This window comes from Thioalkalivibrio sp. AKL10 (genome assembly GCF_000381845.1).
In the GTDB taxonomy this organism is placed as follows: domain Bacteria; phylum Pseudomonadota; class Gammaproteobacteria; order Ectothiorhodospirales; family Ectothiorhodospiraceae; genus Thioalkalivibrio; species Thioalkalivibrio versutus.
On the sequence record NZ_KB907142.1, the window covers coordinates 1 to 56,512 of the forward strand.

Below are 56,512 nucleotides of genomic sequence, written 5' to 3' on the forward strand. Positions count from 1 at the left end.
CCGAGGGCCCTGGAGCAAGGTTCCCGGGCGGAATCCGGGTGCCCTTCTTTGGGTACTTTCTTGGGCAAGCAAGAAAGTACCTCGGGGCGCGCTGGCGAGTCAGCGCCTGGCAGGCGGCTCGACGAAAGCACCGTAAACACCCGATGCCGAACCAGGGCCAGCCACAACAAGCCTGGCGGTCGGACGAAGGCACCGTAAACACCGGATGACGAACCAGGCCTAGCCTTCGCCAAACGGAGCCCCAACCGGCTAGAGGTCGCGCAGCCCCAGCACATCCTGCATGTCGAACAGCCCATTTCCGGCGCCGGCCAGCCAGACCGCCGCACGCACTGCACCGGAGGCAAACACCGTGCGACTGGAGGCCTTGTGGGTGATCTCCACACGCTCGCCATCACCCGCAAACAGGGTCGTGTGCTCGCCGACGATGTCGCCGCCGCGCACCGTGGCAAAACCGATGGTGCGCCGGTCACGGGCTCCGGTCTGGCCCTCGCGCCCGTAGACGGCGTCCTGCTCCAGATCGCGGCCCAGGGTCTCCGCGACCACACGCCCGAGCTTCAGCGCGGTACCGGAGGGCGCGTCCACCTTGTGCCGGTGATGGGCCTCCAGGATCTCCACATCCACGCTGTCGCCCAGCGCCCGCGCGGCCAGCTCCACCAGCTTGAAGGTCAGATTGACCCCGACACTCATGTTCGGCGCATAGACGATCGGCAGATCCCCTGCCGCCGCCTGCAGGCGCTGCTCCTGCTCCGCATCCAGCCCGGTGGTGCCGATCACCAGTGCCTTTCCGGCGTTCGCACACAGCTCCAGGTGCTGCATGGTCGCCTGCGGCGAGGTGAAATCGATCAGCACATCGAAATCGTCGGTAACCGTCGCCAGATCCTCGACCAGGCGCACCCGGCCCTCCGCGCCCACCGCCTGACCGATGGTCTCGCTGCCGGGGCGCTCACTGGCCGCCCCCAGCTGGGCATCGGGGTGTTCGTCCACCGCCTGCACCAGGTTCTGGCCCATGCGCCCGCCGGCGCCCGCAATCGCAATTCGAATCATCTTTGTTCCATCCAGTGCTATCGGTCCATCGGGTTACGCGCACCCTACGAAGCTTTGCGCGGGCACGCCAGTTACAGGGTTCGCACCGGGGTGCGGAAACGCCATTCGCCATACACCGAGGCGATCACCCCGGCCGCTGCCAGGAATGCCGCGAACACATACACCGAGGCTGGGCTGATGCCATCCCACAGATAGCCGGCCACCAGGGATCCCGAGGCACCGCCCAACCCGAAGGCCAGCGACGAATACAGGGCCTGCCCGCGCCCCTGCAACCGCCCGGGGAAGAAATAGTGGATCAGCGAGATCGCCGCCGCGTGGTACACCCCGTAACTGGCCGCATGCAGGATCTGGATGAACAGCAGCATCGGCAGAGAATCCGGCACCGCCGCCAGCAGCCCCCAGCGCAGCGTGGTCAACACCAGCGCCGCCGACACCAGCAACCAGGCCCCAAAACGCAGGATCAACCGCGGCATCAACAGGAACAGCACCACCTCGGCGGCCACCCCCAGCGCCCACAGCTGCCCGGCCACCGAGCGCGAGTAGCCGGCCTGTTCCAGGTACAGGGTAAAGAAGGCGTAGTACGGCCCGTGGCTCGCCTGCATGAAGAAGCAGGCCACAAACAGCGCGATCACCTCGGGGCGGCGCAACACGGTTAGCAGGGGCGGGGCGTTATTGTCCTCGTCGAGGTTGCGCGCCGGCTCGCGCACGAACTGCGACGCCGCCACCACCGCGATCAGCACCGCCAGCACGATCCACGGCAGCCAGGCCACGGCGATCCGGTCGAAGGCCCAGCCCAGCACCGCCACCGCGACGATGAAACCGACCGAGCCCCACAGCCGGACCAGCGCGTAGCGATGCGCGTCCCGCCCCAGCGACCGCATGGTGGCCGCCTCGAACTGCGGCAGGATCGCGTTCCAGAAGAAACTGTAGGCGGCCATCACCACGGCCAGCCACCAATACCCGGTGTACAGCAACACTCCGGTGAAGGCGACCGCCCCGCCCAGCGCGCCCCAGCGGGCGATCGGCATGTGCGCGCCGGCGCGATCCGCCAGCCAGCCCCAGACGTTGGGCGCAATGATCTTGGTCGCCAGCACGATCGCCATCAGCTCGCCGATCTGGGCGCCGCTGAACCCCTCCTCGGAGAGGTACGGCCCCCAGAACGGCATGAAGGCGCCGAGGCTGGCGAAATAGAAGAAGTAGACCGCGGACAGGCGCGCGTTCTGCGTCACTGCCATGAGGGGACCGCTACACGATCAGGACGACACGGCCGAAGGCCGCGTCATTCGCCGGGATGGTCGCGCAGCTCCAGCCCCGAGTCCGGGACATCGGCGTTCTGCGCACGGTGACGCAGGGCGTGGTCCATCAGCACCAGCGCCATCATCGCCTCGGCGATCGGGGTCGCGCGGATGCCCACGCAGGGGTCGTGCCGCCCCTTGGTGACCACCTCCACCGGCTCGCCGGCGGTGTTGATGCTGCGCCCGGGCAGACGGATGCTGGACGTCGGCTTCATGGCAATGCTGGCCTGCACCGCCTGACCGGTGCTGATCCCGCCCAGCACGCCGCCGGCGTGGTTGGACAGAAAGCCCTCGGGGGTGATCTCGTCGCGGTGCTCGGTGCCGCGCTGGGTCACGGATTCGAAACCTGCGCCGATCTCCACGCCCTTCACCGCGTTGATGCTCATCAGCGCGTGCGCCAGGTCGGCGTCCAGGCGGTCGAACACCGGCTCGCCCCAGCCAGCCGGCACCCCGGTCGCCTCGACCGTCACCCGTGCCCCGATGGAATCGCCCGACTTGCGCAGGGCGTCCATGTACTCCTCCAGTTCCGCGACCTTGTCCGGATCCGGGGAGAAGAACGGGTTGTCGTTCGCGATCTCCGGCTGCTTCGGCTCCAGCTCGATCGGTCCTAGCTGCGACAACCAACCGCGGATGGTGATCCCGTAGCGCTGCTCGAGATAGCGCCGCGCGATGCCGCCGGCCGCCACCCGCAGTGCGGTCTCGCGCGCAGAACTGCGCCCGCCGCCGCGGTAATCACGCACGCCGTATTTCTGGTGATAGGTGTAGTCCGCATGCCCCGGGCGGAAGCGGTCCTGGATGTCGCCGTAATCCTTGGAGCGCTGATCGACGTTCTCGATCAGCAGCCCGATCGGCGTACCCGTGGTACGCCCCTCGAACACCCCCGACAGAATACGGACCTGATCCGGCTCGCGACGCTGGGTGGTGTGGCGCGACTGGCCCGGCCGGCGGCGATCCAGGTCAAACTGCAGATCCGCCTCGCAAAGCTCCAGACCGGGCGGACAACCGTCCACCACCGCGCCCAGGGCCGGCCCGTGACTTTCACCAAAGGTACTGACGACGAACAGTCGCCCAAAGCTGTTTCCCGACATGCGCGTAGTGTATCCGCGGCCGCGCCGGCTGTCGCCTGTTCCCCCACCCCGCGGCCGGTCGGCGACGGGCGGAATGGCACGCTCGGCAACCACGTCCCCTATCTGCCATGATCGACGTGCAGCACCCATAACCAGAAAGGAGGAACCCATGACGAATTCCCTGACCCGCCTGGTGACCGGCACCGCCGCGGCCCTGTGCCTCGGCCTCGCCAGCAGCGCCCAGGCCGATGTCTATACCCAGCGCTTCATGACCCTTGAACTGGCCAACGACATCGCCATGGGCGCCGTCGAGGCCTGCCGCGAGATGGGCCACCAGACCGCGGTGGTCGTGGTTGATCGCGCCGGCAACGACCAGGTGGTCCTGCGTGACCGCATGGCCGGCGTGCAGACCATCCAGATTGCCGGCGACAAGGCCCGGGCCGTGACCATGTCCGGCACCACCTCCGCCAACTTCCGCGACAACCGCGAAGACATCCGCATGGAGATGAACCACGTGGATGGCATCATCATGCTGGCCGGCGGCCTGCCAATCGAAGCGGCCGGCAGCATGCTCGGAGCGGTCGGCGTGTCCGGTGCGCCCGGCGGCGATCTCGACGAGGAATGCGCCCAGGCCGGGATCGACCGGGTCCAGGAACGCCTCGACTTCGCCATGTAAGCATTGCGGGTGCCAGGGAACGGCGCCCGCCCCCAGGAAAACACCATGACCGACACCCCCCGCCCCGCCCCGAAACGCATCTCGCCGGTGGAGACCTACGAGCGTCTGCAGGCACGCCCGCGCGACCTGCTGATCGACGTCCGCTCGACCATGGAGTATCTGTTCGTCGGCCATCCGACCGGCTCCATCCACATCCCGTGGATCGACGAACCCGACTGGACCGTGAACCCACAGTTCGTGCCGCAGGTGCGCAAGCTGCTGCTGGGCGGCGTCAGCGATCACAGCGAAGAAGCACCGGCCCTGTACCTGATCTGCCGCAGCGGCAAGCGCACGCTGGACGCCGGGCAGGCCCTGGTGGACGCCGGCATCGAGCATGTCTTCTCGGTGGACGAGGGCTTCGAAGGACCACTGGACGAGAACCACCAGCGCTCCACCCGCAGCGGCTGGCGCTACCACGGCCTGCCCTGGGAGCAGTGCTGAGGCCCGCGACGGATCCCCTACAGCCACGGGGGTTGCGCGCACCCCAGGGGGTTTGGTTCATAATGAACTCGGACGCGTCACTGCGGCGTTCGATTGTGGCCCGGTGGTACCCTTGAGCCTTAATTTTTCACCACGGGACCGAGTACTTCCGTTTCGCTGTGCATGTCCGTCTTCGAGCGGAAAGCCTAAAGATCCGGAGACTTCTCCCACCTGAGCCCTAGGTTCAAGGTCAAGGGCCACGCCGGCGCCTGCGGGGCGCGTCCACTTCTTTATTGATCCCGATTTCCTTTATGCCTGCGGAAACCGACTCCGTTCAAGATTCGCTATCGCCCGACGATCTGCGTGCCCTGCGTCTGCGCCTGCGCCGCGCGCGGGCGGCTTTGTCGGATGCCCAGCTCGACCACCACTCTGCCGCCATTTGCGGACACCTGCTGCGCTGGTTCGAGCGCTGGAAGCCGCATTGTGTCGGCGCCTATCGCGGCCTGCGCGGCGAGGTCGACCTGACCCCACTGACCGTCGCCCTGGCCCGGCGCGGCACCCGCATCGCCCTGCCGGTGATGGACGACAAACGCCCCGGGCGCATGCATTTCCACACCTGGGCCCCGGATGAGCCGCTGTGCAACAACGGCTTCGGCATCGCCGAGCCCTGCCCGGACGCCCCGCGCATCTGGCGCCGCGAGATGCAGGTGGTGCTGATGCCGCTGGTGGCATTCGACACTGCCGGCAACCGCATGGGCATGGGCGCGGGCTACTACGATCGCTACTTCGCCCGGCGCCGCTTCGGCATCCGCCGGCCGAAACTGATCGGCGTGGCCCACTCGCTGCAGGGCGTCCCGGCGCTGCCCACACAGCCCTGGGACGTCCCGCTGGATGGCGTTGTCACAGAACAGGGCTGGCATGCGCTTCCAGACCGCGCGCGGCACAATACGCTCGACTGAAACCCCTGAAGGAGCCCGCATGGCCTACTGGCTGATGAAGTCCGAACCCGACGAGTTCAGCATCGACGACCTGGAACGCGTCGGCGTGGAGCCGTGGGACGGCATCCGCAACTACCAGGTGCGCAACATGATGCGCGACGAGATGAAGAAAGGCGATCTGGCCTTCTTCTACCACTCCAACGCCAAGCCACCGGGCATCGTCGGCATCCTGCGCATCGAGAAAGAGGCCTACCCGGACACCTGCGCCTTCGACCCCGAAGATCCGCACTACGACCCAAAGAGCGACCCGGACAACCCGCGCTGGCTGCGCGTGGACGTCGCCTTCGAGGAAAAATTCGGCGACATCATCACCCTGGACTGGCTGAAGCAGCAGCCGCAGCTCGAGGACTGCCCGCTGGTGCGCCGCGGCAACCGGTTGTCGGTAATGCCCATCACCCAGGACCAGTGGGACTTCATCCTGAGCCACGCCCAGCGCGGGAAGTAAACGCGTGGCCACGCTCTACCACTTCCCGCACGATGCGAAGGCCGACCGCCTGCGCCTGGCCTGCGGCTACAAGGGTGTCGCGCTGGAGACCCGCGCGCTGGACTGGTTCGACGACGAGACCTTCTTCGAACTGGGCGTGGCCCGCCAGTCCCCGATCCTGCAAACCGACGACGGTACGCTGCACACCGACACGGTCACCGCATTGCGCGATATCGACCACCTGTTCCCGACCGGCGAGCCACTCTCCGACGGCGTCATCGCCGAGGACGCCTGGCAGGCCCTGGTGGACTGGCGCGCCAAGGTGGAGATCGTGCTGGACCGACTCTACGCCCCGCTGGCGCCGGGCTTTCACGGCATCGGCGAGAGCGCCGAGGCCCTGGCCGATTTCAAGGCGCATGTGCAGCACCGCTTCGGCCTGTCGCTGGAGGAACTCGCCAACGACCGCTACGACGGCTACAACCAGCTCGCCAAGCTGAGTCACCTGCCGGAACTGGCCAAGCACCTGGCCGCCAACCGCTTCTACCTCGGGCAGCCGTCGATCGCCGACTGCGTGATCGCCGCCGACCTCTACCCGCTACAGATGCACGACGGCATCAACCTGCCCGTCGACATGCTCTACTACCTCCGCCGCGTCGAGGAGACCTTCCACACCCCTCTCAACACCCACTGGCTCGCCCGCTGACCTGTTGGCGACAACCCTTCAACGGGCCATGCGCCGCGTCCCTCATCCACAGCACTCAGACTCGTCGTCATCGCGAGGAGCGCAGCGACGTGGCGATCTCGCAGGGACCCCGGCCCAAGCGCAGGCCAGAGTCATTTCACCCAAACCGGTAGTGCTTGCGGATGTCGCGGTGGATCTCCCAGGTGCAGTCCATGCCCTCGGGGAAGGTGACCAGGTCGCCCTCGCCGACCGTGACCGGCTCGCCGCCGTCCGGGGTCACCGTGACCTGACCTTCCAGGATGTAGCAGACCTCGCGCTCGTCGTAGTGCCAGGGGAAGGTCGAGACCTCCTTCTCCCAGACCGGCCAGTCGAACACCCCCAGGCGTTCCAGGTGGTCGTGGTCGGGACGGTGAATCACTTCGATGGACATGACAGCCTCCTCACTATCGAGAAGACGCGAGCCTAAACCGAACCCGCCCGAGGGCCAACCGGTCATGACCCCGGTCAGCCCCCCGGATGCAAGCCTGTCCGCTCCGTGCGGCCAAAGCGCCGAAGCAGCAGGAGCACGAACGCCCCCACGCCGAGGGCGGCCGGCAGGAATTCCAGCCACTGGCCAAGGCCCCAGGCCATGTAGCCGGTGACCAACGCCCACAGCAGCGGGATGATCGCCAGCACCAGGGGCGGACGCGACGGCACCAGCAACAGCAGTCCCAGGGTCAGCAGCATCACCGGTCCCGGGGCCACGCCGACATATTGCAGCTGCGTCCAGGGCGTCCCGGTCAATGCGAGATCCAGCAAGGGATAGCCCACCAGCGCGTAGACGATCATCAAGACCGCGCTGCTACCCGGGAGCCCGCCGGGCCAGCCAAAGCGGGCCTGGCCCATCAGGGTCAGGGCGAACACCAGCATCAGGCCTTGGGCCACGAACACTCCGGCCAGCCACTCGGAGGCGAAGTGGAACGGCGCCAGCGAACCACCGAAGAAGGCAACCCCAGTCCAGATCCAAAGCACGCCCAGCAACAGGCCAATGACACGACCGGCCGCATGCGAACCCGGAACCACCATCCCCACAGCCACCAGGGCAAGCAGTGCGCCGATCCCGTGCAGGGGCCAGATCGCGGTGTTGTACTGGCCCAGGATCGCCAGCCAGGTCGAGGCCTCAAACGGCAGCATGTCGGCTCCCCGGTCGCAAGGATTCGGAGGCCAACCCTACAGGTCCTGCACATACGCGACCATGCGGCTGCGCATTCCGGCGTCCGGCATGGGGCCGTACAGCGCGCCCATATTCTCCTCCATGTGGGCCACCACCGAGGTCGCGGGGATCGCACAGGTCACGTCCGGGTGCGAGACGATGAACTTGAGCAGGAACTGCGGCCAGTTCTCGCATTCGATCTCCGCCGCCCGTTCCGGCAGCGGATGCCCCGCGAACTGGTTGATCAGCGCCTTGCGCCGAAACGGGCGGTTCGCGATCACCGCCACCCCGCGTTCCCGCGCCAACGGCAACAGGCGCTGTTCCGCTTCGCGATCCAGGATGTTGTAGGTCAGCTGCACGAAGTCCAGGTCCTCGCGCCGCAGGATGCGCTCCAGCTCGTCGTGGCGGCGGCCGTGCGAGGTGGTCACACCGATATAGCGAACCTCCCCCGCCTCACGCCGCTCGCGCAGGGTTTCCAGGTGCGCCTCCCAGTTCTGCAGGTTGTGCACCTGCTGCAGGTCCAGGGTGTCGACACCCCACAGATCCCGCGACTCCGCATGCTGGTCGCGGCCGGTCGAGGTGCTGCGCGTCCAGATCTTGGTCGCCGAGAACACACCCTCCGGATGGCCCAGTTCGCGCAGGCCGTGACCGACCACCGCCTCCGCGCGCCCGTACATCGGCGAGGAGTCGATCAACCCGCCGCCACGGCGGACAAAGGTATCCAGGATCCGGGTACGCACCGCCAGCGCTTCGGGATCCTCCGGCACATTGAAGGTAATCCACGTCCCCATCCCGATCACCGGGATCTTCTCCCCGGAAGACGGGATCGGCTTTCGACGCGGTTCACGCCCATCGGAAGCGATCCCGATGACCGGCCACCCCGCTCCGGCTGCCATGGCAGAGCCGGACACCCAGCGCAGGAAGGATCGGCGCGAACGCCACAAGGTGGGTTGATTCATGGCCCGGATCACCGAAGAAGACTCAATCCGTGGGCCATTGGGCTGCGCCACAAGTTCCCGGTGCGAGCATCCACCGGACCCTCAACAACGCGGGGCATCAACCCGAGCAATTATGGAATCAGGAAGGTTCGAAAACCGGAGTATCACCGTATGCAGCGCGGTGACAGCCGGCTCACAAGCATCCTCCAGAAGAAACGGGCGGGGATGCAGGGCCCCGCCCGTGCCGATGGAGGTTCGATCAGAAGCTCATCGAGCGGTCGAAGTCGGCGACGGCCTGGACGTACTGGCCCATGCCGGCCATCTCGGCGTTCGGCAGGAAGTTGTGTTCGCCGACGTCGCGGCCCTTGGCGCAGGCCTCGCAGGCCCAGAACGGGACGCCTTCACTGACCAGTGAATCGACGATGTCCTTCATTGCCGGCATGTTGTGGCCGACGATCTTGTCGTAGACATTGCGGTTGGCGATGTTCACGGCCTCGCCCTGCAGCCAGACGGTCACGTCATGGCCCTGCTGCTTGGCCACGTTGGCGGCGATCATACCGAGCGTCGCACGGGTGGGGTCGTCGGTACCGGCGGTGACAGCAACAATAAAACGCATGGGATTCTCCTGAGTGCTTGAAACGTGCTGCAACCGTAGCGGCAGGCACGCCCGGCGTCGATTTCCCACAAGCTGCGGAGAAACACTCGGATCAGGGCCTGCCCCTAACCGTAACGCTGGTCCGGTAGAGCTTGAAGGCCATCAACAGCCACGGGATGGCGTGCATGACCAGGTCGAGGATGTCCCACAACCGGGTCAGCTCGCCGGCGAGCAGCCAGCGCAGCTTCTCCGCGACATGCGGCTCGGGGATCCAGGGGGCCAGGCCCAGCGTGGCCACCAGCAGGGCAAACAGCCACAGCGGTGCGCGATCTACCCAGCGTACGAAGGCTTTCATCGCGCGCATCCTACCCAAGGCCCGCGCACGGCGCAGCCCGTTCTTGCCGGTAACGGGGCCGCCTTCTACACTTTTGCCTGCTTCAGGGGGGCGCGACGCGGCAGGCCCGGGAACCGCCTGGCCTCACCACCGCGGTCCGCAGTAGCCGCCCGGTCCGGAAGACCATCATGGAAGCCCTGCTCGTCTCCACCGTCATCGTCGCCATCGCCGAGATGGGCGACAAGACCCAACTCCTCGCGCTGCTCCTGATCTGCCGCTACCAGCAGACCTGGCCCATCATCTGGGGCATCGTGGTGGCGACCCTGGCCAATCACTTCCTCGCCGCGCTGGCCGGCGTCTGGATCGGCGCCAGCGTGCCGGACGAGTGGCTGCGCTGGGGGCTGGGGCTCGGGTTCATCGTCATGGCCGCCTGGGTGCTGGTGCCGGATAGCGAGGACGAGCTGCCCGCCCCCTCGAAACACGGCGTGTTCTGGACCACCACGGTGCTGTTCTTCCTGGTCGAGATGGGCGACAAGACGCAGGTGGCTACCGCCGCGCTGGCCGCGACCTTCGACAACCTGATCCTGGTCGTGATCGGCTCGACCATCGGTATGGTCCTGGCCAATGCCCCGGTCGTATGGCTGGGCCAGCGTTTCGCCTGTCACCTGCCGCTGCGGCTGCTACGCGCGCTCGCGGCGCTGCTGTTCTTCGCCCTGGGCCTCGGGGTACTGCTGGCCTGGGTCTGAGTCCGAGTGCAGCATCTTCTGTCCCAGCCAGATGCGCCGCACCAGGCGCGGCAGCAACAGCAGCAATGCCAGCACCGCGAGCAGCGCCAGACCCAGTTGCACCCCGCTGTCGGCACCACTGGCCACCTCGCGGGTGGCATGCCCCAGCCAGGCATAGGCGAACAGGCCCGGGATCAGCGCCACCACCGTCGTCAGTGCAAACACGGGCAGCGGCAGGCGCACCAGTCCCAGGGCATAGTTGGTGGGTGCAAACGGAAACACCGGTACCAGCCGGGTCAGGGCCACCACGCGCCAGCCCTCGGCCTCCACATCCTCGCGCAGCCGGGTACTGCGCGGCCCCATGCGCGGAACCAGCCAGGGCTGCAGCCAGGTACGGGCCAGCATGAAGGCGATGACCGCCGCCACGGTGGCCGCCAGCAGACTAAGGGCGCCACCGGTGAAGGGACCGAACAAGGCCCCGCCCAGCAGGATCCAGAAGGTGCTCGGCAGCGGGAACAGGGCCAGCACGACAAACGCCAGCACGAATACCAGGTAGGCCCCAGGGCCCCAGCTGAGCAGCCAGACCTCCAGCTCGCCCAGCGGAACGCCGAGACTGGGCCACTCGGTGGTCAACAGGATCCACGCCAGCGAGACCCCGAACAGGATCGCCGCGACCGTCAGCCAGCTCTTGTGATGTCGAATCCTCATGTCACCCCGTCAGCCCCCGTCCCCGGGGTCTTCACCGCCGCCGCGCAGACGCTGCAGACGCTCCGCCAGCGCGCGCTCGGTACCATCCCGGCGCGGACTATAGAAGCGCGCTTCTTCCAGCCCTTCGGGCAGATAGACCTGTCCGCGCGCAAACCCGTCCGGTTCGTCGTGGTCGTAGCGATACCCGGCACCGAAGCCCTCGGCACGCATCAGCTCGGTCGGGGCATTGCGCAGGTGCAGGGGCACGCCCGCGCTGCCGCTGTCGCGGATCGCGGCCCGCGCGCCGTTCAGCGCGGCATAGGCGCTGTTGCTCTTGGGTGCGGAGGCCAGTTCGATCACTGCCTGTACCAGCGCCAGATCGCCTTCCGGCCGGCCCAGACGTTCCATGGTCTGCCAGGCCGCCAGCACCCGCGCACCGAGGCCAACCGCGGCCAGGCCAATGTCCTCGTAGGCCATGCGCAGCAGGCGACGACCGAGGTAGTCCGGGTCACAGCCCGCATCCAGCATGCGGGTGAGCCAGTACACCGCGGCGTTCGGATCGGACCCACGCACTGACTTGTGCAGGGCGGAGATCTGGTCGTAGAAGGCATCGCCCTGACGGTCAAAGGCCAGTGACTGCGCCCCCATTACCGCGCGCAGCGCGTCGCCGGTGATGGCGCCATCGCGCGCCAGGTCCGAGGCGGTCTCCAGCCAGTTCAGGGCACGCCGGGCATCGCCATCGGCGGCGCGCGCAAGACGCTGACGCTCCTCCGGGTCCAGCGTCAGGCCGCGCCCGCCCAGACCGCGCTCGGGGTCATTGAGGGCCCGGTCGATCAGGGCCTCGATGGCCTCCGCCCCGACCGCCTCCATGCGGTAGACCCGCGCGCGCGACAGCAGCGCGCTGTTGAGTGCGAACGAAGGATTCTCGGTGGTCGCGCCGACGAAGGTCAGCGTACCGTCTTCAATGTGCGGCAGCAGTGCGTCCTGCTGGCCCTTGTTGAAGCGGTGGATCTCGTCGATGAACAGCAGCGTCCCGACACCATTGCGGCGGCGGGTCTTCGCGGCTTCGACGACCGCACGGACGTCCTTGACCCCGGCCAGCACGGCGGACAGCGTGACCAGGCGCTGGGCTCCGGCCGCCGCAACCAGCCGCGCGAGCGTCGTCTTGCCGCAGCCGGGCGGGCCCCAGAGGATCATCGACGGGGTCTGGCCCTGCTCGATCGCCTGGCGCAGCGCGGCATCGGCGCCGACCAGGTGGTCCTGGCCGACCATCTCGTCGAGCCGCGCCGGACGCATGCGCTCGGCCAGCGGCGCCGACGGATCCGGGGCGACCGGGGTCGGTTCGGGTTCGGGCGAGGCCACGTCCGGATCGGGGCCGAACAGATCGCCTTCGGGAGATTCACTCATGGAGGGATTGTAACGCCTCGGGCGAAAAAGCCTTGTTCACCACGAAGTGCACGAAGGTACGAAGAAGGACTATTGAACCACGGAGGGCACGGAGACAACCCAAGGGGGTATCACAGCCCATGTGCAGGATGCGTTGAGCAAAGCGAAAGGCATCAACATCGATCACCCGGAATATCGCCGCCTTCCGACCGATGCGTTTCGCTGCGCTCTACGCATCCTACGCACCTGAAAGCTTATTGATTTTCTCCGTGTCCTCTGTGCGCTATGTGGCAGATAACCCGCGAGCGGACCTCGCTCAAGGCCGATAGATGTCGGTCCCGGCCGGCGGGTCGAAGGTGAACACGCCCGGGTCGAGTTCGCCATTGCGTTCGGTTTCGTGGAAGAGGATCACGGTCTCCTGGCCGAAGATGTCGCGGAAGGCCATGCGGGTCAGGTCGCCATCCGCGGTCAGGTCCAGGTCCAGACTGGTGAAGTCGGCCTGTTCGTTGCGCGGCACCAGCACCAGGCGCAAGGCATCGCCGCCCGGCACCGGGCGCAGTGACATGCGGAAGTGCTCGTCCAGACGCTCCGGCTGGGTGATCGCGGCGATCGGCGTGGCGTCGAAGGCATCCCCCAGCGGACGCACCGTGGCCTGCGACAGGTCCGGGTCGTACATCCACAGGTCCTCGCCATCGGAGACGATGGTCTGCGGGAACGGCTCGGTCACCTCCCAGTGCAGGCGATTGGGCAGCCCCAGCTGCATGCGGCCATCGGACTCCTGCAGCACGTAGCCGGTGTCGTCGCGCACGGTCTGGGTAAATTCGGCGGAGAAGCTTTCCAGGCCATCGACAAAGCGATCCAGCGCCGCGCGGGCATCCTCCATACCGCGGTCGGCGGCCAGGGCCGGAACGGCGGTCAAGGCCAGTACCAGGCCAAGGGACAGGGCCCGCCAGAGGGCGCCCGGACACGTAAGGGGACGAGCGTTCATGCAGTCTCCAGGATGGATGAGTATGCGATTCATGATGCGCCGCGAGGCTTAACCCGGCGTGAATGTGCTGCACAGGGATGACGAACCGCGTCACGCGATCAGGGACATGGACACCAACCAGGCCCTCGGGTTCGGGGCGCTCAGTCGTTCGGGCCGGGAACCAGGACCTCGCGATTGCCGTTCGACTGTACCTGGCTGACCAGGCCGGCGGCCTCCATGTCTTCGACCATGCGCGCGGCGCGGTTGTAGCCGATCTTCAGCCGGCGCTGGACGAACGAGATCGAGGCCTTGCGTGACTCGATGACCACCTGCACGGCCTGATCGTAAAGCGGGTCCGATTCGTTGCCGTTCCCCTCGGGCGACTCCAGCCCCGGGATGCTGGCCGCACCGGCCTCGGGCTCGTCGAGGATTGCGTCGTTGTAGTCCGGCTCGCCGGTGGACTTGAGGTACTCGACCACCTGATGCACTTCGTTGTCGCTGACGAACGCACCGTGCACGCGCTCGGGCATCGCCTTGCCCGGCGGCAGATAGAGCATGTCGCCGTGACCCAGCAGGTGCTCGGCACCCATCTGATCGAGGATGGTGCGCGAGTCCACGCGCGAGGAGACCTGGAAGGCGATGCGGGTGGGGATGTTCGCCTTGATCAACCCGGTAATCACGTCCACCGACGGACGCTGGGTGGCCAGGATCAGGTGGATGCCGGCGGCGCGGGCCTTCTGCGCCAGGCGGGCGATCAGCTCCTCGACCTTCTTGCCCACGACCATGATCATGTCGGCGAATTCGTCGACCACAACCACAACGAACGGCAACGGCTCCAGTTCCGGCGCCTCGGTCTCGGTGATCGCCTCCTCCGGCTTGAACAACGGATCCTTCAGCGGCTCGCCGCCGGCCTGGGCATCGCGCACCTTCTTGTTGAAGCCGCCGATGTTGCGCACGCCCATCGCCGACATCAGCTTGTAGCGCCGCTCCATCTCCGCCACCGCCCAGCGCAGGGCGTTGGAGGCATCCTTCATGTCGGTGACGACCGAACACAGCAGATGCGGGATGCCCTCGTAGACCGACAGCTCCAGCATCTTCGGATCGATCAGGATCAGGCGGACGTCTTCCGGCGTGGACTTGTACAGCAGCGACAGCAGCATCGCGTTGACGCCCACCGATTTCCCGGAACCGGTCGTCCCGGCGACCAGCAGATGCGGCATCTTCGCCAGATCCGCGATCACCGGGCCGCCGCCGATGTCCTTGCCCAGCGCCATGGTCAGCGGCGACTTGTTCGAGTCGAACAGATCCGAACGCAGGATCTCCGAGAGGGCCACGATCTCGCGGTTCTCGTTGGGGATCTCCAGCCCCACCGTGGACTTGCCCGGGATCACCTCGACGATGCGTACGGCCATGACCGACAGCGAACGTGCGAGATCGGTGGACAGCCCGGAGATACGCGAGGCCTTCACCCCGGCCGCCGGCTGCAATTCGAAGCGGGTGATCACCGGCCCCGGCTGCACCGCGACCACCTCGACCTCCACCCCGAAGTCCTTCAGCTTCAGTTCCACCAGGCGGGAGAGCGCCTGCAAAGACTCCTCGGAGAATCCGTCGGGCGGCGGCGGCGGCTCGTCCAGCAGGGCCAGCGGCGGGTGTGGATCGGCGCCCGTCCCCTCGGTGAACAGCGGGACCTGTTTCTCTTTCTGCACCCGCGGGCTGGGCGGGGGCGTCTCGATACGTGGCTCCACCCGCGAGGGCATGCGCTTCTCGGTGCGCTTGCGCTCCTTCTCCACCCGGGTCTCGCGTTCGGCCCGTTCGCGGGCGCCGATACGGCGGTCACGGGCCGAGTCGATCGCCACGCGGGCACGCTCCCAGCCACGCACGGCCAGCTGTCCGAGACGATCCATCAGCAGAAACCAGGACAGCCCGGTAAACAGGGTCACCCCGGCCAGGAACAGCGCCAGCAGGACCAGTGTCCCGCCCACCAGGCTCAGCCCGGCGACCGCCCAGCCGCCGAACAGGTCGCCGAGGATGCCGCCGGCATGCACCGGCATCCCGCCCGGCATCAGGTGCAGCGCGGCCAGGGCCGAGCCGGCGATCAGCGCCACGATCAACGCCAGCCCGCGCACGGTGAGCTCCATGGGGCTGGCGATCTGCGCCTCGCGGCGGTGCCGGAACAGCCACCAGCCAATGCCGCCCACGGCCAGCGGAATCAGGTAGGCCAGATAGCCGAGCAGATGGAAAGCGATATCGGCGAACCAGGCGCCCGTGGTGCCGCCCAGATTGCGCAGACCCTCGCCGTCGCCGGTGGTCGACCAGGCGGCATCGCCCGGGTGATAGCTCGCCAGCGCCACCAGCAGATACAGCGCCAGCATGCCGAAGATCAGCAGTGCACCCTCGCGCAGACCACGCAGGAGTTGCCCACTCAGGCTCGGCGGTGCGGCCGGCTCTGCCGTTTTGCTGCCCTTGCCCCCGGATTTGGCCTTGCTTGCGGCCATGCGCTCCCCACTGGTCCGGCCCGCGGCGCGGGCAACTTTTCAAGGAAGCGCTGAATAAAGCCATCCTGGCTTTCTCAGCGCACGCTGCACTGCAAACGCGGTTTGCAGCTTGCTTCACAATCAACCCCCTGCGGTGGTCGATTGCGGCGGCACCTCCTTGTGCCGCCGGGAAACGCCGATGAATCGGCGTTTCCCGGGATCATCGCGCAGTTTACCGGTTAAAACGTTCTTCGGGGGGCCAGACCTGCCCAGCCTGAGAACCGAGTCCGGTCCGATCGCTTTCCGGCAGGCTGCCTCGGCTCGGCGAGCCCTGCCATTGCTGGAGCGGCCTTGCCCGCGAAGCCCCCGCCCGTGTCGGCAAAGGCCCATCCCTCAGTCCCATCGATAACCCCACACCGCAAACACCGGGTCCGCATGCTCCAGCCGTCCGGCATAGGGATCATCCGCCGGCCGCGGCAGGCCGCGCAGGGAAAAGGTCGCGAGATCCGTGAAACCGGCGCGCAGGAACAGGTCCAGCACCAGCCCCACGCGCTCGAAGTCGTACAGGCGTTCCCAGACCGCGATCGCCTTGGTCGGGAAGCAGCGGTCGGAGAAGGTCACCACGAACACCCCGCCCGGCCTCAGCACCTCGCGTACTGCCTGGAACACCGCCTCCGGCTGCGTCAGATACTCGACCGACGCGGTACAGGCCACGGCGTCGAAGCTCCCCGCCGCATACGGCAGTTCCGGGCGGAGGTTCAGGTCGTGCACCAGGGACGACGTCAGACGGGGATTGTCCGCCAGCTCCTGCGCGTTCATGCCCAGCCCGATCACCGCTTCCGGCGTCTCCACCCGGTCCAGGTGCGACTCCCAGCTGCTCATCAGGTCGAGCACCCGCGCACCGGCCGGGATGCAAGCGCCATACAGCGCGGCGATCTCGGCGCGCGCAGTGGCATCCAGGTGGTGTACCCGGCGCGGTTCGGCATAAAACGCCGCATCGGGGTCCGGATCCTCGCGTGCCAGCGCGCCGTCGGTCCAGAAGTCGGTCGGCCGTCCGCGCCAGCGCGCCTGCATGCCCGGCCCGCGGGCCGTCAGCAGCCGGGCCACATCCACCGAGTGGTCGTCATCACGCCCGTGGGCGTGGCGGGCCATGACCCGCGCCTGCAACCGCAGCTCATGGTCCGCCAGTGGATGGTTCAGATCCGCCACCAGGCGGTCCTCCTCCAGCGCCCCGACCCGGAACAGCTCGCGATCGCCGGCCTCGACGCCCGCATGGCCGGCAATGAACGCCCTCGGATAAAAACGACCCGCACGGGGCTCCACCCGGCGATGCCTGCGCAGGCCGCGATTGAACGCCGACCCCGGGAGCTCCCGCACCCGATCCATCTCGGACGGCGGGACCAGGACCGCGGCTGACGCCCGCGAGGCCTCGTGTACCGCCCCCACTCCCAGCGCGTGCAGGGCTGTGCCCAGATCACCCGGCCAGTGGTCCCGTTCCGGCAACAGCCTCGGCAGAAACAGAGATTCGCGGTGACGGGCCTCGGCACTCGCCCAGTCCAGCATGAACCCGATATCCGCTGCGTCGCCCGGATTCGACCGGGATGGCGCCTCGATCCAGTTGGCAAACGGGTCCCGCATGGGCTTATCTCCTGACGCGGCAACGCGGACTGCCACGGTGACAGCGTACCGGTTATGGTACGACCAAGCCCCCACCGGAAGCTCGCATGCCCCGCTCCCTGATCGCGCCCTCCGCACTGCTCGCCACGGCCCTTTGGTTGCTCACCGCCTTGCTGGCAATCCCCGCCGCCCAGGCCCAGGAGACGGGGGCCAGCGCCGCAGACCTCGATTCCAGCGTGCGCGTGGGCACCCGCTTTGTGTCGCCGTTCGTGATCGCCCCGGACGCGGCCGACGCGACCCCGACCGGTATCGCGATCGAGCTTTGGGAACGGGTAGCGGAACGCCTGGAACTGGACTACGGGTACCAGGAGGTCAGCCTCGAGGAATTGATCACAGGCCTGGGGGACGACCGCATCGATGTCTCGGTCGCGGCCCTCACCGCGACCGCCGAGCGCGCCGAGCGCGTCGACTTCACCCATCCGTACTACAGCACCGGGCTGTCCATTGCCGTGCCCCAGCAGGGCAACCCGGTCGCCGGCGCCCTGCGGGCATTCATCTCGGTGCCATTCCTGATGATCATACTGGCGCTCGCCGGCCTGCTCCTGCTGGTCGGCGCACTGCTATGGCTGTTCGAGCGTCACCGCAACGCCGACGAGTTCGGCGGCAGCTCCGCACAGGGGCTGGGCTCGGCCTTCTGGTGGGCCGCCGTCACCATGACCACGGTCGGCTACGGCGACAAGGCCCCGCGCACCCTGCCCGGCCGCGCGATCGCGCTGGTCTGGATGTTCGCGGCCCTGATCCTGGTTTCCACCTTCACCGCCGCAATCGCCACCACCTTGACCGTCAGCTCACTGGATACCGGCATCCAGAATGTCTCCGACCTGGAGGGCCAGCGCATCGCCACCATCGGCGGCTCCAGTGCCGCCGCCTGGCTGGACGACCAGGGCTTCGCCTACCGCGACCACGCGGACCTGAGGTCCGCCCTCGACGCGGTCGCCAACGGGCACGCCGACGCGATGGTCTATGACGCCCCGCTGCTTCGTTACCAGGTGCGCGAACACTTCGCCGGTCAACTGGAGGTGCTACCCGTCGAGTTCCTGCGCCAGGACTATGCCCTGGCCCTGCCCCAGGGCTCGCCGCTGCGCGCCCCGATGAACGTGGCTATCCTCGAGATTCTGGAATCCGACGAGTGGCAGCGGGTGCTGCGCCGCTACCTCGGTAATTGACGCGAACCGCAGCAGGGAGAGACGCCTCATGGCGGAGACCTTTCTGGTGGCCATCATCGACCAGGACCGCGAAGAACAGGCCCTGGCCATCGCCAACGAAGAAGGCGGCGCGGACGGCACGGTGTTGCACGGCTCGGGCCTCGGCTTCCCCGAGCACATGACCTTCCTCGGTGTGACCTACCAGGGCAACGAATCGGTCTGTGTATGGCAACTGGAGACCGAGCAGGCCGAACGCATCGCCCGCCGTCTGAACCTGGAGATGGACTTGTTTCAGCCCTACAACGGACTTGCCTTTACCCTGGATACCGCCGCGCTGCAGGGCATGGAATTCGTCGGCCACCTGACGCATACGCCCTGACACGTTCCGAACGCCGGAGACTTCGCCATGCAATTCGTTCTGCTCGTCGCCGTAGTCCCTCGCAGTCAGGCCGATCGCGCCATCGAGATTGTTCAGCGTGTCGGAGCCGCCGGACTGACCCTGCTGGACGGTCAGGGCATCGCCCAGCTGCGGCGCAACCCGGTGATGGACCTGAAAGACTCGTCCGGCCGCAAGGTGTTACTGATGGTCCTGGAGGCCGGACTGGCCCGACGCATGCTGGAGCAACTGGACACGGAACTGGACTTGAGCCAGTTGGGCAACGGCTTTGCCGTCACTCTGCCCATCAAGGACATCGCCGGGATCAAGCCGGAGCAGATCGAACACCTGCTCCGCACGCTCCCGGACGGCCACGCGTAGCCTTCAGCGCCAGGGCGGCTCCACGCCCTCGACGCGGTATTCGCGGCGCAGGGCGCGCATCAGGCTGAAGCAGCAGAAGACCAGGATGATCGCGACCGGCAGCCCGGCGGTCAGCGAGCCGGTCTGCAGGCTGTCCAGCGCGCGTTCGCCGCCGACGATCAGCAGCGTGGCGGCCACCGCCCCCTCGGTGATGCCCCAGATCACGCGCTGGCGCTTCGGCGAGTGCTTCGACCCGCGCGAGATCAGCGCATCCACCACGTAGGTGCCCGAAGCCGAGGAGGTGATGAAGTAGGTCGCGATCAGCAGCGTGGCGATCCCGGAGGCGAAGGTCGTCCACGGCAGCTGGGCCAGGGTCGCGTAGAGGGCCACGGTGGTGTCCTCGGCGACCGCAGCGGCGATGCCCGCGCCCTCGTCGAATAGCTCCATGTGCAGCGCGGTGCCGCCGAAGATCGCCATCCAGGCGAACACGAACAGTGTGGGCAGCGCGAGCACGCCGACGATGAACTCGCGGATGGTGCGCCCGCGCGAGATGCGCGCGATGAAGATGCCCACGAACGGCGACCAGGCGATCCACCAGGCCCAGTAGAACATGGTCCAGTCCTTCTGCCACTCGGAGCCGCCGATCGCGTCGGTATGCAGGCTCAGCTCGATCAGCTGCTGGAAGTAGCCGCCGGTGGAGTCGAGCAGGAAGCGCAGGATGAACAGCGTCGGGCCGGCGAACAGCACGAACAGCATGAAGCTGATCGCCAGCACCAGGTTGAACACACTGACCCACTTGAGCCCGCGATCCAGTCCGGAGAGCACCGACAAGACGGCCACCGCCGTGATCGCGGTGATGATGCCGACCTGGTACCAGTGCGAGACCGGCATGTCGACGAGCACGTTGAGCCCGGTGTTGAGCTGCATCGCCCCGAAACCCAGCGAGGTGGCCAGCCCGAACAGTGTGCCGAACACCGCGAGGATGTCGATCACGTGCCCGATCGGGCCGTAGATGCGATCCCCCAGCAGCGGGTAGAAGATCGAGCGGATGGTCAGCGGCAGGCGGTGGCGAAAGCTGAAATACGCCACCGACAGCCCCAGTACCACGTACACCGCCCAGGCATGCAGCCCCCAGTGGAAGAAGGTGTAGACCATCGCCTGGCGCGCGGCCTCAGCGGTCTCGCCATCACCGATCGGCGGGTTCTGATAGTGCAGGACCGGCTCGGCCACGCTCCAGAACACCAGGCCAATGCCCATGCCGGCCGAGAACAGCATCGCGAACCAGGCGGCAAACCCGAATTCCGGCCGGTCGTCCGGCTGCCCCAGCCGGATCGCGCCGTAGCGGCTGAACCCCAGCCAGACCAGGAACCCGAGGAAGAACGTGACCACCAGCAGGTAGCCCCAGCCGAGGTATTCGGTAATGAATCCGTGGATGCCATCGAACACCATGCTGGCGGTAGACGGAAAGGCCACCCCGAAGGCAACGAACACCACCACCATGATCGCGGAGGCGGTAAACACGGTGGGGTTGACCGTGGAGAAGAAGGCTTCCGGGCGGTACTGGCTCATGATGAGCGGCCTGGCTTCAGTCCGGGGATGGGCATCAGTTCGACGCGTCGGGGTCCGGGGTGCCCGCACAAAGCCCGCCGGTCAGATCGGCCTTGGCCAGCACATGCCCCTCGGCCGCGACGTCGAACTGCGTACGCGTCGCACCCGGCGCCAGATCCAGCGCCTCATCCAGGGCGAGCAGGCGGAAACGATAGTGGTGGCAGCCCTCCGGCGGGATCGGGCCCAGATACCCGGCCTTGCCGAAGGCATCCAGGCCCACGCGCCCCTGACTCGGCAGATGCAGCGAGTCCACCCGATGCGTGTCTGGCGGCAGGTTCCAGACCAGCCAGTGCGTCACCTCGCCCAGCGGCGAATCCAGGTCCTCAAGGATCAGCGCGAGGCTCTGTGCGCCATCCGGAACCTCATGAATCTCCAGTGGTGGCAGCTCGTTGGCATCGCGGGCCGACACCTCGATCGGCATCACTTCGCCGTCACGGAAGGCAGGACTGATCAGCCGCATCCCCTCGTCTCCTGTATCCACAGATCCTCAGCCTCCCCCGCCGCCGCCAGCGGGTCAACCGCCGCGAGACCGGATCGCAACCGGAATTGATCCCGGTCAACGAACCACCCCCGCACGGTTGCACACAGAGCCCGCTCCGTGCGTACACTTCGAGACATGGCACAGCTCACATTCAAGGGCGCGACCGGCGAGGTCACCGGATCGCGCTATCTCCTCGAGACCGACGACGCCCGCATCCTGCTGGAATGCGGCCTGCATCAGGGCGGCAATGACGCCGACGAGGCCAACCGCGAATCGCTCGCGGAACTCGCCGGGCAACTCGACGCCGTCGTCCTGTCCCACGGCCACCTGGATCACTCGGGGCTCCTGCCCAAGCTGGTTCGCGACGGCTACCGCGGCCCGATCTACTGCACACCGGGGACCGAGGAGCTGCTCGAGATCATGCTCGAGGACGCCGCCTTCGTGATGAGCAAGGACATCGAGTGGGAGAACAAGTGGCGCCGGCGCGCGGACAAGCCCCTGGTCGAGCCGGTCTACGACATCGACGACGTCGCGACCACTCTGGGACTCTGCAAGGCCGTGCCCTACGGTGACACGCAAACCATTGCCGGCGACATCCGGCTGACCTTCCGGGATGCCGGGCACATCCTCGGCTCCGCGATCGTCGACCTGATCGTGCCGTCCGGCGGGCGCGACCGGCACCTGGTCTTCTCCGGCGACCTCGGCAACCCCGACGCCGTGCTGATGCACGAACCCGCGCGGATGGAACACGCAGATCACGTGCTGCTGGAAAGCACCTACGGCGATCGCGATCACCGGCCGATGGACGAGACCATCGAGGAGTTCGCGCAGATCCTCGCGGAGGCCGACGCCAGCGGTGGCAACGTGATGATCCCGGCCTTCGCGGTCGGGCGCACCCAGGAGATCCTCTACCACCTGGGCATGCTGCACCACGCCGGGCGCCTGCCGCAGCAGAAGGTATTCCTCGACAGCCCGATGGCGATCAAGGTGACCGAACTCTACGCGCGGCTGCACAAGTCGCTGAAGAGCGAGGACATGGAGCGCCTGCACAAGGCCGCGAACGGCGACCCGGGTGGCTACCTGCCCGGGCTGCAGGTCTGTCGCACGGTCGAGGAATCCATGGCGATCAACCGCATCACCGGCGGCGCGATCATCATCGCCGGGGCCGGCATGTGCAACGGCGGGCGCATCCGCCACCACATGAAGTACAACCTGTGGCGGCGCGATGCGCACCTGGTCATCGTCGGCTTCCAGGCCTCGGGGACGCTGGGACGGCGGCTGGTCGATGGCGCCGAGCGGGTCAAGCTGCTGAGCGACGAGGTCGCGGTCAACGCGAAGGTCCACACCCTGGGCGGCTTCTCCGCCCACGCCGGGCGTACTCAGCTACTGGAGTGGGCGCGCGGCTTCCGCGATCAGCCGGTGTTCCACCTGGTTCACGGCGAGCCGGAGGCACGCGAGGCGCTGGCCGCCGGCCTGCGCGACGAGCTGGGCGCCGAGGCCCATGTGCCGGCCTTTGGCGAGACCATCACGCTGTAATCCGCTCGCATGCCGGAGGCCGAAGCCGTCAGCACCTACGCCCTGATCGCCGGCTTCCTCGGCGGTCTCGGGCTGTTCCTGCTCGGCATGACGCTGCTGACCGACGGCCTGAAGACCGCCGGCGGCAAGGCCCTGCAGCATATTCTTGGCGTCTGGACGCGGACTCGCCCGCGCGCGCTCGCTTCCGGCATGGGCGTGACCGCGCTGGTCCAGTCCTCCAGCGCGGTCACCGTCGCCACCATCGGCTTCGCCAACGCGGGGCTTTTGACCCTCGGCCAGTCGGTCTGGGTGATCTTCGGCTCCAACGTCGGCACCACCATGACCGGCTGGCTGGTCGCCCTGATTGGCTTCAATATCCGGATCGAGGCCTTCGCCCTGCCGGCCATCGGCATCGGCGCCCTGCTCTACCTGTTCATGAAGGCCGCACGCCCGCGCTACCTGGGTCTGGCCCTGGCCGGTTTCGGCCTGCTGTTCTTCGGGATCGACGTGCTGCGCGAGGCCTTCGAGGGCCTGAGCGCGACCTTCGACCTCTCCGCCCTGGCGCGACCGGGCTTTGTCGGGCTGTTGATCATGGTCGGCATCGGTGCGCTGCTGACCGTGCTGATGCAGAGCTCGTCCGCGTCAATGGCGATGGCCCTGACCGCCGCGATGAGCGGCGCGGTACCGCTGGAAGCCGCGGCCGCCGCAGTGATCGGCGCCAACCTCGGCACCACGGTGAAGGCCCTGCTGGTGGTCATCGGTGCCACCCCGAACGCCAAACGCGTGGCCGCCGCGCACGTGATGTTCAACGGCCTGACCGCGCTCGTTGCGCTGCTGATCCTGCCGTGGTTCCTGGCCGCGATCGCCTGGATCTGGGGCAGCACCGGCGAGGCCCCGGCCCCGGCAGTTCTGCTGGCGCTGTTCCACACCGCCTTTAACCTGCTGGGCGTGGCGCTGATGGTTCCGGTCGCCCCGCCGATGATCCGCTTTCTGCAGACGCGCTTCCGTACCCGGGAGGAAGATATCGCCCAGCCGCGCTTTCTCGACAAGCACAGCGGGGGCGTCCCCGATCTGGCGCTGCAGTCGTTGTTACAGGAAACCGAGCGCCTGGCCGACATCAGCCACTCCATGGCGCGCGAGGCCCTGCGCCCGGACCCGCCGGCCGCGGGCACCCTGGACGCACGGCGCGCCGCCGTGGAACAGCTGACCACTGCCATCAGCGATTTCGCCGCCCGCACGGCCAACCACCCGATGCCCGAGGCGGTCGGGCACGGCATCGCCGAGGCGGTACGTATCGCGCGCTATCATCGCGAGACTGCGGTGCTGGCCGACCAGATCGCCGAGCTTCGCCGCCACTCGACCGGCGAGGAGCGCCCGATCGTCAGCGAACAGCGCCGCGCCTGGCAGGAGCAAGCGATCCGCGCCCTCGATCTCGCCAACCTGGAAAGCGAGAACGGCAGAGACCTGGCGGCCGCCGAGGCCGTAAGCACGGTGGAGACGGCCTATGCCGAGCTGAAGGCAGCCCTGTTGCGCGAAGGCACCTTCGGCTCGCTGAGCATGACCGAGATGGAACGCCAACTCCGCATCATCAGTATGGCCCGACGCCTGGTCACCCAGGCCGACAAGGCTCGCCGCCACACCGAGGCCCTGGAGGACCAGATCCAGGGGCTGCGCAAGACGCTGGAACCGGAGAACGCATGATCGACGGCGAAACCCTGCAGGACGCCATCGCGAACCACCGGGCCGAGGCCCTGACGTTCGACGGGCTGGAATACGCCCGGCTGCTGGAGCCGGTAAATCACTACCCGCGCGGTTCCGTGGTGCTTCCGGATGGCTCGGTGGTCCCCGGCTACCCGGCCATCGGGCGCATCCAGTCGCTGGAGGCCGGGCTGCCGCGCCAGTTCGATCAGCCGTTCTGGGCGGAGGAGAAGATCGACGGCTTCAACGTGCGCATCCTGCGCTGGGAAGGCCGGGTCGTCGCCTTCAGCCGGGGCGGGTTTGTCTGTGCATTCAGTACCGACCGGGTGCCGGATTTCGTGGACCTCGCGGTATTCGAGGCGGAACCCGATCTGGTGCTCTGCACGGAAATCGCCGGGCCAGACACGCCCTATCTTGAGGGCTCCACCCCGCGCGTCGCGGACGACGTCGGCTTGTTCGTGTTCGACCTGATGCGGCTCGGCCAGCCGGGCTTTGTGCCGCAGGACGAAAAGTTTGCACTGATGGAGCGGCATGACCTGCCACCGGCGCCGCTGCATGGACGGTTCACGCCCGCAGACACCGAGGCCCTGGGCCGCCTGATCCGGCAACTGGATGCCGACGGTGCCGAGGGCCTGGTACTGAAGACCGCGGATGGCGAGCACCGCGCCAAGTACGTGGCCGGCGGCTCCTGTATCAACGATATCCGCGTGTGTTCCGAACAGCTGCTGGACCTGCCGCCGGAGTATTTCACCAACCGTCTGACCCGCCTGGCCATCTTCCTCGCCGAACACCCGCCCGCGGAGCGCGTCGCCGTGGAACGCGAACTGGGCGCGGCCCTACTGTCCGGGCTGGCGACCGCGGTGGACAAGAGCCGGCGCGAGGGACGCGTCGGCCACACCTACCGCTGTCGCTTCCGCGAGCGTGCCGGGGCCCAGCGCTTCATCGATCACATGCAGGCCACCGGCGGGCGCCATGTGCGCTTCCTGCCGGACACGCCGCGCCAGGAGGCGAACGGCTACTGGCTGCTGGAGTTCGAGCGCCTGTTCGACCGGATCACCGGCACCCTGGCCTCGGCCCTGGCCGGTGACCGGCAGTACGACTGAACCCGGGAAGCGCTCAGAGCTCGCGCGAGTGGCCGCCGGACTCGGCCAGGTTCTCCATCACCCGACGCAGGTAGTCGGCGGTGACCAGCTTGATGCCCATACGGTTGCCCAGCTTGCGCATGCCCTCGTCGGCACTGGCCAGCTCGGCGTCCAGCTCCATCGCCAGCAGCACGGCATCGACGTCTTCGCGCGAATCCACCAGCCCCTTGCGCATCGCCTCGCGGAAACGCTCGCGCAGCTGGGTGATCAGCTCGGGCTTGAGCGATTCGGCCGCCCCCGCCTGGCGGGTGTGCTCCTCCGCAATGCGCAGGCCGCGGTCAATCCGCGTACGCACCTCGTCGATGAATTCGTAGAGGATGTCGCTCGGCAGCATCAGGGCGAAGCGCCGCGGCGAACGCACCCAGACCACGGTCTCGAAATCGGCCGCCATGGCCTCGAGGTCGCGCATGCCGCGAAACTCCTCGTACACCGACAACGGCATGTAGAACTCGGCGGGGCAATGGCGTGCCAGGGTGAGGAAGGTCCGCAGGATGTCTTCGGCATCCTCGCCGAACTGCCCGGCCACATGCGGGTTGGTAAAGACACTGGTATCCAGCACGAATCGGCGCATCACGACCTCCTGTCGGCTCCCTTCATCATCGGCAGGGGCCAGCGGCCCGTCAACCGGCGCGGATCCCCCGTCCGCGAGGACGGGTATGGCATAATCGGCGCGTCATTTCCCAGCCGGACATGGATTGCCCTTGGCCACCCGAGCGGAAGTCGAAAAGTTTCTGGAACGCCTGCGCGAGGACCTCGAACGTCACCAGATCGAGATCCCGACCCTGCCCGATGTCTCGGTGCAGGCATTGTTCATCACCCAGGACGAGTCCAGCTCCATTGTTGACCTGGTCAATCTGATCTCGCGCGACACGGCCCTGGCCTCGCGCCTGGTGCGGCACGCCAACAGCCCGGCCTATCGTGGACTCACGCGCTGCGCGACCATTCGCTCCGCCGTCACGCGCCTGGGGATGGAACGCGCCCGCCAGACCATCATTGCGCTGTCGATGAAGGAGGTCTTCCAGAGCGGGAACGAGATGATCCGCGTACGCATGGAAGAACTGTGGAACCACAGCCTGGAGGTGGCGATCATCAGCTATCTGCTGGCCCGCCGACACCCGCACCTGGACCCCGATACCGCGCTGCTCGCCGGGTTGGTGCACGACATCGGCATGATCCCGATCCTGCGCCGCGCGGAGAAGACACCCGAGATCTACGAGGACCCGCGCGCCCTGCAGGCCGCGGCCGACGCCGCGCATGTCCCCATCGGCCGCGCGATGCTGAAAAACTGGAATTTCGAGCCGGAGATCATCCGCGCAGTGGCCGATCACGAGAACCTCAAGCGCGAGCCGGAGGATGGCGAACCGGTCAACTACAGCGACATCCTGCAGGCGGCCAACATCGAGAGTCACAACGCCACGCGGCATCGCCTGGCCTCCATCGACCGCAACGCGGTTGCCGCCATCCGCCGCCTGGCCGCCAAGCCCGGCACAACCCAGCTCAACTGGGAAGACGACGCGATCGGTCTGGAACACGTAAACCAGATGATTGAGTGAACCCCACGCAGCGGGGGCGGTCTTCTCCTTACTTCCCAGGAAGGACGTCCGCATGCCCGCCATTCTCCAGCTCGTCTACGCCTCGCGCGCCACGTTTCGCGAAAACACGTCCAACCAGGGCATCGAGCCCGAAGTCAGTCGCATCCTGATGCAGTCGCGCCAGAACAACCCGCGCAGCGGGATTGTCGGCGCGCTCTACTATGGCGACGGGCACTTCTTCCAGTGCCTGGAGGGCGACCCGGATGCGGTGCGCGAAACCGTCGACCGCATCCGCCGTGATCGTCGCCACGAAGAGGTCCGGGTACTGCGCGAGCAGTCACTGGATACCCCGGGATTCGGCGAATGGTCGATGAAATACGTCCCGGCGGCCGTGGACGTTCGCCAACTACTGCAACGCTTCGGCCAACGCCGGTTCGACCCCTTCGCCTTCGACAACGACCGCATCGACGCGATGCTGGACCTCCTGCGCCACGGGCGAGATACCGCGCACGCCGAACCCGAGCGACCGGCGCCGGCCCGTCCCCAAGACGCCGCCCGTCGCACCAATCGCCTGTTGTTCGGCGTTGGGCTGGTCGCAGTCGCGATTCTGGCCGGCGTGATCGGGGCGGCCGCCTACCTGCTGCTGGCCACCTAGGGAAACACTTCGCGAGCGCATGTCGCTCGCGACATGCGCGCATTCGCAACCCACGCCGGTGGCGCCCTTCGCCCGGCCTTCATGCACCCCGCGCGCATACGCCCTCGGGATTGGCGCACGCACCCCACCTGTTGCCAAAGCCCCCGGTCCACCTCACCACCGGCTCCCGACGCTCGAATACTCAATCCGCAAGCGCCATCTCCATGGTGCTTCACGCCCCCTCCTCCCTCCCGGGTACGTCCAGGTCCTGTCGTCCGACCCGCCACGCCGGGGCACCTTGACTCATCGCTTTTTTGGAACCGCCAATCCCTTCACATTTTCAACACTCAGCGATCACAAAGAACGCGAACGGCCCCCGTCAGTGTGCCAGCGAACAGACCCGTTAACGCCCTGAGCCTATTTTGAACCCTCATCCTGAATCCGCTGCAACGTGGCGATTCAGTCCCTTCCCGGCAATGTCGCTAGGAAGGACAGGTTTTGATGAAGCCGTTAAAACGGAAATTTTTCCAAGCCGGGATATCCGTTTCGAAGGAGATTCACATGAACAAGCTACATTCATTTGCCTTTTACGCTTTGGTCACCCCAGCCATCACCCTCGGCGCAGGTTCTGTGCTGGCACAGCAGTACGATGAGCGGGACGTTGAGCGCGACGCGCAGAGCACCCAGAGTGAACAGGGCCAGCGCGCCGGGCAGTCTGACTCGAAAAGTGCAGAAGATTACCGTGCCACCCGCGACGAGGCCCGCATGCAGAGCCGCGGCTATATGGACTCTTCACCGGCCAACAGCATGCACGCGAGCGAGCTGATCGGCACTGATGTTAAAACCACGAGCGATGAAGATCTCGGTTCGGTCGATGACCTGATCATTGACGAGAACGGCCAGATCGTCGCTATTGTGATCGGTGTTGGCGGATTCCTGGGCATGGGCGAGAAAGACGTCGCCATTGGCTGGGGTCACGTGACCACCTCCGGCACTGCGGATGATCGGGAACTTCGCGTCGACGTTACCCGTGAAGAGCTGCGCTCTGCGCCGGAGTTCGAACGCCGCGATTGATCGCAAGCACAACCCGGATCTGGTGGGATAACTAGACGGCAGGGGCGAAAGCCCCTGCTTTTTTTATGCCTGGACTCCACACCTCCAGTACCGCATACCTCCACGCGATAGTGTTCGCCCTATCGATTTCCGCCCGGCCGCGTTCTACTCGTCCTGTACTACACGGCCGAAAATGCTGCTGCCCTGCGTACTGCCTCGATATCGTCCTGCAATGACATGGCCTGTTCGGAACGGGCCAGTGCCATGCGTGAATGCCTATTGGCGGCCGCGACCATCGCCTGGTCATCGGTCTCGGCCAACGCACGAAAAGCCTTCTGCAGTCGGATCGCAACTTCCACGAAACCGGCACCGTCACGAGCCAGAGCCGTAAATGCGTCGTCGAACAAGTCGTCGATCTCCAAGCTCGGCACGAATACCCGGTCATAGGTGATTTCCGCCACCCGGTCCTTCTCCAGCGGTGACACCCAAAGTGTAAACAGTCGGACCATTGAGCCGATTACATTGATCGCGGTCCCCGGATCATTGGTGCCAGGCGACAGCGCCTTGTCGGAGATCTCCGACAAGGCGACAAGCGCGAACCGCGGGTCATCATCAAACGCACGGTTGGGACAAATCTTGAAGGCGACAGCAAAGGCCTCCGGGTCGAACGCCTCGCACCCTTCAATGCGAAGAAGAGGACGGCGCGCGCTGACGAACGTACCCGGCAGAGCCGTCACCAAAACGCGGCAGTTGGCATCTTCAGCGACCGACTGCAACGTCTCCAGATCAATATGCTGGACATAACCAACCGTTGGCGAGAAGACCGGGGCCCCAAGGTCCCTGGTCGGATTCATGGGGCCTGCCAAAGCGCCCAGCGTGGGCGCATGACGACGCCGATCGAGTGCATCCGTGGCCGCCTCTTCCACTTTCTCAATGGTGTTGACCACGCGCCCCAGTCGGGCAATTCGGTCGACCCAGCGCACGAAGGTGACGATGACAATCACAAACACCAGAAGGGTCAGCGAAAAAATCGAAAACAGGCCGGCGTGGCCAAATATCTCGTTTTGAACGGATATTAGAGAAACAATACTAAAGATGAAGGCCCCGATGAACGCCGACAATGCGTTCTGGGTGACATCATCGGAAATCACGAGCGGGATGGATCGGGGGGTCGCACTGACACTGGCCGACGCATAAGCGGCGACCATGGCGCCTACTGCAAAGGTTGCAATAACCAGCATGCTGGACGCCATGATGGTCAACAAGGATTCGACAGAGTCCAGCTGGATGCGGGGCAATACCTTGGCAAGCCCCGTGCCGTCAGCGAGCCGGGCAACGAACGTACCGCCCACGGCAAGCACGCTAAGGCCCAGTGGCCTGACCCATAAACGATCTTTGAGCCGACTGAAAAAGACGCGCAGCCGGTCGGTCGTCAACCGGCGTAACTGGGGCATGATTTCGCTCTCCGACCGCGAGGGAAACACGGGTTTTCGATGACACGGTTACGTTGTATCGGGTCTGCGGCGGAGCCCCCACAACCAGGCGAGGCCCCACCCCGCTTTGGCGAGGCACGGTAACGTCTTCGGAAGACCGCGTAGTCGCGAGATCGCCGAAGGTTGGGTTGCATCACTTCGCGGGTGGATCGCTGTCGCGGGAGAAATGACGATGAGCGGTGAGCGCGTCGATGAATGTTGATGCGCCCTCGGTCACGCCGCCAGCGTCCGCCAACAGGATGCCCGGATCTTCTTGCATGGCCGGGCCAATGCCCGCCATTTCCAGAAGCTCGCGGCCAGCCCCCAAGGCGAGGATCGTCTTGCAGTGCCTGAACTGGTCCTTGATGAACTCCATGGTGTGCCCGTTGGCTGCGAGCGTCTGGACCGCATCGCTCCCATCGGGCAGCACCAATGCATCGAACAGGACGGCCGGAGAATTCTCCATGGACTTGTTGGCTTCGATCTTTTCGCCGGAATCGCCGACGAACGTGCCCACTCGTGAACCCACAAAATGCACGATGCCACCCGCGTCCGTCAGCGCGCCATGAAGATCGACGAGCGAGGCATGGTGGACGCCCTCCTCGACCAGTACCGCAATCTGGCGTGTGCGGATTCCGGTTTCGCCGGGCCGCGCCATCAGCGACAACGCTGGCGACTCGGTGATCTCCGGCGGTTCCGGATCGGTGACGGCCTTCGGCATGGCATCCGGTACCTCCATGCCCAAGCCAGTGGCGACCTCTGCCGCCAGTTCCCGTGAAACATTCACCAGCGAGGACACCATCCGTTCGCGGATCGCGCGGACATCGACCTTGCTCAGCTCGAAGCGGAATGCGGCTGCAATGTGCGCCTTCTCGACGTCGGTCTGACTCTCGAAGAACAACGTGGCTTGCGCATAGTGCTCGGAAAACTTCTCCGGCTTGCCACGGACCTTGTCCTCCGCATGGGCATCCGGGAACGACACGAAGCCGGCGGTCCCGGCCTGAAACGGGCAGCCACCCGCCAGTGAGTTCGGCTCGTAGGCCACGCGCCCGCGATGCACCGCCTGGCGGTGCATGCCATCGCGCTGGTTGTTCTGCACTGGAGCAAGCGGCGAATTGATCGGGATCTCGTGGAAATTGGGCCCCCCGAGTCGCGTGATCTGCGTATCCGCATAGGAATGGATACGACCGGCGAGCAACGGATCATTGGAGAAGTCGATACCGGGGACGACATGCGCCGTGCAGAACGCGACCTGCTCGGTTTCCGCGAAGAAGTTGTCCGGGTTGCGGTTGAGCACCATGCGCCCCACGGGCGTCAGCGGGACCAGCTCTTCCGGCACGATCTTCGTGGAGTCGAGCACGTCGAAGCTGAAGCCGTCGGCCTGTTCCTCGGTGAAGATCTGCACACCCAGTTCCCATTCCGGGAATTCGCCCGATTCAATGGCCTCCCACAAGTCACGCCGATGAAAATCGGCGTCGGCGCCCGCGATCTTCACGGCTTCGTCCCAGACCAGCGAGTGCGTTCCCTGGAGCGGCGTCCAGTGGAACTTGCAGAACACGGACTCGCCCTGCTCGTTGACCAGGCGAAAGGTGTGCACGCCAAAGCCCTGCATCATCCGGTAGCTGCGCGGTATCGCGCGATCCGACATGGCCCACATCAGCATGTGAGTGGACTCCGGCGACAGCGAGACGAAGTCCCAGAACGTGTCATGCGCGGACCCCGCTTGAGGCATGCCATGATGCGGTTCCGGCTTGAGGGCGTGGACCAGATCGGGAAACTTCATCGCGTCCTGAATAAAGAACACCGGGATGTTGTTACCCACCAGGTCCCAGTTGCCTTCGTCGGTATAGAACTTCACCGCGAAGCCACGGGCGTCGCGCGCAGTGTCCTTCGAACCGCGCTCACCCGCCACCGTGGAGAATCGCGCGAACACCGGCGTGATCTTGCCCTTCTCGGCGAACGGCGCCGCGCGGGTGTACTGGGTCAGCCCGTCGTAGGCTTCGAAATATCCGTGCGCCCCGGAGCCGCGTGCATGGACGATCCGCTCCGGGATACGTTCGTGATCGAAATGGGTGATCTTTTCCCGCAGGATGAAATCTTCGAGTAACGAGGGCCCGCGCAGCCCCGCTTTCAAGGTGTTCTGATTGTCGCCAATCCGAACACCTTGGTTGGTGGTCAACGGTTGATCGCTGGGATCGACCCGGACCCGGTCGAGCGGGGCGACCGTCGCGTTCGTTCCGAGCCGAGCCGGCCCGCCGGTTTTCGACGTACCGGGTTCCTCGGTCATCGTGCTCGCAGTCAACGCACTGGACCCTGGCTCCGTAGTAGGACCGGCCGGCGGCGCCACCGCGTTGTCGTGACCGTGGTCTTGCTCCTTGATGGTGTTGTAGGGCATCGCGGCGACGAAATCGTCGCTGGCTGCGGCTTGCTCCGCAACGATGTCGTTGGTTCTGAGCGCGGCTGGGGCCGATTTACCGCCTTTGCCTGACGGCTGTGATGAACGACCCGTTTTTTTCTTAGCCATGATTCTTCTCCAGGGCGTCGGGGGATGGACGCACCCTGGCATCGATACCACGGGGGACAGGAACGCTCTGTGCGGCAACAAACGCAGTGGCAAGAAATACCCGGAGACGTCGACGGAGGCGCAACTGGATCACTGGTCGAGCAGGTTTTCTCCCTTTTCCGGCATGGGCGCGAGCGCGGCCTGGTTGCGAATGACCTCGCCTTCCGGGCGGGTCTCGGCCTCGGACACGGTCATGGCTGCCGCCGATTCTTCCGCGGGACCGTCGGCAATCGGTTCCACGTATTGACGTTGTTCGGCCTGAATCGTCATGCCGGCCTCCATCAGCGCGCGCTTGGTGAGCCGAATGAGCGCCGAGCGCAACTGCTGGCCATTGGTTTTTCGTGAATCAAACCAGAATGACAGCTTGATCAGCACGGCCGCGTTGCGAATCTCCTCGGCGACAACCCATGGCTCGGGGTTCTCCAGGACCGCCGGGTGACCCGCAAGCACGGCCAGGCCAATCGCCTGGGTGTCGGTGATGGAGTCGTTGAGACCGATCATCACGCCGAACTCCATGCGGTCATTGGGGTTGGCCGAGAAGTTGGTGATGTCGCTCTTGTAGATGGTCGCGTTGGGTACCTGCACGTGGTTGCCGTCCAGCGTCATCAGCACGGTGGCCCGAATCGTCATGCTTTGCACGAACCCGCGGGTTTTCCCGACCTCGATCAGATCACCGGTCCGGAAGGGGTTCTGTGCGCTCAGAAAGATGCTCGCCAGAAAGTTCTCGGTAATGTCGCGAAAGGCGATACCCAGCGCGATGCCGGCAAGCCCCGTACCACCCAGAACGGCCAGCGCGACGTTGGTCAACCCGGCTACGTGGAACACGCTGTACAAGCCGGCGACGAACACCAGGACACCCCCGCCCCGGGCGACCACGTCCTTCAGCAGATTGTTCCGTTTACTGGTCTTTGTGGTCCAGCGCAGCAACCGCGTGACGAGCACGCCCAGGGACCAGGCCAGCGCGAGGAGCAACAGACTGAAAAGCACGTAAGGCAGGCTTCTCAGCACCGTTCTGCCGAGCTCGTTCAAGCCACTGAGCGCCGGACTCAGATCCCAGATCGACGGCTCGATCAACTCGAGGTGATTGACCACCGCGACCACGTCCTGGGTGCTGCGTGCCAGATCGCCGGCCCACTGGCGGTGGTTCTGACGACGGGCCTGGCCATACAGGAATGCCACCCCTTCATCGACCGCGACCGCCGGCTGCTCGTACCAGCCCGTTGCAACCAGAATCCGCTCCAGCCGGGTCGCGATGGCCTCGTCGGACGCTTCCGGCACAATGCCGACACTCGCCGGGGCCTCCAGCCGTTCCTCCGACTCCAGGGGCGTCAGGACGAGCGGTGGCTCGGCCGCGATCACCCATCCCGGCAGGGCCATGCCTATAACAGCCAGGACAACGGCAATCCGCATCATCCCGAGACAGTAGCCACCCGACCCGGAACCGTTCCGTGCGGTACCGAACCCAGCCTGTTATTCCCCGGATTTCTCGGGAGCATGCATCAGCGGCTTGAGATAGCGCAGCGTCAAAAACGTCGCGATGCTGATGAGGATCGCGATCTCGAAACGGTGCGCGGCGACTGCCAGGCCGATCGCGCCCGTTGCCCAAAGGCTGGCAGCCGTGGCCGTACCTTCCACGCTACCACCGCTTTTGAGAATCGCTCCGCCACCGATGAATCCAATGCCGGTGATCAGGCCCTGCATGATCCGGGCCTGAGCGTCGGGCGACTCCAGTACCGAGAAGCCGATCAGCGCGTAGCCACAGGCGGCAACGGCGACCAACGGGAACGTCCGCAGTCCAATGGCGCGATCGCGAACTTCCCGGTCCCAGGCACTCGGGATCGCGAGCAGATAGGCCAACACAAGATCGCGCAGGTGACGGAGCATGAGGGACCCATCGAACTCCGGTATCAGCCATTCGAGCATGACGGCGGATTTCTGCGCACAACTTGAAAATCGATCGGCTTGAAGGAGAAATTATTCGACTGCCCGGCGGAACATGCGGACATCGCCACCACGAGGGGCATCTCGGCTCGCAAGCGAACGAAATCCCCGGCTTTGCTGAGCGGAGGAAGAACGCCGAACTCCCCCGTTGTGGCATCGATCGACACATGCATGAACGCATTGAATGCGATGGGAATGCGATCGACACCGATGTCGTAAGGGGCCAGCGCCGCCGCCAGATTGCCCTCGCAGCCCGGACGACCCTCGTGCTCCCCGTATATGATCCTGAAGGTGTCTTTCGAACAAGGTGTCAAAGTGAAGTCATGTCGACCGCAGGTATCCTCCATGATGGTGAACATTGGCCGGCTACGGTTCGAGTAGAGTACGTCGCCCGTCGTCAGCCAAAGTCGTGAGGCATAGTCAAGAGAGCGCCCTGAAGACAGATACTCCCCATGATCCGGATTCCCGAATGCGACCACATCGCTGACCTGCTGGCCTTCGGGATCGATCACCACCAGTTCGTCTCCAGGGCCAAGCTCGACCGCCTGCGCGGAGCAGGGAGATATTCTCACGGTCGGCACGTCCGTGTTCACGGCTTCTCCTTGAAATGGAATAGGCATTTCCAGTTGGCTTCAACCTCACGGCCACTGTACTGCCTGGCCTCACTCACTTCTCCAAAATCCGCCAGATTGGGATTCTGGGATCCTTGCAAGGCGATATCGCGTGCTCGAGTGGCCACTTGCATCTTCTCGAAACGTCCGTCCTTTCTTAGCTTCTCGAACTGGCGGTGGGAATTGAGCACCAATACCGGGTTGGAAAACCGCCGGGCGAGGCGCGAAGCGTTCGCGTGAAGCCCAATGGCAAAGAACGGATGCCCTGCTATGCTCAGGCGGGTTCTACCCCGTTAAAGCGGACACTTACGAGAAGGCCCATACTGGGCCGAAGGAGTGTTCATGTCGAAACGTAAACGTTACACCCCGGAATACAAGCGGGAAGCGGTGGAGTTGGTTCGTCGATCGGGCACAAGCTGCCGGCAGATTGCCTTGGAGCTGGGTATCAGTCCGACCCTGCTGACCCGCTGGGTTCGGGAGGCGGAGGCCGGGGCCAGCAAGGCCTTTTCCGGTACCGGGACGCCAAGGGATGAGGAGGTCGCGCGTCTGAGGCGCGATCTGGCCCGGGTGACCAAGGAACGGGATTTTTTAAGAGACGCGGCCGCGTACTTTGCCAAGGGATCATCACCCGGTACGAGATGATTCAGCGCTGCCGCAACGAGTACCCGGTTCGCCTGATGTGTCGGTGTCTGAAGGTGTCGCCGAGCGGTTTTTATGCTTGGGACGGTCGCGCGCCCAGTGCGCGCGACCAGGATAACCGCCGGGTGCTCGGTCGGATCCGGGCGATTCATGCCGACAGTGGCGGTTCACTCGGCGCACCCCGGATCCATGAAGATCTAGTGGCCGAAGGCGAGACCGCCAGTCTTAACCGCGTGGCGCGACTGATGGCAGCGGATGCGATCCAAGGCTGGCCCCGGAGAAAGCGTCGAGGCTTTCGACGACCCAACGAACGCCCCGCCGGGGTTCCCAACCGTCTCGAACGGGACTTCTCGGCCTCGGAGCCTGAAACCAAATGGGTGACGGACATCACCGAGATCACCACACAGGAGGGCAAGCTTTTCCTCTGCGTTGTGCTCGACCTGTTCAGCAAGGTGGTGATGGGGTGGTCGATGCATCACCGCCAGGATCGCCGGATGGTCATCCGTGCGGTCGAGATGGCAGTCTGGCAGCGCCAGGGCGACGGGGCCGTGATCCTGCATTCAGATCGTGGGTGCCAATTTACGAGCGGTGACTATCAGCGCTTCCTGAGGCGGAATACGCTGCTGTGCAGCATGAGCAGCGTTGGCCACTGCGGTGACAATGCGGCTTGCGAGGGCTTCTTCGGCGTCCTAAAGCGCGAACGCGTACACCATCGGCGCTACCGGACACGAGACGAAGCACGGGCCGATCTGTTTGGCTACATTGAGCGGTTCCACAATCCAAGGATGCGGCGCCGCATCGCCATTCAGGATCTGAAGTTTTCAGCCCTTTCCAAACCGTCCGCCGAAACGGGGTAGAACCCGGCTGAACAGCGGGCTGTCACTATCGCTGTTGACATCGTCGGCGGGAGGATTGCCCGCCAGAATGTCCAGCTTGTGGATTCGCCACAACTGCGCCCACATCAAGGACTCGAAACGAAGCTCGCTCATATCGCCTGGGCCACTGAACAGGGCGACATAAGAGTGCACGATGTCCTCGTTGCAAGCACTTGCTTCGATCATGGCAACGAATCGAGAAAGGCCATCCAGGATCGCCCGGTCATTGCCGGGATCCCCTAGAGCGCCGAACTCATGAGTCTCGATCGAGCCACGGGCCAAAGCGGACTTGGCGCCCACACAGGGATATGTAGCCTCGGCGAGCAACGCCAGAAAGCGCCCGCCCAGGTCCGGAACGGGCTGCAGGCCCACTTCGTTAGTACCAGGATCTCCAGGGTGTTTCATCCGCTTTTCGACAGGTCACCATTGGCCAACGGCGATCGGTGCTGGCCGGTAACCTCAGTGGCTCTTCCGCTTTCCAAGCGTGCTGTCCAGGGAACGCCTCATCTTGCGTGCGGCACCGTCGACCGCCTGCCCCACGGTCGCGGCTTCATCGGTCACGGCTACGGGCTGGAGACCTTCGACCCTGACTTCCAGCAGACAGCGTATGTCGGCGTTGCCGGATTTCTTGTCACTGTTCTCGTCGCTGAGGTGAACCTCCACGCGCGTCACCTGATCCGCAAAGCGCTCCAGGACGTTTCTGATGGTGGCTTCGGTCTGCTCCGGTTGTGCACCGGACTGGTCGATGTTGTCATCCGTGTTGATCTGAATCTGCATGTCACTTGCCTCAGTAGCGGTAGATTGCGGCGATTCCCGTACCGGTCGGCATCCGTTCCTTCGGCACCACGACCACCTCGCCGCCCATCTTGAGCACCAGGGCTCCCAGGTCATCGAGCACGTCGTCCGTTTCGGGGTGGGAGAGATCGTCGAACTCAAGCTCGCCGGTCGTCGCATCGACCCGACCGGGGATTTCCCGGCGCGCTTCGATCAGCAGGGTCGCCACGCGCCCGCCCACGGCGGCCCGGGCCACCTCGGCCAGGTCGTCGGAACCAAGGCCCTTCGGCTGGTTACTGCCGAAGGCATCCACCAGCCCGGCCAGGCGCTCAAGGTAGCGAGGTTCAATGGTTTGCCAGACCCGCTCGCGAAAGTCGTCGCTCGACGCAAGCGCATCCGGATGCACGTCCAGGCTCTCGGAAATCAGGAAAGGGTTGTGGCTGAGCGCGTGAAACATGTGGTGGTGCTCCGGCAGGGCGGCGAGTAGCAGCGGCAGGCCGGAGGGCTTGGAATGGTGTTCAAGGACCGCGCGATCGACTGCGCGGAAGAATCGCTCCGCGTCATCGTCCAGTTCGGCTTTCCTGCCGCCATGGCCATGGTGCATGGGAGCCTGGCCGCCGCCGCTGCCGCCATAGGCCGACACCGTCTGGCGGGAATCGGTGAGTTCGTCACCGAGCGCCTCGGTGATCGTCTGCGGCACGCCATCGGCAGGCGTGATCTCGTCCAGGGCGTCACGGTTGCCCTCGAACACCTTCATCTCGTGCCGGCTCAAGGCGAGCACCTGATAGCGATCCGCCGATTGCAGGATGCGCAGCAAGGGCTTGGTGTGGAAGCTGTCCGCCACAACCGCCAATTCGGGGACCGGGCGCTGGAGCTTGTAGACCCGAAACCGATTCCTGTCGCGCAACACGGCCAGGCCGTCGAAGGTGCAGTTCCAGAACTCGCGATCGTCCGCGAGGGCCAGCAAGGGTTCGAGCAAGGGCTGGATCTCGTCGCTCGCAAACTTTTGTCGCAGCGAGTCATCCAGCGCTTTCACCAGATTCTTGAAGCGTATTGGATCCTGCTCATTGTCCGGGTGGTCCCGATGAGTCGGTTGATAAAGCGAAAGGCACGGCGGGTCACAGTCATCCCAGAGGCCCGCCGCGGCGTCCTGGTCGACACGGTTCACTGACATTCCGGATCTCTCCAACAAGGCACACCATCCGTATAGCACGCCGGCACGTCCATTTATGTGCGGCGTCGCGCTTAGCCCCGCACGGCCGATGGCACAAGCGCACCCCGGTTCCAGCTCATGCCGACATGGCTGCCCCGGGCTTCTGCTCGCGGGTCCAGATGATCAGAGTGCTGCGCCACTCGGTGTGGCAACGCACCGACACAACGGTCCCGCCCGGTGACTCTACGGAGCACATCCGCCCGAACTGATTCGTCAGGAATCGCCGAGGGGCCTCTACACGCCAATCGGTCACCACTTGGAGGTGACAGCATGGGGGAGACGAACCGCGGCCGGCCCCGGCCCCGCTGGGCCACCCTCCGCCTGGGCGAAATCACGGTGGCGATGGGCATGGCGATGGCGGCCGGTCTGGGCGTGGGCCTGGCGGCGTTGGCCGTGGACACCGCATGGCTGTGGCCTCCACCCGTCGAGCTCGGCACTGTGGGTAGCGCACGGGTCCTGCTGGGGTCAGTGACCGGGGGCCTGATCACGGTCGCGGTGTTCGGCCTCTGGATGCGCACCGTCGTGGTTGGCCTGATGGCCGCGCACTTCTCGCCCCGGACGCTGCTGACCTTTCTGGACGACCGCTTCCAGCGGAATCTGCTCGCATTCATGTCGGCAGGCGTCGTGGCCGTGCTGGTCATCCTGGTAAGGATGCCCTCCGACGAACAGGCGGCCGCGCCCATTGTGAGTACGGTGCTGGCGGTGATCATCGCACTGGCCGCGATGGCCGGCGTACTGCTGGCGATCCAGCACGCCACGCGCAGTCTGTCGCTGTCGGAGCTGGTCAGCCATCTCGCCGATAACGCCCTCAAGGTACTCGATCGCCACCCCGGGGCACGGCTCGAGATCACCGGGGTGCCGCCGCCCACGTCCGCAGCGCAGACGGTCCTGGCCCCGGGCACCGGCTGGGTTACCGCCATCGACATCGACCGGATGCGCAAGGCGCTGCCGGCCGGCGGGGTCGTACATCTCCGTTGCCGCGTTGGCGAGTTTGTCACCCCCCGCTGCACGGTCGCGCTCGTCTCCCCCGCCGATGCCAACCTCGACAGCGTGGCCGAAGCGATCAGCCTTGCCCGCACCCGCAGCGCTGACATGGACCTCGCGTTCGCCGTGAGCCAGCTGGTCGACGTCGGGACGTTCGCGTTGCAGGCACACGCGGACACGGCGACCGCCCACGAGGTGCTGGTCCACCTCGAAGCCGTCCTCGTGGAGATCGTCGAGCGTGGGCTGCCGCGGCTGCACGACAAAGACCAGGACGGCCGTTGTATCTACGACGAGTTCGGCTGGGACCCTGCCGACCTCGTGCAGTTATGCGCGGAACGACTGCGGGAGCCCGCCGCCCGCGACCCGGAAACGGCCCGGCACCTGATGCACATGCTCGATCGGGTCCGCGAGGCCGCCGAGGAACGCGAGGCGTTCGCGGTCCTCTCGGAGGTCCGACGCCAGGTGGAGATGGTGCTGGCTCTGGCAGACGCCAACGGAATGCTGGCTCGCGACCGTCAGCGGCTTGAGCGGGAGGCCGAGGCTTTTGTCGAAGGTCACTGACGGGGCTCCGAGCGACGTCTTGTGGGATAGCAGATCATGCAATCGACACCCCCGCAAGCGACCCCGAAGAGGGCCATGACCGGGCCGCAACGCTGCTGGCGCATCCCCCCTGTGGCGAAGCCCACGACGTCGGCGTCAGGGATACGCTGATTAACAGGCGAGCGCGGGACATCATCCAAAATAAAACTCATCAGAATCCGCGGCGCATGATAACAATTGCAAACCAGTTCACACTTCTTGGGAAGTTAGCTCGCATTCCTGACATGGCTCCAAAAACACCAATATCCCAACCCACACGAACGGCCCTGCCAAGCCCTTCTGTTATTATTACCAACCCAATCCATGAATACCCCAATGCGCCTCGCTGAATTTATCAGGAAAGAAATGGAGCCGATTCTTCAGGACTGGGAAGAATTTGCCGGAACCCTTCTTCATGCCAGCAAGATGGGGACGAGCGGACTGCGTGACCACGCCAGGGACATGCTGCTGACCATTGCCGACGACCTCGAGTCCCACCAGAGCGAGTTGCAACAGGCCGACAAATCGAAAGGCTGCGAACCGAAGACGGGGGACGAGTCCTGGGCAGAAGTCCACGGCGGTGATCGACAGACCAGCGGCTTCAGCGTCATTGAGACCGTTTCCGAATTTCGCGCCCTGCGCGCGAGCGTGGTCTCACACTGGACGAAAGATTACCCAACGATCGCTGGCCAACAGCTTGAGGATCTCACCCGGTTTCATGAAGCGATAGACCAGGCCGTCGCCGAATCGCTGGAACAATATGCGACCGTCAAGGAGATGGAAACCCGACTGTTCGGGGCCATTCTGGTCGCGTCGCCAGATCCGATTCATGTGCTGGACCCCGAGGGGCGATTTGTTTACGCAAACAAGGCCACCGCCGATCTTTTCGCTCTCGCGCCCGAGGCGATCATCGGAAAGTCCGGCTTTGACCTCGGCTTCCCGTTCGCCCCCGCCTTCCAGCACAGCATCGACAAAGTCGTTGCTGACCAGTGCACGCAACGAGGAAAATTCGTCCACATGTTTCCCTCTGGTCAGGGTGACCGGTTCGAGTATGTGCTTGCGCCCGTACTCGACGAACATCGCAACACCGAAGCAATTGTCTGCACCTCTCGGGATATTACAAAACAAGCCGTCGCCGAGGAAAAAATATGGCATCACGCCAATCATGACCTGTTGACTGGGCTTCCGAATCGACGTCTTTTTCTTGATCGCCTGGAACAGGGCGTCAACCATGCGAAACGCAGCGGCCAGTCCCTTGCGGTCCTCTTCATGGACCTTGATGGCTTCAAGGAGATCAACGACTCGTTTGGGCATGAAGCGGGTGACCGCTTACTTTCGGAGGTCGCCGAGCGCCTCACGCATTGCATCCGGCAGGAGGATACGGTTAGCCGCCTGGGCGGCGACGAATTTACCGTTCTGGTGACGGGCGTCAAACAGCTCAAGGATGTCGAGCGTGTGGCCAGAACCATTACTCGGGAACTCGCCAGGGCCATCGACATCGGGCAAACCTCTGTCCACATCTCCGCGAGCATTGGCATCTCGTTCTACCCCAAGGACGCGACCTCTCCGGTCTCTCTGCTGGAAGCGGCCGACAAGGCCATGTATCAAGCCAAAAAGAGCGGTTCGCGCTGGATGTCTGCCTAGGTAAACACTGCTCACGAACGTCACTCGCTTCCAACGACCGGGCGGATGGCATCCGCACCGCCGGGATGAACCATCCCCGGCACGCTACGTGCGGTTTCGCACGGACGCGCGTCCACAAGCGTCGCATCATCCGACTCGCGCCGTTGGCATGGTTGGTGAGCTGACCACTTGAGCTCGGTCACCCCGCGCGTCGTGGACCGACCATGAAAGTGCTCCCCCCTGGCGTTTTTGGCCCAGCCAGGGAGCCACTTCGCAATGCCTGGCCGCTACACCCGATTGGAGTACCTCCGCGATGTCCCTGGCTGGGAGCCGACGATCGATGTTCTGGGTTATTGGCATCACCGCGCTCGCCACCACCCTGACGCTGGTCCTGTTGCAAAACTTCTCCACATCCGGGGAGGTGGTCGATCGCAAGATCGAACATCGCTACGCGGTCTCCGACCCGCAGTTTCGACGCGAGATGTCCGTCATGCTGGGCCCCGCCATCGTGCGTGGCAATAAAGTGACCGCGCTGCAAAACGGCAACGAGATTTTCCCGGCAATGTTGCTGGCGATTCGCTCGGCACAAACCTCCATCACCTTCGAGACGTTCATCTACTGGTCAGGCGAGATTGGAGCAGAGTTCTCGCAAGCCCTTTCCGAGCGTGCGCGCGCGGGCGTGCAGGTGAGCGTCATCATCGACTGGGTCGGTAGCGCCAAGGTGGATCAGTCGCTGCTGGATTCCATGCAGGCCGCCGGGGTGCAGCTGCATCGCTATCGGCCTTTGCGCTGGTACAACCTCGGACGCATGAACAACCGCACCCATCGCAAGCTTCTGGTGGTCGACGGTCGCATTGGCTTTACCGGAGGGGTGGGCATCGCGGACCAGTGGACCGGCGACGGAGGGGACCCCGAGCAATGGCGTGATACGCACTTTCGGGTCGAAGGGCCCGTAGTGGCGCAGTTGCAGGCAGCCTTCAACGATAACTGGATCAAAAGCACCGGCGAGGTGCGAAACGGCCCGAGCTACTTTCCGGCCCTGCAGGAGGAGGGCGAGATCGACGCGCACGTGTTTATCGCTTCGCCCTCCGGCGGCAGCGAGAGCATGCATCTAATGTACCTGCTTGCCATCGCAGCGGCCGAGGCGACAATCGACCTGGCCGCGTCGTATTTTGTGCCCGACACGCTGTTGGTCGACGCCTTGGTGGCTGCGCGCGGTCGCGACGTCCGCGTCCGTATCCTGTTACCCGGACCACACATCGACGCGCTTACCGTCAAAATCGCCTCCAAGGCCGACTGGGGCGAGCTGCTGCGCGCGGGGGTCGAGATCCACGTCTATCAGCCCACCATGCTGCATACCAAACTCCTGGTCATCGATACCGAGTTTGTCTCGGTCGGATCGACCAATTTCGACATGCGATCGCTTCGGCTCAATGACGAAGCAAGTCTGAACATCTACAACGGCGCATTCGCCAGGGAGATGACGGACGTCTTCGAGACAGACCTGCTGGCCGCAGAGCCGTATTCCCTTGAGCGCTGGAATACGCGCCCGCTGCGGGAAAAGCTCTCCGAGAAGGTCCTGCTACCGATCAAGTCCCAGCTCTGATCCGGCGATGCCTCCACGCGGCATGCAGGCATCTCCATCGGAACCCGCCTCGCTCGTGCGGAAGCCCTCGCAGGCCCCCTGCGCGCCACGCCCTCCCCCCGCTCATGATCCCACTTCGCCTCCAGCATCCCTGCACGCGGGCTCTTGATCCCGCGGTCTTCCAGGGCCTCTGTATATGTTGGGCAGCGCACAGACCCACCCCCGGGCTTGCCCTAGTTTGGAAGCTTCAAGCTGCCTCTACTGACCGCGTGGAAGAGGCCGACAACGAGCGCTACCACCACCTGGAGATCATCTGATGAACAAGGATCAAAGCAAAGGTCATGGGAAAGAAGCCAAAGGGAAGCTAAAGGAAGTTGCTGGCAAGGCGACCGGCGACAAGAGCACCGAGGTCAAGGGTAAGGCCGAGAAGCATGCCGGCAAGGCTCAAGCCAAGTACGGGGACCTCAAGAGCGACGCCAAGAAGAAAACCGAATGATCGGCTCTGCACCCGGCTCGGAAAGTGGCCAAGAAACCTCCAACGACACACATGTCGGACCCACGCTAGTGAGCGCCAGCACCATAACCGGTGACGAGGTCTGCAACCTGCGGGAAGAGAAGCTCGGCAAGATCCTGGACGTGATGCTTGACATCAGCGAGGGCGAAATACGGTACGCGGTCCTGGCCTCAGGCGGTTTTCTAGGCATGGGTGACCGTTTATTCGCGATCCCGTGGAAGGCCTTGAAGCACGACAAGGAGCACAAGCGATTTTTGCTTGACGCCGATCCCGAGTGGTTGAAGAACGCACCAGGGTTTCCCAAGGATGAATGGCCCAACATGGCCGACGCCACCTGGCATTCAACCGTGGATTCCTACTACGCCAGGGATCACGCTGCAGGGTGATCGCGCGAGGTACCGGTGGAACCTTGTGGCCGGCTTAACCGTTTAGGCGCCCCCATGCATGGTGGACACTATTGACGGTTGCGGTTTCCAGCACTGCGACTTTTCCCGCACGCCATCATTGAATAACGACCCCTCATCCATTAGGACGATTAACCATGGCGACTAATGAAACTCTGGCACTGAACAAGATCCTGGCAGTTGTTTTGATTGTTGTGGGCCTGATCCTGCTGTTCTTTGCGTATCGCTCCTCCCAAAGTCTCGGCGACCAGGTGACCGAGGCCGTTACCGGCCGTTTCACGGACTCCACCATTTGGTTTCTGGTCCTGGGCGCGGCTTCCGCAGCGGCCGGTGTCGGGTTGTTCTTCTTCGGCAAATCGTCAAGGACCTGAGCCAGGCCCCCCACAATGCCCCACGACACGGAGGAATCCCTCGATGAAGGGGGCGGGAGGGCTGCTCAGGACCGCGCCGGGTTACGCCCGCATAAACGACTGTTCAACGCCGCCGAGCTTCGCTTGTTCCGCTATACGGCGGTCTTGCTGTCCCTGGTGGCGTTGACCGCGCTGATCGCGATTGTTGCGTGGTCTCTAGGCTGGATACTGAGCACGTTCTACAACCTCCTCCTGTCGCTCTCGATCGCAGGCATCCTGGCGCTGGTGCTTCATCCAGTAGTGAATTTTCTCGAGACCCGGCTTCGCTTGCCCAGATGGCTGGCCATCATGCTGCTGATGGCGATCTTCTTTCTTGGGGTCGGCGCCCTGTTGTTCTTTCTTGTCCCCACCCTGACCGCCCAGATCGTTCAGCTGGTAACCGCCTTGCCCGAGACCCTGGCGCGCTGGGAGGATCATTTTTCGTTTTACTTTCCGGAAATTAGCGCCATGATTTCGGAACGCCTGGAAGCCGGCAATGGGGGGGAGTCCGAGTCTTCTCTGGAAGTCACCGGAGAGACCGTTATGTCCTATTTGGGGATATTGGCGGGTATCAGCTTCGTTCCGCTGTTTCTCTTCTTCGCGCTGCTCTCGGGTGACTCGCTGCGGGGAAAGGCATCGGAACTGTTATCCATATTCCAAGGGCGCACTCAGCAGAAAATACTCTATTTCATGGATGTTTTCGTGGGATACATCACCGCCTTCTTCCAGGGCCAACTGATGATCGCCATGATCATGGGGGCCCTGTATGCGCTCAGCTTCACGCTGATCGGCCTGCAATACGGCGTGCTTGCCGGGCTCGTGCTGGGACTGCTGAATATCGTCCCCTTCCTGGGAACCCTGATCGGACTGTTGGTGATTCTGCCCCTGGCCTACCTTCAGCCGGATGGCGGCATTGAGCTATTGATGCTGACCGTACTCGCGTTCGCAGTGATACAACTGATCGAAAGCTGGTTGCTGACGCCGAAGATCATGTCCAACCGCTCTGGCCTGCACCCCGCACTTGTCATCATTTCCCTGTTCTTCTGGGGCACAGCCCTGAACGGGATTATCGGGATGGTACTCGCGATTCCTTTGACGGCGTTCTTTGTGGCCATCTGGGGTGAAATCAAGTCCAGCCTGAAACACGCGCTGAGTAGCCGGGAGGACGCACGACCATGAAGGAAACAGATCCCAGTCAGGACGAGGATGGCGGTCACGACCGCAGCCAGGACATCACGCAAATCCTGAAGACCCTGGCGGCGGACATCGCTCGCCTTCTTGCGGTAGAGGCGCGGCTGTTCGGACACACGGTGCTGATGATGATCGGGCTCACCGTGATGATTGCGCTTCTGTTGGTGGGCGGCTGGCTGTTTGCCGGGGCGAGTCTGGTGGTCGCCCTGGCCAGCCTGCAGGCCTTCAGCCTGACGGGCGCGCTGCTGACGGTAACGCTGGCACATCTGGTGCTGGCGGCGCTGGCCTTCTGGCGACTCCGGCACATCACCCGGGACCTCACGTTCCGTGAAAGCCGGGCGAGCGTTAACAGCTTGCTCGTCCAGGCGAGATCGCTCGTTGACGCTGCAGAGCAGCAACCCCCGGAAGCAGAACCGCAGCGCCCCGACAAATAAGTCGCGGTCAGCGAAGCGGCGAGCCGATCAGACTGGAGGCAATCCGCCAGGCTTTCATCTGGCCTGCCAGGATTCCATAGGCATATTTGATGCCGGGCATATCCAGGCGACCGGCCAACAAGCCACACCCAAAGGCAATAGCCAGCACAGCAGGCCGGCGGGCCAGGGCCCGTGCCCGGTGCAGCAAGCGGTCGATCCGCCAGCGAACAAGGCCGGCACCGTGATCAATTCGGCCGCGCAAGTGCGCGGCCTCCTGCCTTAACTGGTGGCCACGGAACACGATCAACGGCGCCGTAAAGCAGCCACCAAGGTCCCCGCCGCGAATGCGAGACCCAGGGAAAGCAAAGGATTTTCCCGCACGAAGCCACTAACCGATTGCAGGGCCTCTTCGGAGTGCTCCTTGACCTTCGCCCCGGCCTCCTTGGCTTTCTCCTCCGCGCTCGCCGCCCCATGGCGGATCCGTTCTTCGGCCTTGCCGGCGCCCCTGGCGGCCTGGTCTACAGTCTCGTGAGCGCGCTCCGAGATGCGATCGGTGGTGGCGTGTTCGCTACTGCCTGGTGTATTCATGGCTATTTCCCGTTGCTGTGGTGGGACAAAGGTGGATGCCGATCAGCATCCACCGACAAGCAACGGAAAGTTTCTCGGAAATGGCTCCACCCGTCTGCGCGGTAGCGAACAAAAGCACAAAAGCTACCACCCTCACGGACCGGCACACTCAGCCACCTAGGGAGACGCTAATTGAATCGCACGTTCGCGCTCGAGTCGCTTTGGCGTGCGAACAAGGCGCGGTGACCGCCGTGCAGTCATTCTGCACAAGGGCGGCGCAGCGCCCTGCGCGCGCCCGCTTCTGATAAACAAGGGGCGGCCGAGCCCACTCTTTCAATCACTTGTCGGGTTGGTGCCCCCCGTTTCAATGAGAATGGCCGGATCCTGCGTTGCGCCCCGAAGAAATCCAAAACGGGCGGGTAGAACCACTACCCGCTGCACGACGCGCCTGGTCTCGGAAAACCTGGGGTACCAACGCAAGCGTGTACCTTAATCAGTGTTTCCCTAGCCATGTGGGCATCGGAATATAGACTTTGAGGACACGCCTACGAGGAAGACGCGACGCCCAGCTGCACCATTTGGACGTGTATTGACCGCCACTAGGGGGGGCCGGGTGCTGCCTGAGCAGTCACTGGTGGGCCTGGGATCCGACGAGTGGTCGATGAAATAGTCGCTGCAGCCATGGACGTTCGCTGCCTGCTGCAACGCTTCGGCCAGCGCCAGTTCGACCCCTTCGCCTTCGACAACGACCGCATCGACGCGATGCTGGACCTGCTGCGCCAGGGCCGCGATACCGCCCACGGCGTAGCTGCGAGCTCCACCGCTTCCAACCCGGGAGATGCCACCCCTGGCGCAAGCCGTGCCCTGCTCGGGGTCGGCCTGGTCACGGTGGCGATCGTGCTCGGCGTGACCGGAGCCGCGACCTACCTGCTCGTCACGTCGTAGAGACCTCGGGACATACCGGCAGCCCGGCCCGCCGCCTTCAACAATCCGTGACGTCGGGTGCGGGCGCCGGGAACGCCTGCTGGATTTGATCGCGCCCACCCCGCTTGGCCCGGTAGAGCGCCTCGTCGGCGGCGACCAGCAGTTCAGGGCCCTCCTCGTCGGGGTAGTGGGGCGAACACACCATGCCGATGGAGATGGTGCAGCCGAAGCGCTCGTCCCGATGGTTGAAATCCAGGGAAGCGAAGTTCCGGCGGATATCCTCGAACACCCGCCAGGCGTGCTCCGCGTCGCATTCCGGCAGCACCGCGACGAACTCTTCCCCGCCATAGCGGCCGATGATGTCGGACTGGCGCAGGCGCTGCCGCAGCAGGGTCGCGATCGACATGATCACCACGTCCCCCACGGCATGCCCGTAGGTATCGTTGACCTTCTTGAAGTGGTCGATGTCGAGCATCGCCAGCGTGAGCGGTCGCCCGATCCGGCGGGCGCGCAGCACCTCCCGGTTGGCGGCCTCCTTGATGCTGGCGTGCTTGAGCAACCCGGTCAGGCTGTCCTTGTTGATCCGCTCCTCCAGCTGGCGGGCGCGCGCGATCCGCGAGCGAGCGGCCGCCACCAGTTGCAGGTCGGAGATCGGCTTGGTCAGAAAGTCGTCCGCACCCCGGCCCATGGCGTCGATCTGGCGCTCGATATCGGTTTCCGCGGACAGATACACAATCGGCAGATGGGTGTAGGCCTCGTGCTGGCGGATCACCCCCGCCAAGTCGGTGCCCGCGTATTCGGGCATGTACAGATCCATCAGCACCAGTTCCGGCCGGAACGCGGCGATCGTCTCCATGATCTCGCGCGGCGCGTCCAGCACCCAGGCCTCCATCCCGGCCGCGGTCAGTACCAGCCGCATATGCTCGGCAAGATCGGCATCATCGTCCACGATCAGCACTCGCTGCGCCGGCGCATGGCGCTCCTGGAAGATCTGCGAGATGCGGCTTACCAGGCGTGGTACATCCAGAGGTTTCAGGAAATACCCCTGCGCGCCCAGTTGTACCGCGCGCACACGCGACGGGAAGTCATCATTCGCGGAGAGGAAGATCAGCGGGCAATCCAGCGCCTGGACCGGTGGGCAGTCCACCAGCCGCTCGGTCGCATTTTCGCGACCATCTTCCAGCATCACGTCCACGAGCAGCAGATCCGGCTGCTGGTCTTCCACCGCACGCCGGAGCGCGTCGATGCCGTTGAACACCCGAACCTCGTAGTTGAAGGATTCCAGCTGCTGCTTGAGTTGACGGGCCAGTTCCGCGTCGTCCTCGACGAGCCAGATTGCCATGGCGTTGTCAACGGCACTCCGTGCATCCGGCGCCCGCCGGGCCGCCGAGCGCTCCGGGCTTTCGGACACCGTGCGCGCGAGGGCCGCCAGCTCGTCCGCCAGGGACCGCCGGGTCGGCGCATCCAGCGACAATTCCCGCGCCTGCAGCCAGCCCCCGATTCGCTGCTCCAGCGCACGGGCTGCCGTGCTCAGCGACGCGCAGCCGAAGCTCCCCCCGGACCCCGCCAGTTTGTGCAGACGCTGCTGCAGCTCGTCGAGCACCTCGCGATCCTGTTCCTGTCCGGTCAGGCTGCCCTGAAGCGTGTTCAGCCCGGCCAGCTCCTCCGGAAGCCGCTCCAGGTACCGGGCACGCAGCTGTTCCAGACGGGCCTGAAGGGCCTGCTCGGTGGTATCCGGCGTCATGCCGCCCCCTGCCATATCCGCCGCACCTCATCGGAGAGCGTCATGGGGTCGAACGGCTTGGCAATCACGTCACGCGCCCCCAGTGACTTGTAGTGTTCGATCTCGGAGGGCTGCACCTTGGCGGTCATGAAGGCCACCGGCACCCCGGCCAGCGCCGGAATCCCGCGCAGGGCCTCCAGGGTCGTGGGACCATCCATCCCGGGCATCATCACATCCAGCAGGATCAGGTCCGGTGCAAAGGCCTCGGCATCGCGTACAGCCTCCTCGCCCGAAGCACAGGTCTTCACGGTGTAACCACCCACCGTCTCCAGGGCCAGTTCGGCAACCGCCTGAATATCCGGCTCGTCTTCGACATAGAGAATGCGTTGCAACTCGGACACTTTCTACTCCCCTGGGGTGAACCGCTACGGGCCCGTGGCGTAACGGCCGGCGGCAGACCCTGGTTCTGAACCGGATGGATTGACATTCGCGTCGCGGGCAAGCGGCAACTCGACCCAGAACGTCGCTCCCGCGCCCTCCACGGAGTCAAAGCCTATACGCCCGCCCATATGCTCTACCAGTTCCCGGCTAATCGCGAGGCCAAGCCCCGTCCCGCCCTTCGCTCGGCTGTCGGAGGCATCCGCCTGCGCGAATTTCCCGAAGATGCGCTCGCGAAAATCGTCCGGAACACCCGGCCCGTCATCCGCCACACTGACCCGGACGCCTTCGGTCGGCGCGCTCACTGACTGCGCCGACACCCGCACGGTCCCGCCCGGGGGCGAGAACTTCACCGCGTTCGACAGCAGATTGGCGATCACCTGCAGCAGGCGCTGGTCATCCACCCGAACCGCGCCCCCGGACGCGTCACCATCGAGCACCAGTTTAACGTCGTGCTGCGCACCATGGCCCCGATGACTCTCGAGCGCCTGCTCGAGCAGCGGCTGGAGCGGCTGTGCGCGCATCTCGAAGTGCAGCTTGCCCGCCGCGATCTTCTCCATATCGAGAAGATCGTTGATCAACAGCGTCAGACGCTGGCTGTTGCGCTGGGCAATCGTCACCATTTCGTTTGCTTTTCCCGACAGTTCGCCGAGGGCGCCGCTGGCCAGCATACCCAGCGACCCCGAAATCGATGTCAGGGGGGTACGCAGTTCATGGCTGACGGTGGAGACAAATTCGTTCTTCATGCGCTCCACCCGCTTGCGTTCGGTGATGTCACGCACCATACCGACATAAAGGGGCTCGCCGTGTTGCGTGACCTCCGATACGGCGAGTTCCATCGGGAACACGGTCCCATCCTTGCGGCGCCCCTGCAGTTCCCTGGTGGTGTCAATCACCCGCCGGTTCCCCGTGGCCTGGTAATTACGCAGGTAAGAGTCATGACGCTCATGATCAGACTCGGGCATCAACACGCTCACATTGCGTCCGACAACCTCAAGGGGCGCATAGCCGAAGATTCGACTTGCACCCGGGTTGAACGACTGGATCAACCCATCGCGATCGATCGTGATGATCCCGTCCACGATGTTATCGATAATCGTCTGGGTACGAAGCGCCTGCTCCGCCAGGGCCCGCTCCGCCTCCATACGCTCGGTAACGTCTTCATTCACGCCAATCGCCCGCACGACAACACCTGCCGCATCGGTTACCGCCTGTGCCATAACGCGAATATGACGTATCGCCCCATCGCCCCGACGAATTCGGAACGTGAACTCGCGGGGTGTCCCGGGACGGGTAAGGATCGTTTCGAGGCTGGCTTCTGCGTGCCCCATGTCTTCGGGCAGCAATGCGCGCCTCCAGTCATCGGCATGGTGACCGAAATCGCGGGGTAACACGCCGTAAAGACGGAACATTCCGGAATCCCAGTCAAGTCGTCCAGTGGTGAGGTTCAAATCCCACACACCCAGATGCGCCGCCTCGGTGGCCAGCGTCAACTGCTGGGTGGCGTCCCGGAAACGTTTTTCGCTCTCGCGCAGGGCCTGTTCGGCCGCCTTGCGCTCGGTGATGTCCTCGGCGATACCCAGGTAGCCGTTGATATTTCCCTTTTTGTCGGTCTGGGGTGTCACCGTCAGGGAAACAGGGATGCGCACGCCGTCCTTGCGCACAAAGGTCCACTCCCGGGTTTCTGCACCGTCGCGATCCGCGACCTCGGTAAAGACCCGGAAGCCTTCGATCGGCCGTTCACTGGCGGCGCTCAGTTGCGCCACGCGCGCGGCGATTTCCTCGGGCACATGGAACAGGGCGGGTGACTGCTTGCCAACCATTTCGTCGGCAGCATAGCCCGTCATCTTCTCCGCACCCGGATTGAACAGGGTGATCAGACCATCGCGGTCGGTCACCACAATGGCGAATTCCGACGCGGCCGCCAGAACCGCCTGCAACTGATCGGCTGTCTGCGCAAGCTCCGAGGTGCGCGCGCGCACCTCGGACTCGAGTTCACTACGTGCCTGTGCCTGCTGGCGGAAACTGGCCACCAGCTGCCGCGACATCTCCCGCAGGGTCCCGGCCAGGCCGTCGTATTCGAGAATCCGGCTTTCCGGCAGTACCGGCGAACGCCCCGCGGCAATGTCCGAACTCAGTCCTGCACTGACCGCATCCAGCTTGCGCAATGGACGGCTGATGGCATAACTCAAGGCGGCCGAGACCAGGATGGCCAGGGCCACGATTATCGTCAGCAGAGCAAACAGCTCGACGCGCTGCTGCTCCAGCGCCCGGACCACCGGCGCCGCCGGCATCTCCGCATACACCTGCCCGACATCCGGCACTGGGCCCACCGGCGCGTCAACGAAGTAGGAACCCTGTCCCCAGCGACCCACGGCCGACATCGAACCGCCCGGCAACCAGATCGAAAGCTCCCGATCCCGGGGCTCCACCTGGCCGTCCGACGCCTCCAGCACGCTGCGGACGTCGCCCCGACTGGCCAGCACCCGACCTTCCGGGGACACAATCGCAAGTCCCAGGTCCTCGCGCGTCTGCACCCGCCCCAGATGGTAGTCATAGCGGACCCGTCCCTCGCGGTAATCGGTTGCGAGCCGCTCGGACAGATTCTCGGCGCGTTCCTGCAGGCGCTCGACCATGAAGGCCTCGTGCCCGTCGCGCTGCTGATAGCCCTCGTGCAGGATAGGGACCAGGCCCGCCAGCAGGGTGACCGGCAGCATCGCGTGGAACAACAGACTCGCGAGCGACGGCCTGCCCAGCCGGGAGGCCTGCGCGCCGCGACCCGACAACCGCCACAGCATCACCAGCAAGCTGGCGATCAGTGTGTTGAACAGCGCATTCACCGCCTGCTTCAGGGCGATCATGGTGGTGGGTTCCCAGTCCATCCCGATCAGGCCGCGATAGGACAGCAATACCAGTGGAACGCCGATCACCAGCCAGTACAGCAGGTCCGCCACAACCACATTGTGCAGCCAGCGCCGGTAAACGAGGCCCACCACCAACGCCTCGATCACAAACACCACCATCGGATACGGAACGCCCCACAGGACCAGGGTGTAGAGCCCCCCGGCGATCGCGACAATCACCGCTGGCAGCGTCCCCAGCAGCAGCACCGCGAGCATCACAGCGATCGAACCGAAGATGAAGTCCAGACCGAACAGCAGCGGCAGATGGAAGTAATTGCCGGCCACCGCCAGCAGGGCCAGCGCCAACGTCGCAAGCCCACGGCCCACCGGCTCTGACCACAAAGGCCTCATCCGCGGGCCTCATCAAGGTGGCATCCCAGCTCGAACCAGAAGGTCGCCCCCTCGTCAGGGACGGAGTCGAACCCGACCTCGCCGTCCATGCGCTCCACCAGTTCCCGGGTAATCGCGAGCCCCAGACCACTGCCGCCCTTCTGGCGGCTGTCGGAGGCATCGGCCTGGGAAAACTTCTGGAAGATGCGTTCGCGGAACGCCTCCGGAATCCCCGGGCCGTGATCGCTCACCGAGACACGCACCCGCTCCCCGTCCCGCTCCACCGCCAGCCTCACCTCGCTGCCCTCCGGCGAGAACTTGGCCGCATTGGAGAGGAGATTGGCCAGTACCTGCTGCAGACGGTCGGCGTCCACCACCACCCGGGCCCCATCGTCCTCCGCGTCCAGCACCAGGCGCACCTGGTAACGCTCGGCATATCCCTGGTTGTCGCGCACGCCTTGCTCCAGCAACGGGAACAGCGGCTGCTCGCGCCTCTCGAAGCGCATCTTGCCGGCCACCAGCTTTTCCATGTCCAGCAGATCGTTGATCAGCAGTTCCAGGCGCTTGCTGTTCTTGTGAGCGATCTCCAGCATCGCCTGCATCCGCTCCGGCAACGCCCCTGCCGCTCCACCCGTCACAAGGCCCAGGGAACCGGAGATCGAGGTGAGCGGCGTGCGCAACTCATGGCTGACCGTGGAGATGAACTCGTTTTTCATGCGCTCGATGCGCTTGCGCTCCGAGATATCCTCGATGATCGACCAGATCAGTTTGCGCCCGGTGTTGTCGTGGACCACCATCCCGTTGAGGACCACCGGATAGCGGCTGCCATCCTTGCGGATGTATTCCTTTTCGAACGGGCCGTAACGACCGGTCGCCTCCATGCGCTCCAATTGCTGGCGCTCCATTGGCTCGTACTCCCGCGGGGTGACGTCCCAGTAGCTCAGGGCAATAAATTCCTCGCGGGTATAACCGGTCGGGTGCAACAGGGCTTGGTTGAGGTCCACGAAGGCCCCGGTCGCGTAATCGTTCAGGGCAATGCCGACCGGCGATAGCTCGAACAACCCGCGCAGACGGGTCTCGCTGAGTCTCAGCGCGCGCGCCGCCGCGTCGCGTTCGATCGCCGAACCGATCCAGCGCGCCAGCAGACGCACGAACATGCGCTCGCCATCACTGAACCCAACCGGACGCGGCTGCACCGACGAGAAATTCAGGGTGCCATAGCGTTCACCCTGCACCTCCACAATCACGCCAATGTAGGCCTCCAGCCCGAATTGCTCGTAACACGGATGCCCACGATGCCCGGAGGCCGCCATGTGGTCGATGGCCACCAGTTCCCCTTTTGCGAAGATCAGGTCGCAATAGGTCCTGCTCCGGGAAAAGTGCTGTCCAGGCTCCAGAGCGGTACCGGGAGGTGCGACACAGGCGTGCACCTCGTAATCGTCACCCCGGATGCGGCTGACGATACCCAGTTCCAGCCCAAGGAAATCCGTTCCCAGCTGCAATGCCCGCTCGAGCTGTTCGCCGAGCCCCAGCGTGGTCATCGACGCGATGTCGTTGAGGGCCGCAAAGGCCTCCAGCTGGCGCTGGCGCTGCTCGCGGTTTTCCCGATCCCGGGTCACATCCAGGATGAAGCCATCGAGATAACACACCCGCCCCGCGTCGTCGCGAACCGCCGAGCCGCGCTCCTGGGCCCAGCGGATACCGCCGTCACGATGCCGGATCCGGTATTCGACGACCCAGTCGGTCCCGGCCCGCAGCGCCTGCTCGACCGCCCCCTTCACCGCTGCCAGGTCGTCGCCATGGATCACGCTGGCGTAGCTACGAACAGCGTTGTCGATGAACTCACTCGCGGGATAGCCTGACAGCGGGTCCACCTGGTCGCTCATGTAGAGCATGGTCCAGTCGTCGTCCGGCAGGCAGCGATAGGTAATGCCGGGGATATTGTCGACCAGCGAGCGAAACTGTTGCTCGCTTTCGCGAATGCGCTCCGCGTCCTCCTTTTCTCGGGTCACATCGGACTCGATCGCCATGAAGCCCTGCAACCTGCCGTGCTCGTCGCGCAACGGATTGCCCTGGATGCGAACCCAGTACGGTCGGTTATCCCGATGGTAGTTCAGCATGTCGACCTGAAAGGGATCGCCCCGCGCCACTGCCGCCCCGATCCGCGCCGCTACCTGCGGATCCGTCCCCTCGCCCTGCAGCAGATTGCCCGGCTTGCGCCCGCGCAGTTCGTCCTGGGTGTAACCGCTCAGCCGCGTAAAACCGTCATTGACCCATTCGACCCGGCCCTCGGCATCGGTGATGATCACGCCATTGGTGGCCTCGCTGGCCACCCGCGACAGCCGCGCCAGCTCTTCCTGGTCGGCGCGGTGCCGGCGCCGGATGCGGGCCGCATCGGTCAACTGCCCCAGAGTGACCAGCAGCGGCTGCAGAAACGCCACCAGGCTCTGGTCGTAGCCACCGGGGCGGTTGGCAATCCCCAGCATGGCGACCCGCTCGCCGCCATGCTCGATCGGGATGCCGAGAAAGGCCTCGAGCGGCGGATGTCCCTCGGGCAGCCCCCCGCTGCGCCGGTCGCGGGCGGGGTCGTTGGCGATCACCGGCCCGCCGCTGGTGAGGGCTGCACCGAACAGGGTCTCCAGGTTGTGGAACTCCATCCCCCGGGGCGCATTGGCCGCGTAGAAGGCCCGGGT

At 65.0% G+C, this 56,512-nt stretch carries 55 protein-coding genes, 1 other RNA gene and 1 pseudogene (1 of these 57 cut by a window edge); 26 read left to right on the forward strand and 31 right to left on the reverse strand.

What is annotated here, in order from left to right; translation table 11 throughout:
• Window positions 1-249: 249 nt before the first annotated feature.
• The 3 genes from dapB to aroC all read right to left on the reverse strand — a co-directional run bounded on the left by dapB (window position 250) and on the right by aroC (window position 3,427).
• Window positions 250-1,044: a 4-hydroxy-tetrahydrodipicolinate reductase gene (gene dapB / locus G333_RS0100005; protein WP_018146247.1), complete on the reverse strand. Its 795-nt coding sequence runs from the start codon at window positions 1,042-1,044 to the stop codon at window positions 250-252.
• 71 nt (window positions 1,045-1,115) lie between these two features.
• Window positions 1,116-2,279: an MFS transporter gene (locus tag G333_RS0100010; RefSeq protein WP_018176465.1), complete on the reverse strand. Its 1,164-nt coding sequence runs from the start codon at window positions 2,277-2,279 to the stop codon at window positions 1,116-1,118.
• 44 nt (window positions 2,280-2,323) lie between these two features.
• A complete protein-coding gene (gene aroC, locus G333_RS0100015) occupies window positions 2,324-3,427 on the reverse strand; it encodes a chorismate synthase (protein WP_018951295.1) in 1,104 nt (367 codons plus the stop codon).
• Between the two features lie 148 nt (window positions 3,428-3,575).
• Between aroC and G333_RS0100020 the strand changes: the two genes are divergently transcribed.
• From G333_RS0100020 to G333_RS0100040, 6 genes are all read left to right on the forward strand, one after another.
• On the forward strand, window positions 3,576-4,082 hold the full coding sequence (locus G333_RS0100020; protein ID WP_018167912.1) for a heme-binding protein: 507 nt from the start codon (window positions 3,576-3,578) through the stop codon (window positions 4,080-4,082).
• A 45-nt stretch (window positions 4,083-4,127) separates the two neighbouring features.
• Window positions 4,128-4,562 (forward strand): rhodanese-like domain-containing protein, encoded by a 435-nt coding sequence (locus tag G333_RS0100025; RefSeq protein WP_018937960.1) that lies wholly within the window; start codon window positions 4,128-4,130, stop codon window positions 4,560-4,562.
• Between the two features lie 74 nt (window positions 4,563-4,636).
• A non-coding RNA gene (ssrS, locus tag G333_RS14450) (6S RNA) lies at window positions 4,637-4,822 on the forward strand.
• A gap of 30 nt (window positions 4,823-4,852) precedes the next feature.
• On the forward strand, window positions 4,853-5,500 hold the full coding sequence (locus G333_RS0100030; protein ID WP_019627343.1) for a 5-formyltetrahydrofolate cyclo-ligase: 648 nt from the start codon (window positions 4,853-4,855) through the stop codon (window positions 5,498-5,500).
• A gap of 19 nt (window positions 5,501-5,519) precedes the next feature.
• Window positions 5,520-5,984 (forward strand): EVE domain-containing protein, encoded by a 465-nt coding sequence (locus G333_RS0100035; RefSeq protein WP_018176468.1) that lies wholly within the window; start codon window positions 5,520-5,522, stop codon window positions 5,982-5,984.
• A 4-nt stretch (window positions 5,985-5,988) separates the two neighbouring features.
• Entirely contained in the window at window positions 5,989-6,666 is a 678-nt protein-coding gene (locus tag G333_RS0100040) for a glutathione S-transferase family protein (protein WP_019627344.1), read from the forward strand.
• Between the two features lie 136 nt (window positions 6,667-6,802).
• Here G333_RS0100040 and G333_RS0100045 read toward each other — a convergent pair whose 3' ends face one another.
• From G333_RS0100045 to G333_RS0100065, 5 genes are all read right to left on the reverse strand, one after another.
• On the reverse strand, window positions 6,803-7,075 hold the full coding sequence (locus G333_RS0100045) for a cupin domain-containing protein (RefSeq protein ID WP_019562662.1): 273 nt from the start codon (window positions 7,073-7,075) through the stop codon (window positions 6,803-6,805).
• Between the two features lie 74 nt (window positions 7,076-7,149).
• Window positions 7,150-7,818 carry a DUF6064 family protein gene (locus tag G333_RS0100050; RefSeq protein ID WP_019627345.1) on the reverse strand — a complete coding sequence of 223 codons (669 nt, stop codon included), beginning with the start codon at window positions 7,816-7,818 and terminating at the stop codon, window positions 7,150-7,152.
• A gap of 36 nt (window positions 7,819-7,854) precedes the next feature.
• A complete protein-coding gene (locus G333_RS0100055) occupies window positions 7,855-8,796 on the reverse strand; it encodes an aldo/keto reductase (protein WP_019627346.1) in 942 nt (313 codons plus the stop codon).
• A 238-nt stretch (window positions 8,797-9,034) separates the two neighbouring features.
• Window positions 9,035-9,391, reverse strand: a complete 357-nt coding sequence (locus G333_RS0100060; RefSeq protein WP_018167932.1) for a DsrE family protein — start codon at window positions 9,389-9,391, stop codon at window positions 9,035-9,037.
• 91 nt (window positions 9,392-9,482) lie between these two features.
• Window positions 9,483-9,725, reverse strand: a complete 243-nt coding sequence (locus G333_RS0100065) for a hypothetical protein (protein ID WP_019572015.1) — start codon at window positions 9,723-9,725, stop codon at window positions 9,483-9,485.
• Between the two features lie 167 nt (window positions 9,726-9,892).
• Between G333_RS0100065 and G333_RS0100070 the strand changes: the two genes are divergently transcribed.
• Complete coding sequence (locus tag G333_RS0100070; RefSeq protein ID WP_018937968.1) at window positions 9,893-10,450, forward strand: TMEM165/GDT1 family protein; 558 nt, start codon at window positions 9,893-9,895, stop codon at window positions 10,448-10,450.
• Here the strand turns inward: G333_RS0100070 and G333_RS0100075 are convergent.
• The 5 genes from G333_RS0100075 to G333_RS0100095 form a co-directional block, all read right to left on the reverse strand.
• The gene (locus G333_RS0100075) at window positions 10,385-11,137 is read right to left on the reverse strand and encodes a TVP38/TMEM64 family protein (RefSeq protein WP_018650407.1); all 753 of its coding nucleotides are present in this window, start codon (window positions 11,135-11,137) and stop codon (window positions 10,385-10,387) included. The genes G333_RS0100070 and G333_RS0100075 overlap by 66 nt on opposite strands.
• 9 nt (window positions 11,138-11,146) lie before the next feature.
• Window positions 11,147-12,523, reverse strand: coding sequence for a replication-associated recombination protein A (locus tag G333_RS0100080; RefSeq protein WP_019627347.1), 1,377 nt, complete (start codon window positions 12,521-12,523; stop codon window positions 11,147-11,149).
• 295 nt (window positions 12,524-12,818) lie between these two features.
• On the reverse strand, window positions 12,819-13,490 hold the full coding sequence (gene lolA, locus G333_RS0100085; protein ID WP_018167937.1) for an outer membrane lipoprotein chaperone LolA: 672 nt from the start codon (window positions 13,488-13,490) through the stop codon (window positions 12,819-12,821).
• A 140-nt stretch (window positions 13,491-13,630) separates the two neighbouring features.
• Complete coding sequence (locus G333_RS0100090) at window positions 13,631-15,964, reverse strand: DNA translocase FtsK (RefSeq protein ID WP_018176484.1); 2,334 nt, start codon at window positions 15,962-15,964, stop codon at window positions 13,631-13,633.
• A 372-nt stretch (window positions 15,965-16,336) separates the two neighbouring features.
• Window positions 16,337-17,581, reverse strand: coding sequence for a methyltransferase domain-containing protein (locus tag G333_RS0100095; RefSeq protein ID WP_019627348.1), 1,245 nt, complete (start codon window positions 17,579-17,581; stop codon window positions 16,337-16,339).
• Window positions 17,582-17,667: 86 nt separating this feature from the next.
• Here G333_RS0100095 and G333_RS0100100 point away from each other — a divergent pair, with 86 nt between their 5' ends.
• From G333_RS0100100 to G333_RS0100110, 3 genes are read left to right on the forward strand one after another with little or no spacing between them, the layout of a single operon-like run.
• Window positions 17,668-18,786 carry a transporter substrate-binding domain-containing protein gene (locus G333_RS0100100; RefSeq protein WP_019627349.1) on the forward strand — a complete coding sequence of 373 codons (1,119 nt, stop codon included), beginning with the start codon at window positions 17,668-17,670 and terminating at the stop codon, window positions 18,784-18,786.
• Window positions 18,787-18,814: 28 nt separating this feature from the next.
• Window positions 18,815-19,144 carry a hypothetical protein gene (locus G333_RS0100105; protein ID WP_018650411.1) on the forward strand — a complete coding sequence of 110 codons (330 nt, stop codon included), beginning with the start codon at window positions 18,815-18,817 and terminating at the stop codon, window positions 19,142-19,144.
• 27 nt (window positions 19,145-19,171) lie between these two features.
• On the forward strand, window positions 19,172-19,522 hold the full coding sequence (locus G333_RS0100110) for a hypothetical protein (RefSeq protein ID WP_018937974.1): 351 nt from the start codon (window positions 19,172-19,174) through the stop codon (window positions 19,520-19,522).
• 3 nt (window positions 19,523-19,525) lie between these two features.
• On the opposite strand, the gene G333_RS0100115 is transcribed toward G333_RS0100110, so the two are convergent.
• Both G333_RS0100115 and G333_RS0100120 read right to left on the reverse strand, forming a co-directional pair.
• Window positions 19,526-21,070, reverse strand: a complete 1,545-nt coding sequence (locus G333_RS0100115) for a BCCT family transporter (RefSeq protein WP_019568844.1) — start codon at window positions 21,068-21,070, stop codon at window positions 19,526-19,528.
• 34 nt (window positions 21,071-21,104) lie between these two features.
• Window positions 21,105-21,569, reverse strand: coding sequence for a YbhB/YbcL family Raf kinase inhibitor-like protein (locus tag G333_RS0100120; RefSeq protein ID WP_019627350.1), 465 nt, complete (start codon window positions 21,567-21,569; stop codon window positions 21,105-21,107).
• 156 nt (window positions 21,570-21,725) lie between these two features.
• Between G333_RS0100120 and G333_RS0100125 the strand changes: the two genes are divergently transcribed.
• From G333_RS0100125 to G333_RS0100135, 3 genes are read left to right on the forward strand one after another with little or no spacing between them, the layout of a single operon-like run.
• Window positions 21,726-23,126, forward strand: a complete 1,401-nt coding sequence (locus tag G333_RS0100125) for an MBL fold metallo-hydrolase RNA specificity domain-containing protein (protein ID WP_019627351.1) — start codon at window positions 21,726-21,728, stop codon at window positions 23,124-23,126.
• A 9-nt stretch (window positions 23,127-23,135) separates the two neighbouring features.
• Complete coding sequence (locus tag G333_RS0100130; protein ID WP_019627352.1) at window positions 23,136-24,806, forward strand: Na/Pi cotransporter family protein; 1,671 nt, start codon at window positions 23,136-23,138, stop codon at window positions 24,804-24,806.
• Complete coding sequence (locus G333_RS0100135; protein WP_019627353.1) at window positions 24,803-25,906, forward strand: RNA ligase; 1,104 nt, start codon at window positions 24,803-24,805, stop codon at window positions 25,904-25,906. The genes G333_RS0100130 and G333_RS0100135 overlap by 4 nt, the downstream gene beginning before the upstream one ends.
• 13 nt (window positions 25,907-25,919) lie before the next feature.
• Here G333_RS0100135 and G333_RS0100140 read toward each other — a convergent pair whose 3' ends face one another.
• On the reverse strand, window positions 25,920-26,516 hold the full coding sequence (locus G333_RS0100140; protein ID WP_018937979.1) for an RNA ligase partner protein: 597 nt from the start codon (window positions 26,514-26,516) through the stop codon (window positions 25,920-25,922).
• 130 nt (window positions 26,517-26,646) lie between these two features.
• On the opposite strand from G333_RS0100140, the gene G333_RS0100145 reads away from it, so the two are divergent.
• From G333_RS0100145 to G333_RS0100155, 3 genes are all read left to right on the forward strand, one after another.
• The gene (locus tag G333_RS0100145; protein WP_019562640.1) at window positions 26,647-27,498 is read left to right on the forward strand and encodes an HDOD domain-containing protein; all 852 of its coding nucleotides are present in this window, start codon (window positions 26,647-26,649) and stop codon (window positions 27,496-27,498) included.
• Between the two features lie 52 nt (window positions 27,499-27,550).
• A complete protein-coding gene (locus G333_RS0100150; protein WP_019627354.1) occupies window positions 27,551-28,132 on the forward strand; it encodes a BLUF domain-containing protein in 582 nt (193 codons plus the stop codon).
• A gap of 540 nt (window positions 28,133-28,672) precedes the next feature.
• The gene (locus G333_RS0100155; protein ID WP_019627355.1) at window positions 28,673-29,185 is read left to right on the forward strand and encodes a PRC-barrel domain-containing protein; all 513 of its coding nucleotides are present in this window, start codon (window positions 28,673-28,675) and stop codon (window positions 29,183-29,185) included.
• Between the two features lie 158 nt (window positions 29,186-29,343).
• Here the strand turns inward: G333_RS0100155 and G333_RS0100160 are convergent, their stop codons facing one another.
• The 6 genes from G333_RS0100160 to gntA all read right to left on the reverse strand — a co-directional run bounded on the left by G333_RS0100160 (window position 29,344) and on the right by gntA (window position 36,029).
• Window positions 29,344-30,618 (reverse strand): DUF2254 domain-containing protein, encoded by a 1,275-nt coding sequence (locus G333_RS0100160; RefSeq protein ID WP_019627356.1) that lies wholly within the window; start codon window positions 30,616-30,618, stop codon window positions 29,344-29,346.
• Between the two features lie 172 nt (window positions 30,619-30,790).
• Window positions 30,791-33,253, reverse strand: coding sequence for a catalase (locus tag G333_RS0100165; protein WP_231372995.1), 2,463 nt, complete (start codon window positions 33,251-33,253; stop codon window positions 30,791-30,793).
• 36 nt (window positions 33,254-33,289) lie between these two features.
• On the reverse strand, window positions 33,290-34,576 hold the full coding sequence (locus G333_RS0100170; RefSeq protein ID WP_019627358.1) for a mechanosensitive ion channel domain-containing protein: 1,287 nt from the start codon (window positions 34,574-34,576) through the stop codon (window positions 33,290-33,292).
• A gap of 93 nt (window positions 34,577-34,669) precedes the next feature.
• Window positions 34,670-35,122, reverse strand: coding sequence for an MgtC/SapB family protein (locus tag G333_RS0100175; protein ID WP_018167956.1), 453 nt, complete (start codon window positions 35,120-35,122; stop codon window positions 34,670-34,672).
• Window positions 35,107-35,733, reverse strand: a complete 627-nt coding sequence (locus G333_RS0100180) for a DUF1989 domain-containing protein (RefSeq protein ID WP_019627359.1) — start codon at window positions 35,731-35,733, stop codon at window positions 35,107-35,109. Before G333_RS0100180 ends, G333_RS0100175 begins: the two co-directional genes overlap by 16 nt.
• Window positions 35,730-36,029, reverse strand: coding sequence for a guanitoxin biosynthesis heme-dependent pre-guanitoxin N-hydroxylase GntA (gene gntA, locus G333_RS14460; RefSeq protein WP_369791817.1), 300 nt, complete (start codon window positions 36,027-36,029; stop codon window positions 35,730-35,732). The genes G333_RS0100180 and gntA overlap by 4 nt, the downstream gene beginning before the upstream one ends.
• Window positions 36,030-36,093: 64 nt before the next feature.
• On the opposite strand from gntA, the gene G333_RS0100190 reads away from it, so the two are divergent.
• Window positions 36,094-37,247, forward strand: a protein-coding gene (locus G333_RS0100190; protein WP_155986100.1) for an IS3 family transposase whose coding sequence is annotated in 2 segments (ribosomal slippage) — window positions 36,094-36,343 and window positions 36,343-37,247 — 1,155 coding nt in all. Because the reading frame shifts where the segments join, the coding sequence is not laid out codon by codon here.
• Here G333_RS0100190 and G333_RS14135 read toward each other — a convergent pair.
• Genes G333_RS14135 through G333_RS0100205 form a run of 3 tightly spaced genes read right to left on the reverse strand, consistent with a single transcriptional unit; the run spans window position 37,212 to window position 39,207 of the window.
• A complete protein-coding gene (locus tag G333_RS14135) occupies window positions 37,212-37,670 on the reverse strand; it encodes a YqcI/YcgG family protein (protein ID WP_231372999.1) in 459 nt (152 codons plus the stop codon). The two genes, G333_RS0100190 and G333_RS14135, sit on opposite strands and share 36 nt — an antisense overlap.
• A gap of 54 nt (window positions 37,671-37,724) precedes the next feature.
• Window positions 37,725-38,042, reverse strand: a complete 318-nt coding sequence (locus G333_RS0100200) for an HPF/RaiA family ribosome-associated protein (protein ID WP_019572027.1) — start codon at window positions 38,040-38,042, stop codon at window positions 37,725-37,727.
• Window positions 38,043-38,052: 10 nt separating this feature from the next.
• Window positions 38,053-39,207: a hypothetical protein gene (locus G333_RS0100205; protein ID WP_019627362.1), complete on the reverse strand. Its 1,155-nt coding sequence runs from the start codon at window positions 39,205-39,207 to the stop codon at window positions 38,053-38,055.
• 315 nt (window positions 39,208-39,522) lie between these two features.
• Between G333_RS0100205 and G333_RS0100210 the strand changes: the two genes are divergently transcribed.
• The 8 genes from G333_RS0100210 to G333_RS0100245 all read left to right on the forward strand — a co-directional run bounded on the left by G333_RS0100210 (window position 39,523) and on the right by G333_RS0100245 (window position 46,955).
• Window positions 39,523-40,797, forward strand: a complete 1,275-nt coding sequence (locus G333_RS0100210) for a DUF2254 family protein (protein WP_019627363.1) — start codon at window positions 39,523-39,525, stop codon at window positions 40,795-40,797.
• Window positions 40,798-41,151: 354 nt separating this feature from the next.
• Window positions 41,152-42,459, forward strand: a complete 1,308-nt coding sequence (locus G333_RS0100215) for a GGDEF domain-containing protein (protein ID WP_019627364.1) — start codon at window positions 41,152-41,154, stop codon at window positions 42,457-42,459.
• A 319-nt stretch (window positions 42,460-42,778) separates the two neighbouring features.
• Window positions 42,779-44,044 (forward strand): phosphatidylserine/phosphatidylglycerophosphate/cardiolipin synthase family protein, encoded by a 1,266-nt coding sequence (locus G333_RS0100220; RefSeq protein ID WP_019627365.1) that lies wholly within the window; start codon window positions 42,779-42,781, stop codon window positions 44,042-44,044.
• Window positions 44,045-44,339: 295 nt separating this feature from the next.
• Entirely contained in the window at window positions 44,340-44,519 is a 180-nt protein-coding gene (locus G333_RS0100225) for a CsbD family protein (protein WP_018176495.1), read from the forward strand.
• The gene (locus tag G333_RS0100230) at window positions 44,516-44,923 is read left to right on the forward strand and encodes a PRC-barrel domain-containing protein (protein ID WP_026340848.1); all 408 of its coding nucleotides are present in this window, start codon (window positions 44,516-44,518) and stop codon (window positions 44,921-44,923) included. Before G333_RS0100225 ends, G333_RS0100230 begins: the two co-directional genes overlap by 4 nt.
• A 155-nt stretch (window positions 44,924-45,078) precedes the next feature.
• Window positions 45,079-45,312 (forward strand): DUF3185 family protein, encoded by a 234-nt coding sequence (locus G333_RS0100235; protein ID WP_019568800.1) that lies wholly within the window; start codon window positions 45,079-45,081, stop codon window positions 45,310-45,312.
• 15 nt (window positions 45,313-45,327) lie between these two features.
• Complete coding sequence (locus G333_RS0100240) at window positions 45,328-46,509, forward strand: AI-2E family transporter (RefSeq protein ID WP_018176498.1); 1,182 nt, start codon at window positions 45,328-45,330, stop codon at window positions 46,507-46,509.
• A complete protein-coding gene (locus G333_RS0100245) occupies window positions 46,506-46,955 on the forward strand; it encodes a hypothetical protein (protein WP_019627367.1) in 450 nt (149 codons plus the stop codon). The genes G333_RS0100240 and G333_RS0100245 overlap by 4 nt, the downstream gene beginning before the upstream one ends.
• 7 nt (window positions 46,956-46,962) lie before the next feature.
• On the opposite strand, the gene G333_RS0100250 is transcribed toward G333_RS0100245, so the two are convergent.
• Window positions 46,963-47,196, reverse strand: coding sequence for a hypothetical protein (locus G333_RS0100250; RefSeq protein WP_018650423.1), 234 nt, complete (start codon window positions 47,194-47,196; stop codon window positions 46,963-46,965).
• 41 nt (window positions 47,197-47,237) lie between these two features.
• Complete coding sequence (locus tag G333_RS0100255) at window positions 47,238-47,522, reverse strand: YqjD family protein (RefSeq protein ID WP_018146293.1); 285 nt, start codon at window positions 47,520-47,522, stop codon at window positions 47,238-47,240.
• A gap of 589 nt (window positions 47,523-48,111) precedes the next feature.
• On the opposite strand from G333_RS0100255, the pseudogene G333_RS14140 reads away from it, so the two are divergent.
• A pseudogene (locus G333_RS14140) lies at window positions 48,112-48,446 on the forward strand (blue light sensor protein); the annotation flags it as partial.
• A 37-nt stretch (window positions 48,447-48,483) separates the two neighbouring features.
• On the opposite strand, the gene G333_RS0100265 reads toward G333_RS14140, so the two are convergent.
• The 4 genes in view from G333_RS0100265 to G333_RS0100280 are tightly spaced (at most 24 nt apart) and all read right to left on the reverse strand, a layout consistent with a single transcriptional unit that may run on beyond the window.
• Complete coding sequence (locus G333_RS0100265; protein WP_019627369.1) at window positions 48,484-50,169, reverse strand: diguanylate cyclase; 1,686 nt, start codon at window positions 50,167-50,169, stop codon at window positions 48,484-48,486.
• Window positions 50,166-50,549, reverse strand: coding sequence for a response regulator (locus tag G333_RS0100270; protein WP_018951320.1), 384 nt, complete (start codon window positions 50,547-50,549; stop codon window positions 50,166-50,168). The genes G333_RS0100265 and G333_RS0100270 overlap by 4 nt, the downstream gene beginning before the upstream one ends.
• Window positions 50,550-50,573: 24 nt before the next feature.
• A complete protein-coding gene (locus G333_RS0100275) occupies window positions 50,574-53,816 on the reverse strand; it encodes a PAS domain S-box protein (RefSeq protein WP_019627370.1) in 3,243 nt (1,080 codons plus the stop codon).
• A 20-nt stretch (window positions 53,817-53,836) separates the two neighbouring features.
• Window positions 53,837-56,512, reverse strand: partial view of a PAS domain S-box protein gene (locus tag G333_RS0100280; protein WP_081624503.1) — the 3' portion only. Its footprint extends 663 nt past the window's final position; only the last 2,676 of its 3,339 coding nucleotides appear in the window; its start codon lies beyond the right edge, outside the window — the gene reads right to left on this strand; the stop codon is at window positions 53,837-53,839.

Bases quoted from the DNA above. Each gene is read 5' to 3' on its own strand.
- G333_RS0100075 (WP_018650407.1), bottom strand. From the start codon at position 11,137: ATGAGGATTCGACATCACAAGAGCTGGCTGACGGTCGCGGCGATCCTG.
- G333_RS0100100 (WP_019627349.1), top strand. From the start codon at position 17,668: ATGCCCCGCTCCCTGATCGCGCCCTCCGCACTGCTCGCCACGGCCCTT.
- G333_RS0100120 (WP_019627350.1), bottom strand. From the start codon at position 21,569: ATGCGGCTGATCAGTCCTGCCTTCCGTGACGGCGAAGTGATGCCGATC.
- G333_RS0100110 (WP_018937974.1), top strand. From the start codon at position 19,172: ATGCAATTCGTTCTGCTCGTCGCCGTAGTCCCTCGCAGTCAGGCCGAT.
- G333_RS0100050 (WP_019627345.1), bottom strand. From the start codon at position 7,818: ATGCTGCCGTTTGAGGCCTCGACCTGGCTGGCGATCCTGGGCCAGTAC.
- lolA (WP_018167937.1), bottom strand. From the start codon at position 13,490: ATGAACGCTCGTCCCCTTACGTGTCCGGGCGCCCTCTGGCGGGCCCTG.
- dapB (WP_018146247.1), bottom strand. From the start codon at position 1,044: ATGATTCGAATTGCGATTGCGGGCGCCGGCGGGCGCATGGGCCAGAAC.
- G333_RS14135 (WP_231372999.1), bottom strand. From the start codon at position 37,670: ATGAAACACCCTGGAGATCCTGGTACTAACGAAGTGGGCCTGCAGCCC.
- G333_RS0100025 (WP_018937960.1), top strand. From the start codon at position 4,128: ATGACCGACACCCCCCGCCCCGCCCCGAAACGCATCTCGCCGGTGGAG.
- G333_RS0100150 (WP_019627354.1), top strand. From the start codon at position 27,551: ATGCCCGCCATTCTCCAGCTCGTCTACGCCTCGCGCGCCACGTTTCGC.
- G333_RS0100035 (WP_018176468.1), top strand. From the start codon at position 5,520: ATGGCCTACTGGCTGATGAAGTCCGAACCCGACGAGTTCAGCATCGAC.
- G333_RS0100080 (WP_019627347.1), bottom strand. From the start codon at position 12,523: ATGAGTGAATCTCCCGAAGGCGATCTGTTCGGCCCCGATCCGGACGTG.
- G333_RS0100020 (WP_018167912.1), top strand. From the start codon at position 3,576: ATGACGAATTCCCTGACCCGCCTGGTGACCGGCACCGCCGCGGCCCTG.
- G333_RS0100105 (WP_018650411.1), top strand. From the start codon at position 18,815: ATGGCGGAGACCTTTCTGGTGGCCATCATCGACCAGGACCGCGAAGAA.
- G333_RS0100230 (WP_026340848.1), top strand. From the start codon at position 44,516: ATGATCGGCTCTGCACCCGGCTCGGAAAGTGGCCAAGAAACCTCCAAC.
- G333_RS0100235 (WP_019568800.1), top strand. From the start codon at position 45,079: ATGGCGACTAATGAAACTCTGGCACTGAACAAGATCCTGGCAGTTGTT.
- G333_RS0100220 (WP_019627365.1), top strand. From the start codon at position 42,779: ATGTTCTGGGTTATTGGCATCACCGCGCTCGCCACCACCCTGACGCTG.
- G333_RS0100055 (WP_019627346.1), bottom strand. From the start codon at position 8,796: ATGAATCAACCCACCTTGTGGCGTTCGCGCCGATCCTTCCTGCGCTGG.
- G333_RS0100090 (WP_018176484.1), bottom strand. From the start codon at position 15,964: ATGGCCGCAAGCAAGGCCAAATCCGGGGGCAAGGGCAGCAAAACGGCA.
- G333_RS0100095 (WP_019627348.1), bottom strand. From the start codon at position 17,581: ATGCGGGACCCGTTTGCCAACTGGATCGAGGCGCCATCCCGGTCGAAT.
- G333_RS0100240 (WP_018176498.1), top strand. From the start codon at position 45,328: ATGCCCCACGACACGGAGGAATCCCTCGATGAAGGGGGCGGGAGGGCT.
- aroC (WP_018951295.1), bottom strand. From the start codon at position 3,427: ATGTCGGGAAACAGCTTTGGGCGACTGTTCGTCGTCAGTACCTTTGGT.
- G333_RS0100065 (WP_019572015.1), bottom strand. From the start codon at position 9,725: ATGAAAGCCTTCGTACGCTGGGTAGATCGCGCACCGCTGTGGCTGTTT.
- G333_RS0100010 (WP_018176465.1), bottom strand. From the start codon at position 2,279: ATGGCAGTGACGCAGAACGCGCGCCTGTCCGCGGTCTACTTCTTCTAT.
- G333_RS0100200 (WP_019572027.1), bottom strand. From the start codon at position 38,042: ATGCAGATTCAGATCAACACGGATGACAACATCGACCAGTCCGGTGCA.
- G333_RS0100125 (WP_019627351.1), top strand. From the start codon at position 21,726: ATGGCACAGCTCACATTCAAGGGCGCGACCGGCGAGGTCACCGGATCG.
- G333_RS0100160 (WP_019627356.1), bottom strand. From the start codon at position 30,618: ATGCCCCAGTTACGCCGGTTGACGACCGACCGGCTGCGCGTCTTTTTC.
- G333_RS0100070 (WP_018937968.1), top strand. From the start codon at position 9,893: ATGGAAGCCCTGCTCGTCTCCACCGTCATCGTCGCCATCGCCGAGATG.
- G333_RS0100175 (WP_018167956.1), bottom strand. From the start codon at position 35,122: ATGCTCGAATGGCTGATACCGGAGTTCGATGGGTCCCTCATGCTCCGT.
- G333_RS0100155 (WP_019627355.1), top strand. From the start codon at position 28,673: ATGAACAAGCTACATTCATTTGCCTTTTACGCTTTGGTCACCCCAGCC.
- G333_RS0100030 (WP_019627343.1), top strand. From the start codon at position 4,853: ATGCCTGCGGAAACCGACTCCGTTCAAGATTCGCTATCGCCCGACGAT.
- G333_RS0100045 (WP_019562662.1), bottom strand. From the start codon at position 7,075: ATGTCCATCGAAGTGATTCACCGTCCCGACCACGACCACCTGGAACGC.
- G333_RS0100215 (WP_019627364.1), top strand. From the start codon at position 41,152: ATGCGCCTCGCTGAATTTATCAGGAAAGAAATGGAGCCGATTCTTCAG.
- G333_RS0100135 (WP_019627353.1), top strand. From the start codon at position 24,803: ATGATCGACGGCGAAACCCTGCAGGACGCCATCGCGAACCACCGGGCC.
- G333_RS0100170 (WP_019627358.1), bottom strand. From the start codon at position 34,576: ATGGCCCTGCCGGGATGGGTGATCGCGGCCGAGCCACCGCTCGTCCTG.
- G333_RS0100140 (WP_018937979.1), bottom strand. From the start codon at position 26,516: ATGCGCCGATTCGTGCTGGATACCAGTGTCTTTACCAACCCGCATGTG.
- G333_RS0100245 (WP_019627367.1), top strand. From the start codon at position 46,506: ATGAAGGAAACAGATCCCAGTCAGGACGAGGATGGCGGTCACGACCGC.
- G333_RS0100265 (WP_019627369.1), bottom strand. From the start codon at position 50,169: ATGACGCCGGATACCACCGAGCAGGCCCTTCAGGCCCGTCTGGAACAG.
- G333_RS0100130 (WP_019627352.1), top strand. From the start codon at position 23,136: ATGCCGGAGGCCGAAGCCGTCAGCACCTACGCCCTGATCGCCGGCTTC.
- G333_RS0100060 (WP_018167932.1), bottom strand. From the start codon at position 9,391: ATGCGTTTTATTGTTGCTGTCACCGCCGGTACCGACGACCCCACCCGT.
- G333_RS0100115 (WP_019568844.1), bottom strand. From the start codon at position 21,070: ATGAGCCAGTACCGCCCGGAAGCCTTCTTCTCCACGGTCAACCCCACC.
- G333_RS0100255 (WP_018146293.1), bottom strand. From the start codon at position 47,522: ATGAATACACCAGGCAGTAGCGAACACGCCACCACCGATCGCATCTCG.
- G333_RS0100225 (WP_018176495.1), top strand. From the start codon at position 44,340: ATGAACAAGGATCAAAGCAAAGGTCATGGGAAAGAAGCCAAAGGGAAG.
- G333_RS0100210 (WP_019627363.1), top strand. From the start codon at position 39,523: ATGGGGGAGACGAACCGCGGCCGGCCCCGGCCCCGCTGGGCCACCCTC.